This is a genomic window from Pallidibacillus thermolactis, assembly GCF_025660415.1.
GTDB lineage: Bacteria > Bacillota > Bacilli > Bacillales > Caldibacillaceae > Pallidibacillus > Pallidibacillus thermolactis.
Genome location: NZ_JAOUSE010000022.1, coordinates 1 through 44666, shown reverse-complemented (window position 1 = coordinate 44666; position 44666 = coordinate 1). Strand labels below are relative to the sequence as shown.

36 protein-coding genes, 2 pseudogenes and 1 riboswitch are annotated in these 44666 nt (G+C 33.6%); of the genes and pseudogenes, 14 read left to right on the top strand and 24 right to left on the bottom strand.

Annotated elements, in window-relative coordinates; genetic code table 11:
* Window positions 1-197 precede the first annotated feature (197 nt).
* Window positions 198-1520, bottom strand: a complete 1323-nt coding sequence (gene gdhA, locus OEV82_RS08585; RefSeq protein ID WP_407672756.1) for an NADP-specific glutamate dehydrogenase — start codon at window positions 1518-1520, stop codon at window positions 198-200.
* Between the two features lie 700 nt (window positions 1521-2220).
* On the bottom strand, window positions 2221-2715 hold the full coding sequence (locus OEV82_RS08580; protein WP_263061610.1) for a DinB family protein: 495 nt from the start codon (window positions 2713-2715) through the stop codon (window positions 2221-2223).
* A gap of 139 nt (window positions 2716-2854) precedes the next feature.
* Here OEV82_RS08580 and OEV82_RS08575 point away from each other — a divergent pair, with 139 nt between their 5' ends.
* Entirely contained in the window at window positions 2855-3610 is a 756-nt protein-coding gene (locus OEV82_RS08575) for an IclR family transcriptional regulator (protein ID WP_263061609.1), read from the top strand.
* A 112-nt stretch (window positions 3611-3722) separates the two neighbouring features.
* Here OEV82_RS08575 and OEV82_RS08570 read toward each other — a convergent pair whose 3' ends face one another.
* Window positions 3723-4919, bottom strand: coding sequence for an FAD-dependent monooxygenase (locus OEV82_RS08570; protein WP_263061607.1), 1197 nt, complete (start codon window positions 4917-4919; stop codon window positions 3723-3725).
* 301 nt (window positions 4920-5220) lie between these two features.
* Here OEV82_RS08570 and OEV82_RS08565 point away from each other — a divergent pair, with 301 nt between their 5' ends.
* The 6 genes from OEV82_RS08565 to OEV82_RS08540 all read left to right on the top strand — a co-directional run bounded on the left by OEV82_RS08565 (window position 5221) and on the right by OEV82_RS08540 (window position 11044).
* Entirely contained in the window at window positions 5221-5571 is a 351-nt protein-coding gene (locus OEV82_RS08565) for an IclR family transcriptional regulator (protein WP_263061606.1), read from the top strand.
* Between the two features lie 420 nt (window positions 5572-5991).
* Entirely contained in the window at window positions 5992-7038 is a 1047-nt protein-coding gene (locus OEV82_RS08560; protein ID WP_263061605.1) for a TRAP transporter substrate-binding protein, read from the top strand.
* On the top strand, window positions 7016-7510 hold the full coding sequence (locus OEV82_RS08555) for a TRAP transporter small permease (protein WP_407672755.1): 495 nt from the start codon (window positions 7016-7018) through the stop codon (window positions 7508-7510). Before OEV82_RS08560 ends, OEV82_RS08555 begins: the two co-directional genes overlap by 23 nt.
* Window positions 7510-8784 (top strand): TRAP transporter large permease, encoded by a 1275-nt coding sequence (locus OEV82_RS08550; RefSeq protein ID WP_263061603.1) that lies wholly within the window; start codon window positions 7510-7512, stop codon window positions 8782-8784. Before OEV82_RS08555 ends, OEV82_RS08550 begins: the two co-directional genes overlap by 1 nt.
* A gap of 103 nt (window positions 8785-8887) precedes the next feature.
* The gene (locus tag OEV82_RS08545; RefSeq protein ID WP_263061602.1) at window positions 8888-9841 is read left to right on the top strand and encodes a fumarylacetoacetate hydrolase family protein; all 954 of its coding nucleotides are present in this window, start codon (window positions 8888-8890) and stop codon (window positions 9839-9841) included.
* 78 nt (window positions 9842-9919) lie between these two features.
* The gene (locus OEV82_RS08540; protein WP_263061601.1) at window positions 9920-11044 is read left to right on the top strand and encodes a cupin domain-containing protein; all 1125 of its coding nucleotides are present in this window, start codon (window positions 9920-9922) and stop codon (window positions 11042-11044) included.
* Between the two features lie 194 nt (window positions 11045-11238).
* Here the strand turns inward: OEV82_RS08540 and OEV82_RS08535 are convergent, their stop codons facing one another.
* A complete protein-coding gene (locus OEV82_RS08535; RefSeq protein ID WP_263061600.1) occupies window positions 11239-11787 on the bottom strand; it encodes a hypothetical protein in 549 nt (182 codons plus the stop codon).
* Window positions 11788-11808: 21 nt separating this feature from the next.
* Window positions 11809-13032, bottom strand: coding sequence for an FAD-dependent oxidoreductase (locus tag OEV82_RS08530; protein ID WP_263061599.1), 1224 nt, complete (start codon window positions 13030-13032; stop codon window positions 11809-11811).
* Window positions 13033-13240: 208 nt separating this feature from the next.
* Between OEV82_RS08530 and OEV82_RS08525 the strand changes: the two genes are divergently transcribed.
* The 3 genes from OEV82_RS08525 (at window position 13241) to OEV82_RS08515 (ending at window position 16256) form a co-directional block, all read left to right on the top strand.
* Window positions 13241-14011, top strand: coding sequence for an IclR family transcriptional regulator (locus OEV82_RS08525; RefSeq protein ID WP_263061598.1), 771 nt, complete (start codon window positions 13241-13243; stop codon window positions 14009-14011).
* Window positions 14008-14793 carry an IclR family transcriptional regulator gene (locus tag OEV82_RS08520; RefSeq protein WP_263061597.1) on the top strand — a complete coding sequence of 262 codons (786 nt, stop codon included), beginning with the start codon at window positions 14008-14010 and terminating at the stop codon, window positions 14791-14793. The genes OEV82_RS08525 and OEV82_RS08520 overlap by 4 nt, the downstream gene beginning before the upstream one ends.
* 179 nt (window positions 14794-14972) lie before the next feature.
* Window positions 14973-16256, top strand: a complete 1284-nt coding sequence (locus OEV82_RS08515) for a phenylacetate--CoA ligase family protein (protein ID WP_263061596.1) — start codon at window positions 14973-14975, stop codon at window positions 16254-16256.
* 491 nt (window positions 16257-16747) lie between these two features.
* On the opposite strand, the gene OEV82_RS08510 is transcribed toward OEV82_RS08515, so the two are convergent.
* From OEV82_RS08510 to OEV82_RS08475, 8 genes are all read right to left on the bottom strand, one after another.
* Window positions 16748-17164: an acyl-CoA thioesterase gene (locus tag OEV82_RS08510; RefSeq protein ID WP_263061595.1), complete on the bottom strand. Its 417-nt coding sequence runs from the start codon at window positions 17162-17164 to the stop codon at window positions 16748-16750.
* 338 nt (window positions 17165-17502) lie between these two features.
* Complete coding sequence (locus tag OEV82_RS08505) at window positions 17503-18684, bottom strand: acetyl-CoA C-acetyltransferase (protein WP_263061594.1); 1182 nt, start codon at window positions 18682-18684, stop codon at window positions 17503-17505.
* Between the two features lie 15 nt (window positions 18685-18699).
* Entirely contained in the window at window positions 18700-19479 is a 780-nt protein-coding gene (locus OEV82_RS08500; protein WP_263061593.1) for an enoyl-CoA hydratase/isomerase family protein, read from the bottom strand.
* A gap of 23 nt (window positions 19480-19502) precedes the next feature.
* Window positions 19503-20357 (bottom strand): 3-hydroxyacyl-CoA dehydrogenase family protein, encoded by an 855-nt coding sequence (locus tag OEV82_RS08495; protein ID WP_263061592.1) that lies wholly within the window; start codon window positions 20355-20357, stop codon window positions 19503-19505.
* A gap of 168 nt (window positions 20358-20525) precedes the next feature.
* On the bottom strand, window positions 20526-22748 hold the full coding sequence (locus OEV82_RS08490) for a helix-turn-helix domain-containing protein (RefSeq protein ID WP_263061591.1): 2223 nt from the start codon (window positions 22746-22748) through the stop codon (window positions 20526-20528).
* Between the two features lie 117 nt (window positions 22749-22865).
* A complete protein-coding gene (locus OEV82_RS08485) occupies window positions 22866-24452 on the bottom strand; it encodes a class I adenylate-forming enzyme family protein (RefSeq protein WP_263061590.1) in 1587 nt (528 codons plus the stop codon).
* Between the two features lie 192 nt (window positions 24453-24644).
* Window positions 24645-25937 carry an MFS transporter gene (locus OEV82_RS08480; protein ID WP_263061589.1) on the bottom strand — a complete coding sequence of 431 codons (1293 nt, stop codon included), beginning with the start codon at window positions 25935-25937 and terminating at the stop codon, window positions 24645-24647.
* Between the two features lie 646 nt (window positions 25938-26583).
* Complete coding sequence (locus tag OEV82_RS08475) at window positions 26584-27789, bottom strand: 3-oxoadipyl-CoA thiolase (protein WP_263061588.1); 1206 nt, start codon at window positions 27787-27789, stop codon at window positions 26584-26586.
* A 585-nt stretch (window positions 27790-28374) separates the two neighbouring features.
* Here OEV82_RS08475 and ilvA point away from each other — a divergent pair.
* On the top strand, window positions 28375-29583 hold the full coding sequence (gene ilvA / locus OEV82_RS08470) for a threonine ammonia-lyase (RefSeq protein WP_173658912.1): 1209 nt from the start codon (window positions 28375-28377) through the stop codon (window positions 29581-29583).
* A gap of 539 nt (window positions 29584-30122) precedes the next feature.
* Here the strand turns inward: ilvA and fosM are convergent.
* A complete protein-coding gene (gene fosM / locus OEV82_RS08465) occupies window positions 30123-30542 on the bottom strand; it encodes a FosM family fosfomycin resistance protein (protein WP_377701142.1) in 420 nt (139 codons plus the stop codon).
* Window positions 30543-30689: 147 nt separating this feature from the next.
* On the opposite strand from fosM, the gene OEV82_RS08460 reads away from it, so the two are divergent.
* Window positions 30690-31646, top strand: coding sequence for a threonine ammonia-lyase (locus OEV82_RS08460; protein ID WP_263061613.1), 957 nt, complete (start codon window positions 30690-30692; stop codon window positions 31644-31646).
* Between the two features lie 97 nt (window positions 31647-31743).
* Here OEV82_RS08460 and OEV82_RS08455 read toward each other — a convergent pair whose 3' ends face one another.
* The 7 genes and pseudogenes from OEV82_RS08455 to OEV82_RS08425 form a co-directional block, all read right to left on the bottom strand.
* Window positions 31744-32298 (bottom strand): GNAT family N-acetyltransferase, encoded by a 555-nt coding sequence (locus OEV82_RS08455; RefSeq protein WP_263061587.1) that lies wholly within the window; start codon window positions 32296-32298, stop codon window positions 31744-31746.
* Window positions 32299-32947: 649 nt separating this feature from the next.
* A pseudogene (locus tag OEV82_RS08450) lies at window positions 32948-34103 on the bottom strand (IS256 family transposase).
* Between the two features lie 343 nt (window positions 34104-34446).
* Window positions 34447-34719: a DUF3986 family protein gene (locus tag OEV82_RS08445; RefSeq protein ID WP_033026638.1), complete on the bottom strand. Its 273-nt coding sequence runs from the start codon at window positions 34717-34719 to the stop codon at window positions 34447-34449.
* 23 nt (window positions 34720-34742) lie between these two features.
* Window positions 34743-35423, bottom strand: a complete 681-nt coding sequence (locus OEV82_RS08440; protein WP_263061586.1) for a hypothetical protein — start codon at window positions 35421-35423, stop codon at window positions 34743-34745.
* Between the two features lie 77 nt (window positions 35424-35500).
* Window positions 35501-36448 carry a S8 family peptidase gene (locus tag OEV82_RS08435; protein WP_263061585.1) on the bottom strand — a complete coding sequence of 316 codons (948 nt, stop codon included), beginning with the start codon at window positions 36446-36448 and terminating at the stop codon, window positions 35501-35503.
* A 181-nt stretch (window positions 36449-36629) separates the two neighbouring features.
* A pseudogene (locus OEV82_RS08430) lies at window positions 36630-37749 on the bottom strand (IS256 family transposase).
* A gap of 242 nt (window positions 37750-37991) precedes the next feature.
* Entirely contained in the window at window positions 37992-38540 is a 549-nt protein-coding gene (locus OEV82_RS08425) for a GNAT family N-acetyltransferase (RefSeq protein WP_263061612.1), read from the bottom strand.
* Window positions 38541-38878: 338 nt separating this feature from the next.
* Here OEV82_RS08425 and OEV82_RS08420 point away from each other — a divergent pair, with 338 nt between their 5' ends.
* Together OEV82_RS08420 and OEV82_RS08415 are read left to right on the top strand one after the other, a co-directional pair.
* A complete protein-coding gene (locus OEV82_RS08420; protein WP_263061584.1) occupies window positions 38879-39637 on the top strand; it encodes a DeoR/GlpR family DNA-binding transcription regulator in 759 nt (252 codons plus the stop codon).
* A gap of 4 nt (window positions 39638-39641) precedes the next feature.
* Entirely contained in the window at window positions 39642-40460 is an 819-nt protein-coding gene (locus OEV82_RS08415; protein ID WP_173662592.1) for a Cof-type HAD-IIB family hydrolase, read from the top strand.
* 234 nt (window positions 40461-40694) lie between these two features.
* Here the strand turns inward: OEV82_RS08415 and OEV82_RS08410 are convergent, their stop codons facing one another.
* From OEV82_RS08410 to OEV82_RS08400, 3 genes are all read right to left on the bottom strand, one after another.
* A complete protein-coding gene (locus OEV82_RS08410) occupies window positions 40695-40844 on the bottom strand; it encodes a hypothetical protein (RefSeq protein ID WP_173662593.1) in 150 nt (49 codons plus the stop codon).
* 9 nt (window positions 40845-40853) lie between these two features.
* On the bottom strand, window positions 40854-41654 hold the full coding sequence (locus OEV82_RS08405) for a hypothetical protein (RefSeq protein WP_263061583.1): 801 nt from the start codon (window positions 41652-41654) through the stop codon (window positions 40854-40856).
* 960 nt (window positions 41655-42614) lie between these two features.
* The gene (locus OEV82_RS08400; protein WP_173660932.1) at window positions 42615-44006 is read right to left on the bottom strand and encodes an LLM class flavin-dependent oxidoreductase; all 1392 of its coding nucleotides are present in this window, start codon (window positions 44004-44006) and stop codon (window positions 42615-42617) included.
* A 283-nt stretch (window positions 44007-44289) separates the two neighbouring features.
* A riboswitch (SAM riboswitch) is annotated at window positions 44290-44406 on the bottom strand.
* Window positions 44407-44666: the final 260 nt, after the last annotated feature.

The window sequence follows — 44666 nt, the reverse complement described above, 5'->3', positions numbered from 1 at the left end:
CTTCTGGAACCAATTGATCAAGAGCCACCATTTCCAATTGATTTCGATTATTGTCTGTACGCTTCGATAACATCCTAAATTTCCCCCGTTAACCAAGAATTCTATCCCTATTATACAAAAAAACCTGTAGATTTGGCCACTAGTTAGAGACTTTGTCTACAAGCTGTCGTCTGCTAAAAAATTTAGCAGACGCTATCTTAATAAACACCTTGTGCCATCATGGCTTCTGCTACCGTTAAAAATCCACTTATATTTGCACCGGCAACAAGATTACCAGGATAACCATATTTTTCAGCACAAGTAACACTTTTACGATAAATATTTTTCATAATTTCTCTTAATTTTTCATCAACTTCTTCAAATGTCCAAGATAAACGCATACTATTCTGTGACATTTCTAATGCAGAAACAGCTACCCCACCTGCATTAACAGCTTTTGCTGGACCAAATAATACATCATTTTCGAGGAATAAATCCGTAGCTTCTAAAGAGCAAGGCATATTAGCGCCCTCACCAACAGCTTTCACACCATTTTGAATAAGAATGTTTGCAGACTCTACGTCGATCTCGTTTTGCGTTGCACAAGGTAAAGCAATATCACAAGGTATGGACCAAATTCCATTACAACCTTCAAAATATTCAGCATGTGGATGTTCATTTGTATAATCTTTAATTCGGCCTCTTTCTCCTTCTTTAATTCTTTTTACAGTTTCAAGCTTTATGCCATCCGGATCGTAAATATAGCCATTCGAATCGCTACATGCAACAACTTTAGCACCTAAAGATTCAGCTTTTTCCATTGCATAAATAGCAACATTTCCTGAACCAGATACAACGACTGTACTTCCTTCAAAAGAAAGTCCCTTTTCTTTTAACATTTCTTCCACAAAATATACGGTTCCATAACCCGTTGCTTCTGTTCTACCTAAGCTACCTCCATAACCAACGCCTTTACCTGTTAATACACCAGCTTGATAACTATTCAACCTTTTATACTGACCGAACATGTAACCAACTTCCCTTGCTCCAACACCTATATCACCAGCTGGTACATCGATATCAGGGCCAATATATTTGCTTAATTCCGTCATAAACGCCTGGCAAAAACGCATTATCTCTTGATCAGATTTTCCTTTTGGATCGAAATCTGACCCTCCTTTACCTCCTCCAATTGGAAGGCCAGTTAGTGCATTTTTAAAGATTTGTTCAAAACCTAAAAACTTTATAATACTTTCGTTAACTGTAGGATGAAAACGAATACCACCTTTATAAGGTCCAATCGTATTATTAAATTGAACACGGTATCCACGGTTCACTTGAACTTTTCCCCGATCATCAACCCAAGATACTCGGAAAGAAATAATTCGATCAGGTTCCGTAATTCTTTCTAAGATTCCATATTTTATATATTCAGGATGTTGCACAAACACCGGTTGAATCGTTTTAAATAATTCTTTTACAGCTTGTAAAAATTCAGGTTGATTCGCATTTCGTTGTTTAATTTGATCATATACGTTCATTATATAACTTTCAGCTACCAATTGTTTTTCATTTTGACTTACTATTGCCATATATCTCCACTCCTTCCAAAAACGATAAATCTTATTTTAAATTTTCTTACTTTATCGATATAAAATCAATATGAATTCTGTATTAAACCAATATCTAATCAAGATGGTTTTATATTAACATTTTTTCAAGATAATTATATGTAACGATAAACATTCACTATTTATCTTTTATATTTATAAACTTTCATTTCTATTACTCAAGTATTTACAGTCTAAATTTTAAAAAATTAAATTCACCTATAACGTTTTATAGGTAAAATATCTTTTGTTTTCTTAACCATCATTCATTCAAAAAATGAAGGAAATAATAAGAGGAAAACTTATATTTAAAGTATGATTTCCGCAATCCAGCAAAAGATAACCCAAAGAATTCTTGTATTGTTTTGTTATCTTTTACTAATGTAGTATTTTAATTAATTCAATATTTTTGAAATTCACAAGATATTCATAAGACGGTGACACTATTAGCTCGATAAAAAGTAAATTTTTTTTCTTATTTGTTAAGTCTAATAACAAAATTCAGTAATTGCTTGCATATTGTAAAAATTTAATATATATGTTGAAAAATGTATTCAATCTTTTAATCTAGAAAAAAATAGTCCATCATACGTTAATAAATAACATATGATGGACTAGAATATTTTCTAACTTATTGAACTTTAGCTAAATGACGAACAATTTGTCCATAATGACCTACAACATGTTCTACAATGAGATGGTCAACAATGAATGATAAGGGTTTTCCATCAAAATTTGGATTATAGCTTGGTGCGGTTTTGTCTAAATCTTCTTCCTTTAATTTTTTAAATGTACGCTCCACTCTAGATACTAAATCCTGTAATCGCTGTATGGCATCTTCTTTTTTCAATAGAGCAACTACATTTTCATCGACTGCAGCAAGTCTTCTAACATGTTCATGATTTCGCCCCCATTTTGCCCCAGGTACAATAAGTAACGCTTCTAAATCTTCTAACCAGAAATTAACGGCTTCTAATACATGAGCAACGATTTGCATAGCTGACCATTCTTTTTCTGAAGGTTTAATGTATAGTATTGCATCTTCTGTTTGATTTAAAATGTTGATCATATCATTAATACTCTTTTTGAATATATCAATCTTACCCTTAAGTACAACAGTTGCCATTTTAAATTTCTCCCTCCATTTTTTATTAATAGTGAATTTTATTCACTTTAATGATAAATTAATATTAATTGAGAATTCAATCAATTACTACTAAAATGAATTTGTATGTGTTTTTTGCTCAATTGAAAGGAGTTTGACAATGGATAAATCAACTACTATTGGTTCGCTTATTCACGGATTTAATATAATTAATATTATTGCTAATAGCGATACCCCTTTAAAATTCACTGAAATTCAAGAATTATCAGGTCTGTCTAAAAGTAATCTTTATAAATATTTAAATACACTAACTCAATTAGAGGTATTATACCGAGATCCTCGTCAAGGAGATTATTCACTCGGTTATAAGCTTCTACAATATGGAAATGCTACAATAAAAAATCATGACCCTATTAGTAAATTAAAACCGTATTGTAAAGAAATTAGTGATCTTACTAACATGTCTACTTCTCTATCAATTTGGTTAAACGATTCTCCTACCATAACGAATATTTGGAATACAAATTATGGTTTAAACATCGGAGCACAAATAGGAACTAAACTCCCTATAATGAGTGCTGCTGGAAAAATTTTTGCTGCATTTGCAAATTCAAAAGAAGTTTATGAGTGGATAAAGAAAGAGACTGAAAATAATCCTGATTTAGACCTTGATCAATTAAAAAAAGAACTTGAAAATATCCGCGAACAACATGTTGCTTTTGCGATAGAACCGTTAATAAAACATGTATCATCATGGAGCTTACCGATTCTAAATTATAAAAATGAACTAATTGCTGCCGTTGCTATTATTGGATTTACTGAAGAAGTGCCAAGAGCAGTTTCTTCGGAAATCGTTCAAAAGGTGATCAATATAACTAAAGAAATGTCCAATATATTTGGGTATAAAGGAAAGTAAAAGTTATAATATCTTTGTGCATACTTTTCTAATAGTAGAAATAATCTGAGACCATTATGATGAATAATAGTATTTATAACTTTTCTTATGTCTCAGATTATTTTCTCACCCCTTATACGTTAATGAATTTTTCTGCTTTATATTTATTAAATATTCCATATAAAAAGTCAACTACATGGTAATCCTTGGGGGTATGTTTTTCAAATAGAGCATCACGCAACATTATGGTTATCTTATCTTCTGCGTGTATAATTTCTCCCCAGTTTCGTGCACTTGTTTGAACCATTGCTGAACGAGGAATACGAATCTCTTGGTATTTTTTAAACGCAACTTCGTAAGAATCATGTATTTTTAATTGCTCACCTAAAACATAACAATCTTCCAGCGCTTGTACGGCACCCTGGGCAAGGTATTGTAACATTGGGTGTGCTGCATCCCCTAATAAAGTGATGTTTCCTTCTGACCAATTTTCTATAGGATTACGGTCGTACATTGGCCAACGGAATTGACGATTAATAAATTTCAATGCGTTTTTAACCTTTGGATGTGCTCCTTCAAATCGTTTTTCCATTTCCTCAGGATTACCCCAGTTTTCTTTTGTCGCATCATAGGATTTGAAAACAACAACTTGATTATATAATTTCCCACGACGAACTGGATATTGTACCATATGTAAATTAGGACCGATCCACATGATAACATCGTCCATATCTACATCTCCGGAAATCTCTTCAATTGGAATCGTTCCACGATACGCAACATATGTAGAATTTACTGGATCGTCATTAGAAAATCTTTTACGGATTTTTGATTTAATTCCGTCAGCACCAATAACTGCTTCAGCAGTGAAAGTTTCACCATATTGATTAGCAATAGCTACAATATTATCATGTTGTTCTGCACTTTGAATAATTTGATTGTTAAAAAAACTAATATTTTCATAATTTCGACACGCCTCAAACAAAACACGATGTAAATCTGAACGATGTAAAACAATATATGGTTGACCGAATTTTTTTTGAAAATCTTCTCCTAAATCTAAACTAGCAAATTCTTTTGCTGTATAAACATCTTTTAATACTAAACGTTTTGGTAATACAGCATATTTTAATACTTCTTCTTTCACACCTAGATATTCTAAAACCTCTAACGCATTTGGTGCTAATTGAATTCCCGCACCAACTTCGCCAAATTCAGGAGCCTGTTCAAATACCGAAATGGATTTTCCTGTGTTTTTATGAACGGATAAAGCTGCAGCTAAACCACCTATTCCTCCTCCAACCACAATAACATCGCTTATATTCGACACAAACATTTCCCCCTTGTCCGAAAAATATTTCCACCTTTAGAGAACTACGTTCTCTTAACAAGAACTTTATAATAACAATAACAACTTCGTCAATAATATAATTCTATATTTTTAAAATTTTTATAAAAATACGTTTTTTTACTATAATGTAGTTCATTCGGTTTTAGAAGGAAGTATCTATGATGTTGGCTGAAACTAAACCTACGGTAATTCAATCATTACAAATAGGTCTAACCCTTTTGGAAATTATTGTAAATGAAAAAGAACGTTAAAATTTACAGACATTCAAAACTTAACATCAATGACAAAAAGCAATTTACATAAGCATTTATTTACACTTTGTGAATTTGGTGTTGTTTCCCAAAATCCATCGACTAATACGCATTCTCTTGGTCCAAAGTTAATTCAACTCGGATATGTAGCAACTAGAAAATCACCTTTAATTGAAATCTCAATACCTTATTTAAAGAAAATAAGTGAGCAAACAAATTTTACAGCATTGCTAGCCATACCTACACCTAAAGGACCGATCGTATCCTACATTTCAAGTGCAGAATATGGAATTAATATTGGTGCACAAATTGGTTCAACATTGCCCTATTCTCTTCTACAGGGGGCGTTTTCTCCTCATTTGAGAATGAAGTACCTTTGACATTATGGTTGGAAACTGAAAAGAAAAAATATAATAATAAAGACATGCAAACGATACGACAGGCTCAAGAAAATACGCAAAAATATCACTTTGTATCTAACATTGAACCTTTAATGAAATATATTTCCTCTTTCAGTGTCCCTATTTTAAACTTTGAAGAATACTAGGTGCAATTACAACGGTCAGCGGTTTCGAAAACTCGTGATCACCAGATTAGTACCTTTGTCTTAAAACATGCATATCAAATATCCAAGCATTTCGGTTATTCAAAAAGAAAATATAAATTGACAATTTTTCGACAATTATTTATTATTTGTATTATTAGTTCACTAAGTTCTCTTAAAGAGAACTTATTTTTTATCAATAGTAAGCGTTTTTATTCGAAACTAGTATTGATCACGGGAACAAGGGGGATTTTACATGAAAAAAAAGATCTCTAAAAATCTTGTACAATTTATATTCTTAACGATTTTCCTAATCCTTTTAACAGGCTGCTCAATCAGTAGTACTGCTTTAAACTCGAATAAAAAAGAGTTTAAAATCGCTCATGTCACGCAAGAAACTCACATTTGGCATCAAGCATCAGTTAAATTTGGCGAGGAATTAGAAAAATTGTCCGAAGGCAGATTTACTGTAAACCTTTACCCTTCTTCACAATTAGGTCAAGAAAAAGACTACATGCTATTACTTGAAACTGGCGCTTTAGATGCTGCAATCCTTACAAATGGTTATATGAGTACTAGAGAGGAATCACTTAATGCATGGTTTTTACCCTTTACATTTCCTACTATTGAGGAAGCAATTGCAATGACAGAAACTGAAGAAAGTCAAGCATTGCTAGAAACATTAAATAAACAAGGTGTAAAAGGACTTGGATTTATTTTTGCTGGCAATCGGCACATTTTGCTTTCAGATGATTTTGTCCATTCACCTGATGATTTAGATGGGAAAAAAGTACGTATTCTTGGAAGTCCTATTATGCAGATGTTTTGGGAACATTTGGGAGCCGGACCTACTGCAATGCCACTGTCAGAAGTATATACCGCATTACAAACCGGAGTTATAGACGGAATGGATATCGACCTCGATGCATTAATGACTGAAAAATACTACGAAACAGCTGATCATTTAACAATAACCAACCATATGACCTTCCCAGCATTGTTTGTAATTAGTAAAAGAGTGTATAACGAACTTTCAAAAACTGACCAAGCTATAGTTGATGAAGCAGCGAAACGTGCCATTGCCTGGGCAAATGAAGAAACGATTAAACGTGAAACAGAAACACTGAAAAAATTAAAAGATGCAGGAGTTAATGTAACTGAAATAGAAGACTTTTCACCATTTCTTGATGCAAAAGAACATGTGATAAACACTTACACGAAAAAAAATGAATTGATTAAGAGATTTGTAGAAAAAGCCAATCAATTAAGGGGTGAAAAAGTTGAATATAATAAAGGAACTTAGCAATTGGATTTTCAAAGTAGAAAAAGTAGTTGCTATGATACTTTGCACAGTTATGCTATCTTCTTTATCTGCTGGGGTCGTCTTTCGATATGTATTGAAATCACCACTCGTTTGGTCTGATGAAGTGGCCATTCTTTGTCTTGTTTGGATTACATTTATCGGCGGCAGTATGGGGGTAAAATTAAACAATTTGGCAGCAATTACATTTTTGATTGAACGACTAAACGATAAACCTAGAAAAATATTCACACTCTTAGGAATAACAATCACATTATTATTTGTTGGAACGATCGTATATATCTCATTTGGTTGGTTATCTTCTCCAAATATTGCATTACAAAAAACTGCATCTATCGGAATGCCGATGATATACGGCTATTTAAGTATTCCCGTTAGTTTTAGTTTTATGTTGGTTCATTTAGTAGACTTAATATTTTCGAATTTAAAAAGTAAAGGCGGTGCTGAAACGTAATGATATTTGCACTCATTGCTTTCATAATTCTTCTCCTTTTACAAATACCAATTAGTTTTGTGCTAGGTATTACAACATTTTTCTATATATTTTTATCTGCTAACTTTGGACTCTTAGATGCAACACCACAACGATTATTTTCAGGATTAGAAAGTTATGGACTTCTTGCTATCCCTATGTTTATGCTAGCAGGAGAATTAATGAATTCTGGTGGGATTACTTCTCGCTTAGTCAACTTTTCAAAAACAATGGTCGGACATTTTCGTGGTGGTTTAGCTTATGTAAATGTTGTTTCCAATGTTCTTTTAGCCTCAATTATAGGCTCGGCAACGGCTCAAATTGCAATGATGAGTAAAATTATGGTTCCTTCTATGGAAAAAGAAGGATACTCGAAAGAATTTGCGACAGCTACCACCGCTTCTGCAGGTATACTCGGTCCCATTATTCCACCTAGTATGATGTTTATTATATACGGTGTTACCTCTGGAACATCAATCGGAGACATGTTTTTAGGTGGAGTATTTCCGGGAATATTAATTACGTTTTTATTTATCGTTCTAATTGGTTACTTTGGCACAAAGCATCAATGGCCAACATTAACTAGATCGACTGTATCTCAAATGTTCAAATCATTTATTTCAGTAATTCCTGCATTGCTTGTTCCTATAATTATTATAGTCGGAATATTAACAGGTATTTTTACTGCCACAGAAGCAGCCTCCATTGCATGTATTATTGCTTTATTCGTAGGGGGTTTTTTGTATAAAGAAATTAAGTTAAAAAGCATTCCGAGGATTTTAATAAACACAGCAATAACGACAGCTACGATAACAATGCTAATTGCCATGGCAAATATTTTTGGTTGGGTATTAGCCTTTGAACGTATACCACAACAAATTGCAACATGGATGACCTCTTTAACAGATAACGCGTTGATCTTTTTAATAATTGTAAACATCTTTTTGTTGATCGTAGGGATGTTTCTAGATGGCATTGCAGCCCTAATAATACTTGTACCTATATTTATGCCTTTAATCATAAATTATAATATTGATCCCGTTCACTTTGGGGTTATTATTTGTATTAACTTAACTATTGGATTATTGACACCTCCGGTTGGGACAGGATTATTTATTGCTTCTTCACTAACAAATATTAAACTAGAACGATTAGTACGCGCCATTTGGCCCTTCTTACTTGCTAGTATTGTTGCACTTTTTATTATTTCATACGCACCGCAAATCGTTACGTGGTTGCCGAGTATATTTAACTAATTATTAGCAAACTAAATTTATTGACTTTTTTAATAAGTCATATTAATCTTAAGATATATATGAAACTCATTTCACTATAAGTGAACAAATAAGGGGGTTAACGATGAAACTTATTAATTATACGGTAACAGGTGTTACTCGATCTGGAGCTATTGTCGGTGAAAAGATTATTGATCTTAACTATGCATTTCAAGCCTTCTTGAAAGCAAAAGGAAAATATCGTTATAAAGAAATTGCCCATGCTTATGTTCCAGACAATACCGACGAATTGTATCAAGGTGGAAAAGAATCTATTCAATTAGCCCAAACTGGAATTGACTTCATTTTAGAGAACCCAGACAGTTTCGATAAAAAAGCCATATACAATCGAAATGAAGTAAAAATAGAAGCACCTGTACGTAATCCTGGAAAGATAATTTGTGTAGGTCATAATTATCGTGAACATATTTTAGAAATGGGACGTGAGTTACCTTCGTATCCAGTTATTTTTGCAAAATTTGCAAATACCATTCTCGGACCAGAAGATGATATTCCATTTTATCCAATTTCAAAACAATTGGACTATGAAGCGGAATTTACCTTTGTAATTGGTAAAAAAGCACGTAACGTTTCAGAAGAAGAAGCCCTTAATTATGTAGCTGGATATACAATTACAAATGATGTTACATATCGAGATATCCAACGTCGTACAATACAATGGTTGCAAGGTAAAACAGTGGATGGTACTGCACCAATGGGTCCATATCTAGTAACTTCTGATGAATTATCAGATCCGTCTGGCTTAGATATCGTTTTAAAAGTAAATGATGAAGTACGTCAACAAACAAATACGTCAAATCAAGTATTCGATACGAAGAAACTCGTATCATTCCTATCTAGTTTAATGACTTTGGAACCTGGTGACGTTGTCTTAACTGGAACGCCTGGTGGTGTTGGAGTAGCAATGGACCCTCCGCAATTCTTAAAAGACGGGGATGTTGTTACGATCGAAATTGATAAAATTGGGGTACTTGAAAATAAAGTGAAGAAAGTTGAAGTATTGACTAAAGTTACCTAATGATTGAAGGGGATTCTTGATGAGTGATCTCACACTCCCCTCTTAAAATAAATAATTTGAGAAAAGGAGAAATATAGAATGGCTGAATTAAATCATGAATTAAAAGAATTTATGAAAAGTACCGTTGTAACCGATTTCACAAAAGATATTCAACAGTACAATTTAGGACCACTTTGGGAAGCGATTCCAGAAATTATGAACAAAACACCAAAGCCACAAGCAGAAGCCTATCTTTGGAGTGATGAGCTAATCAAAAAGAAATTAAAAGAAGCAGCAGATATTTTTACCCCTGAACGCGGTGGCGAACGTCGTGCAATCTATTTCCAAAATCCAGGTTTAACATATCGTAAACCATGGGGGTGGGCTTCAACAACTCAAACAATTTACGCCGCTGTTCAATTATTATTACCGGGTGAAAAGGCTCCTTCACATCGTCATTCTCAAAGTGCTCTACGATTCATTTCCGAAGGTTCGGGAGCATATACCATTGTTGAAGGTGAACGCATTTTTATGGAAGAAGGTGATTTTCTAATAACTCCAAAAAATTTATGGCATGGACATGAACATCTAGGTGAAGGTCCAATGATTTGGATGGATGCACTTGATATACCAACAATTTATAGTATTGGTGGTACATTCTTCGAACCTTATGAAGATGGGTTGCAACAACCAAATATCCCAGATAATTTTACTGAAAAACGTTATCGCGGTGGTATGGTCCGCCCTGTTGGCGATGACAAGTATACAGTAGCCCCACTTGCTAATTATAAATGGGAACGTACAGTTAATGGTATAAAGGGACTAATGGAATTCGATCCTGATCCTTATCATGGATATGCAGTAGAATATATCAACCCTTCTACAGGTAAATCAGCGAACCCTACTTTAGGAACAAGATTGCAATTTTTACCTGAAGGGTTCCATACAAAAGCATTACGCCACACTCATTCTACAGTTTATCATGTTCATAAAGGAACTGGTTACTCTGTTATTAATGGTGTACGATTTGATTGGAAAAAAGGGGATTACTTCGTTGTACCAAACTGGGCTTGGTATGAGCATGTCGCTGACGAAGATTCTTATCTATTCTCAGTGAATGACTTACCGATAATGGAACGATTTGAACTTGAACAAGAACAAACATTAGAAACAAATAATGGTCATCAAACAATTACTGGTGAATTTAAAGCTGCTTTTCGGTAATATTTTTAAAAGTCCTCACTCATTTGTTGTGAGAACTTTGTTAAATTATACAATATAACAAAAGGTTCTTTAGATTCTTTTTATAATGACAAAAAAATACACCCCAAAAGTTGTTTAATCTTAACTTGGGGTGTATCGTACCTTGTTATGGGGATTTTTAATCAGCGAAAAAGTACGATCAATAGTTCATCATTCTATATAAAATACACAATGTTTCCTTCCATTCCTATTGGAGCATGGCCGGATTCTAAGATACGAAGAATCGGTTCAAATAAACTCTCTTCACCTGCAAGATATGCGCAGCAAATTAGTAAGCTAATATACATAGCAGCTACTGTCAAATGGTTCACTATTTTTTCTTCTTGAAACTGCCGGAATGCACCGTCAAAAGCAGGATGAAAAATCGATTCAGGTAAATGATCAACAATTTTTTCTAAAGCTTTGTTTAATCCTTTGGTATTAATTCTCACTTTAAATCGATCAGGTAAATCTTTTATTCCTTCCCAGAGTTGGCTTCCCTCAAAGTCTATTCCTTTTATTTTTTCAGATAGCTCCTCTTTTTTAACCCATTGGAACTGATAATCATTAATCTTTAATAGTTGGCAAAACTCATAAAAAAGTTCTTCAGTTTGTTGATCCTGGATACAAGCCTTACGATACCATTCGATTGAACACAACTTTTCAGAAAGTGTAGATAAATCCTCAGCTATTGACAATTTCAACACATTATAAATACCTCCCATTGCACTCCCTCCGATCCTTTATTAATATTTCGTTGTCAATTCTGGCGGACCAAATTTTGGACCATATGGCCCCTCATCAAGCCAGCGTCCCAGTCGTGGTGATATGGATGCGAGAGATGCAGCAAGTTCCCTTTTCATATTCATCTCTTTGGAATTACCTTGAATATGATGAAGAGCTATTGTAGAAGCATTACGATTCCATTTAGCGGCAATACGACGTTCATGAGCTGCTTTTTCAATATGTTCACGTCTTTCATCTTCAGTCAAAGCTTTCAAAGCTTTTTCAATTCCACGTACAGCTACTATTGCATCAGGAACACCTGAATTTAATCCGCGAGCACCAAATGGAGCAAATAAATGTGCAGCTTCACCAGCTAAAAGAACTCTTCTTTTTACATCTGTAAAAGAATTCGCTACAGCTTGGTGGAAACGATAAGATGAAACCCAAGTTATCCTATCCGCATATTTCGGGTCCATTACTTTCGGTATCCAGGATTTTACACCTTCGATACTTACAAAATCATCCACGTTATCATTGGAAAACAGTTGTAAATCTACTCTCCATCCTCCTTTAAAAGGAACGTATAACACATTTCGACCACCCATTGCTGGATGATGATAATGAAATATGCGTTCAAGTGGCATTGGATCTTCTTCATCTTCCTTTAAATCGATAACTAAGAATGTATCTTGCGTTCGTGGACCTTCTAATTTTAATTCAGCTTCACTACGTACTACAGATCGTGCCCCATCAGCGGCTATAACATATTGAGCGTAATATAATTCCCCTGTTGCTGTTGTAATCTTTACTGCTTCATCAGAAATATCAACCTTTTCAACCGGTTGTTCATAAATAAACTCTACTCCCGCTTCAACACATGCGTTGTATAGATGAGTTTCAATTACATGTTGATGTAATGAAGAAAAGTGAGGTAGTTTTTCTGAATTATTTACATCTGTAATCCCATAATTTCTTACGTAAATTTCTTTCCCTTTATAAAAAGTCCTTTTAATCGGCCAAATGACTCCATCTTTTGCTAACTTAAACCCAAGTCCTTTGTGCGTATCTTCTAATAATTGTAATGTCGCATTATGAAGGTAAATAGCTCTACTTCCTGGACGTGGAGCATCTTTGGCATTAGCTTCAATTACAACACAAGAGATTCCTTTTTTTTGAAGAGCTAGACCAGCTGTTAATCCAACTGGACCGGCACCTACAACAATCGCTTCATATTGATTCTTCAATATATACCCCTCCCTTTAAACGAAATGTTCATTAATTGTAATTAATTATAAAAATGGATTTTCTCTTTTTCTATACTATTGTTCCGCTATATGGAAAACAGCAATTTTTTTATGAATTTATTATATTAATTAACACTCTAACCACTGAATTGACGATATATTTTGCTAGTTTTATAATTTCAATATATAAGCCTGTGATATGTAGGAGGTGATATCAATCGATAGAAAACAAAATTCCTCATTAAAAAATGCTTTAAGTATTTTAAAGCTTTTTTCAATTGAACAACCCGAGATCAGTCTTACAGATATATCCGAAAGATTAGGAGTAGCGAAAAGTACAGCCCATCGACTCCTAACTTCACTCGTTCAAGAAGAAATGGTTTATAAAGATCCTAATACAAATTTATATAGTTTAGGTTCATCTATATTATTTCTTGCAAATATTGTTAATTCTCAAATTCCAATAGTTACTGAAGTTATACCACTATTAAATGCTGTTACTGCGAAAACTAAAGAAAGTTCACATCTTAGTATAATAGAAGGATCACAAGTCGTTTATTTGCAATCAAAAGAAGGTTTATACCCATCTGAAACAAATATAAAACAAGGGACAAGATATCTAGCAACAACAAATGCCTCAGGTCTAGTGATTCTCGCCTTTAATCAAGATATATCCAACCAGCTGTATAAAGAACGACGAAAAATGGTGGCTAAGACCGAGCATCTTCAAAATAAACTTAAGAGAATAAAAAAGGTAGGATATGCAATGTCGGTATTTGGAGATAATGACAGCGAAATGGAAATTGCATTACCTGTTTACAATGAAAAAAATATTGTGTTTGCTTCACTTAGTATCACTGGGGCATCTTATCGAATATCTTCTTCAAAAAACAGGAAAAATTACCTCTATCAATTACAAAATGCCGCTAAAGAATTGCAGCGGATTATTACCATTAGAAAGTGCGGTGCTCATACATGACACATATACAAAAAAACAAGGAAACGTTGTCATCAGTAATAAATGCAATGCGCATATTACGCCTATTTTCTTTTAAACAGAAAGAATTGAGTTTTACTCAAATTGTCCATCTACTTGATTTGCCACAAAGCACTGTTCATCGGCTTATATCAACATTGAAGGAAGAAGGTTTTCTCAGTAAAAATCCAAAAACAAATCACTACAGATTAGGACTCAGGATATTAAGCTTAGGAGGGGCAATTTATAGTCATCTAGAATTATATAAAGAATCGTTACCTATCATCAAATCTCTTTCAAAAAAGTTAAATGAAACAGCACATATTTGTCATATGGAGAATAATAAAGTTGTTTATTTATATCGTACGGAAACACTTCATCCAGAAGATCGACTTGTAACACAAATTGGCAGAACAAGTCCTATCCACTGCACGAGTGAAGGATTATGTATTCTTGCTTTTCAAGAAGAAACGTTTATAAAACAGTATTTAAATCAAAAATTTTTTGCATTTACACCATATACCTTTACCAAACCAGACCAACTATATCAACTCTTGGAACAAATACGTGATCAAGATTATTGTGTACTCACTTCTTCTTATTTTGAAAATTATATTAGTATTTCCTCACCAATCCGAAATCACGAGAAACATGTTATCGCCTCTCTGACTGTAATCGGAAGTGTAAAGCGAATTACGGAAGAAAAACTGCCAACATTTATTAATGAAATTAAACATTCTGCCAGTAAAATTTCATCTAATTTAGGTTATTTTAAGAATCTATAAAAGAGTTAAGCGTTAACCTATCCCTTCAATTTAGCCAACCCTTTTTGCTATTTGTTAGCTTTCAAAAATTACGCTTAACTCATAAAGAGTAATTTTATTTCAGAATTTATTATAATTTCATGATAAATTTATAGAATTTTTAGTATAATATAAATATTAAAACTAAGGAGGTGTTTTAATTGAAAACTGTTAAGAAATACAGATTTTATGATTTTGAAACTTCATTGGAAGACTATCAATTACATAAACTAAACCAAATGTTAGCCTTTATTGTTCGACAAAACGAATTTTATAAAGAAAAATTAACAAACATTTCAATTCCCATACAATCAAAAAACGATTTGGCTAGTTTACCTTTTACAACAAAAGAAGAACTAATAAAAGATCAACAAGATTATCCTCCATTTGGAAGAAATCATTCTTACCCTCTCCAATATTACAATCGGTTTCATCAAACTTCTGGAACATCTGGTTGTCCTTTGAAAATACTTGATACAAAAACAAGCTGGCAATGGTGGGAAAATTGCTGGCTTGAAGTACTGAAATCTAGTAAAGTTCAAGAAACAGACCGGGTCTTTTTAGCCTTTTCATTTGGTCCTTTCGTTGGATTCTGGGGTGGTTTTGAAGCCGCAAAAAAATTAGGTGCCTTAGTGATTACATCCGGCAGTCAAACCTCAAAGGACCGACTTCAAACTATTGTTGAACTAGAAGCAACTGTACTCCTTTGTACACCAAGTTATGCCCTTCATTTAGTAGAGATTGCAAAAGAACTGAACTTGGATCTTAAAAAAACGGCTATCCAAAAAATAATTACTGCGGGTGAACCTGGTGGCTCCATTCCTTCTATTAGAAAAAGAATTGAAGAAGCTTGGAGCGCGAAGGTTTTTGATCATGTTGGCATGACTGAAATGGGAGCTTACGGATATTCATGTGAGATGCAAAACGGATTACATATTAATGAATCTGAATTCATTGCAGAAATCATTAATCCAGACACGTTAGAACCTGTTGATCCGGGTGATACTGGTGAGCTCGTTCTGACAAATTTAGGTAGATATGGATATCCGCTGATACGCTATCGCACAGGAGATCTCGTTAAGTTTGATCCAACTCCATGTCCCTGTGGTAATACGTATACTTTTCTTCCAGGTGGGTTAATCGGTCGGAAAGACGATATGGTCGTTATTCGAGGCATTAATATTTTTCCTTCATCCATTGAATCGATTATACGCGAATTTGATGAAATATTAGAATTTAGGATTGTATATTACACCATTGATAATATGGATCAAATAAAAGTTCAAATAGAAACAAGAGAACCTTCCTTAAAAGAAACGTTGGCTACTCTCTTACGACAGCGAATCGGTCTCCGGATTCAAGTCGAAGTCGTCGAAAGATTACCTCGCTTTGAGTTGAAAGGCCGGAGAGTATTAGATTTGAGAAATCATGTAAGAGTAGTTTAATATGCATATTTTAAACTGAAATAGACTGTCTAAAAGCATTATCTTCTTTAGACAGTCTATCTCTTAAAGATTCTATTTCTCGTTATCGTGGTAGATTCTAAACCATATTCTCTTTCGAGTAAAGTAACACCCAGTTTCAAACTCAGTGAATTCGTTGAATTTAGTGAACTTTGATGGTGTTTTTAACGATTATACTGTTTTTATTAAACAAGTGTACATTCATTTATTTCTTCCTTTGTAAGTGAAGCAACTTGACAAAGCTGCAAATTTCCTCTTCATATACGCAAGGTTTTTTCATCTGTTTTGTTTGCTTCAATCTTTGCCCTATATCTGTAAACATAACTTTTTTTGGAAAATTAATTTTTCATCGTTCAAAAGAAACTGGTTATTCTAATAAAAAATAATAGCCGCCGCCAATATACTATCGTAAAAAATGGCAACGGCCTTTTCAGTTTAAGCAACTTGTCTTCTTTTTCATTGATCAAGCATAGCTATACAGAGTGAACGGGATGACCGAAAGCTTCACAAGCTTCATCAGGTACAGGTACTGCTTTTAATTTTCCATCTTTATTTAATGTCCATGCTCTGACTTCATATCCGGATGCAACTAATTGGTTATTTCTAAAAAATTCGTGTTTAACTGTAATCACTTTATTTTGAATCTCCTCCACTTGTGAATGGACTTCTACTATATCTCCATCTAGTAGTGGAGATTTATGTTTACAACCGGTTTCCAATAATGGAAGGATGATATTGTGTTCCAGTCTGAGTACTCTTGGATCAATATACATTTTTTCAACCAATTCATGTGTCGCTTGATCCATCCATTTATAAAAATTCGGATAATATACAATTCCCGCAGCGTCTGTATCACTAAAATATACTTTTAATTTGTGAATGTTTTTCATACTATATACCTCCTGGAAATAAATGAAGTCTACTATATTAATAACCGGATATTAAGACTGCATCTGCATTTTTGCTTCAATCGTATTAATTCCATTATAATGAGAGTATCTTTTAGTTTTCGGTTGAATTCCGAAGACACAGCTGCAGAAATACTTATTTCGATGAATTTTATTTTCTCCATACTTCCTTCCTATCTTAACGAAATTTATACATTGTAAATATAAATACTGAAAGTAAAGAGGTACTAGACCAAGAAAAGGTCAAATACCTCTTGCTTTATAGCATCGTTGTTTCTATTTATAAAAATGAAACTTTGATATTTTAAGCTATTTCCCTATTAAAGCGCTTCCCACAATGCAGCAATTCCTTGGCCTCCTCCAATACATGCAGATGAAACACCATATTTCTGATTCCGTCTTCTCAATTCGTACACTAGTGAAAGTGAAATTCTTGTTCCACTTGCTGCTAATGGATGACCAATAGCAACTGCACCACCGTTTACGTTACCAATCTCATGATCAAAACCGAGTTCCTTTTGGCAAGCTAAATATTGGGCGGAAAATGCTTCATTAATTTCTATTAAATCTATCTCACTAATCGTTAATCCAGCTTTTTTCACTGCACCTTTAATGGCAGGAACTGGACCGATTCCCATAATTTCAGGTTCAACCCCTACTACATCCCAAGAAATAAGTTTTGCAATTGGTTTTAAACCATTTTTCTTAGCAAATTCAGCTGAAGCGATAACAACAGCTGCTGCTCCATCAACCATACCACTCGCATTACCTGGTGTTACAACTCCCCCCTCTACAAAGCGAGGGTTTAATTTTGATAGAAGTTCCATACTAGTTTCCCGAATATGGTCATCTTGGTCGATGACTACTTCCCCATTTTTTGTTTTTAATGTCACTGGTACGATTTCCTCTTGGAAATACCCCTTTTCACGAGCTTGTATTGCTCGTTCATGACTAGATAATGCATGACGGTCTACATCCTCCCGGGATATATTATATTTCTTCGCCAAGTTCTCTGCAGTTTCTGCCATACTAAAACCGCAGTATGTATCTAATAGTCCATCCCACAACCAGTCTTCAATTTTAGGTGAACCGAGCGGTGAACCCCATCGCATACCACGTATTACATGAGGGACCTGGCTCATGTTTTCCGTACCGCCAGCTAATACAACCTCTGCTTCTCCAGCAAGTATATGACGTGCCCCCGCTAAAATAGCCTCAATACCTGTACCACACACGCGATTAATTGTAACTGCTGGAACATGTAGTGGAGTTCCAACTTTTAATCCGACATGGCGAGCTAGTAAATGTGCATCTCTACTCGACTGCTGAACATTTCCGAACACAACATGCCCAATATCTTCCGGTCGAATATTTGCTTTTCTTATGGCTGCTTTCGCTGCGTGCACACCTAATTCAGTTGCGGTTATATCTTTGAAAGAACCGTTGAAATTAACAAACGCAGTCCGTGCACCATCAAGCAGAACGATTTCTTTTGTCTTCATCTATTCAACCCTCCATTATTTGCCGACAAAAACCGGTTTCCTTTTTTCTGTAAATGCACTAATTCCTTCTTTAGCATCTTCTGAAGCAAAAGCTGTTGCGAAGTTCGCCATTTCAATAGTCAAACCGGATTCTAAATCGACATAACCGCCGTGATTTATTGAAGACTTTGCCATTGCGAGAGCAACAGCCGGTTTTTCTGTTAATTTTGTTGCCCATTTTAACGCTTCGTCAATTAGTTCTTCTTGAGGAACAACTCGATTCACTAGATGAAGTTCTAAAGCTCGCTTTGCATCAATCATCCCCCCAAAGTATATCAGTTCTTTTGCTATCCCTTGTCCAACGATCCTTTGTAATCGTTGTGTACCACCTCCACCTGGGATAATACCTAACCCCGTTTCAGGGAAAGAAAATTTAGCATGTTCGGAAGCAATTCTTAAATCACAAGCCAATGCGAGCTCAAATCCACCGCCTAACGCAACACCGTTAATAGCAGCGATAACCGGCTTACTAACATTTTCAATTAATGAAAAAATAGCACGAGACTTTTTGTTCATTAAATTTATTCCAACCAAATCTTTTGAAGCCATTTCTTTAACATCTGCACCAGCAACAAACGCTTTCGTCCCGTAGCCTGTAATAACAATTACTCTGACATTCTTATTTTCTTCTAAATTACTGACGATATGTCCAAGTTCATGAAACACTTGAGAGTTTAAAGGATTTACTGGCGGACGGTTAATGGTGATTAAAGCTACTTTATTTTCTATTTCACAAGTTAAAAATTCGTAGATCATTTTGTATCCTCCTTATTATAAAGTTACTCATAATCGTAAAAACCGGCCTTTGTTTTCCTACCTAAGCGATTTGCACGCATCAATTGTTTCATTAACATTGGTGGTGCAAAACGAGTATCATTGAACTCTTTGGCCATATATTCCATTACATAATAACCAATATCTACACCTGCATAGTCTTGTAATTCAAATGGGCCCATAGGGTAATTTAAGCCGAGTTTAACAGCTTTATCGATATCTTCTGCAGAAGCAACTCCTTCTTCTAAAAGTCTGATTGCTTCAATAAACTGTGGAATCATTATCCGGTTGACAATAAATCCCGGTATATCTTTATTTACTACAACCGGCTCTTTCATTAATGTTTTAGAGAACGCTTTCAACTCTTCGACAGTTTCATCACTTGTATTGTAACCACGTACAACTTCAACTAATTTCATTAATTGTGCTGGGTTAAAAAAATGTAATCCAGCAACTCGTTCTGGACGATTTGTAGCACTTGCAATTTCCGTAATCGACATGGAAGATGTATTTGTCGTTAAGATTACCCCTTCTGGAACGATCCGATCTAGTTCAGCAAAAACACTTTTTTTAGCATCAAGATTTTCAATAATTGCTTCAATAACAATGTCAGCTTCATTTAATGCTTCTAAATCAGTTGTTGAATGAATTTTACCTAATACTTCTGTTTTTTCTTCCTTTGTTAACTTTCCTTTGGAAACACTTTTTTCCATAAATTGATTGATTCGAGTTAGTCCCTTATCAAGAAATCGTTGTTCTACATCTCTTAAAATTACCTTGTAGCCAGATATAGCAGCTAGATTTGCAATACCACTTCCCATTGAACCTGCACCGACAACACCTACTGTTTTAATTTTCATGACTATTCCCCCCTCTAAGTATCAAAATATATATTAATATTCAATCTATTCTGATTATATATTGAAACTAATTAAATTTATACGTACAAAAAATACGATAGATGATAATTCTTTCCTACAAAATGTTGAATAAAAATCATAACTCACCGTTTAAATATATCGTTTGGATCACTGTCCTTTTTGTTTATAATGTTGAAGATCATATAGTTTATAAGTTAATAATAAATTAAAACGTATTTCTGCATTATGAATATCCATACCGATAATTTCCTTTATTTTTTCAAGTCTATAAAGGAGAGTACTACGATGAATATATAATTTATCAGCTGTATGTTTAATACTACCATTCTGTTCGAGAAAAACTCTTAAAGTATGAAACAAGTCTACTTGATTTGATTCTGAATACGATTTTAACTTTTCCAAATATGTATTCATAAAAAACTTTGCTTCCTCTGTATCTTTTATTAAATGGAGCAATGTATATGAACCGAGTTCATCAAAGAATTTAACAGATTCAGAGTTATCTTGGTGCATAATAACATTTAACGTCTGCAGTGCCTGTTGATAACAATTGTAATAATCATAAATACTTTCCGTCGTTCCACCAATTCCCAATTTTAATACGCAGTTATCTCCTCGTACATTCAACCATTGCTCCATTTGATTCAAGAGTCGATACCAATATTTCTTTGCGGCTTGTTGTTCCTTTTCGACAGGAACGATCAATACAAACTCCTCACTCTTTTTCGCAAAAATAATTTGTGAATCAAGCTGTGTTATTTTCTCTTTTAGGTCGTTAAATATTTGGAATTTTTTTGATTGCTGTTCAAATATATTTGTCTTGTCTGTTCTAGTTTCTGTAGTACGAATATATAGTACTGCGACACGATGTGGTTTATATAGATTCCATTTGAATATGTTCATATATTGTATAATGGAATTCATATCCATATTTTTTTCCACTAGCAGTTTTTCAATAAAATTATCTTTCACTTGTGCAACGGCATCAATGACAAGTTTCTTTTTGATAAATTGTACAGAATAAATATTTCGAACAAGATCAACCGCTAATAAATAAAAAGGATCTAGTTCTTCTTGATCATATTCAATTGCTAAATACCCTAACAAATTCCTCCCTCCAATAATTCTCCAAATAAGAAATTCCTTTGCTTTCCCGTCAACACACAAGGTATATTTGGTACCCCCGTTATGATTGAAAGTTAGATTTGAAGCATTTCCTTTCTTATCTATTAACTCAATTTTAGATAAAAGTGACTTCTTAGAAGCAGTTATAATATGAAAATAACGATCAAATAATAAAACTTGTTTTTGGAAAATTTGCCCACTTATTTTTGTAATACTATCAAAATCTTCTTCTTCGATTGTCTGTTTGACTAACAACTGTTCATATTCCAAAAGGGACTGAAGTCGTTTCATTTGTTCTTTTTCTTGCTGATATAAATAAACATTTTTTAATATTGTAGCTACATGCTCAGCTAATACAGTCAAAATATCCAAGTCCGCTTTTGTAAAAACACCAGCCATATTTTTCTTCTCAACATGCAGAACTCCTAAGGTTTTCAAATCCAGGGTAAGCGGTACCGTCATTTCTTTACCACCTGGTTTTTCTAAATACTCAAAGAAGTCCTTTAATACATAATTTTTATAAGTGATAATTTTCTCTTGTTTAACAAGTTCGCCGTAGGATGGAGGATGAAAAATAAAATAATTCTTTTCCTCGTTATATAAATAGATTCCTGCAAAAGCGGCATTTGTACTAATACCAGCCTGTTCTACAATTTTTCCGATAAGTTCATCCAAAGATTCATCTACCTTTAAATTTTTCACAACAAATTCAATTCCCTTAATTTTTTTTCTTTCTAACTCTTTTTGTTCGGCTAATTGCATCGCTACCGCTACATCCTTACCGAATTCATTAAATACTTTATCCATTTCATATAAAGGGGTATAGTTAAGATAACCAATTACGCAAAATCCATAATTTTCACGCTCATCTTGAATAGGCACTGTAAACCATGTCTCCAATGGTACGCTTTTTAATAGATTCATAAACTCGCAAGATTCATTTTCATTTACAACTTCATCTTTATACGTTAAACTTTTTTGAAAAAGTATAGGAGAACAAATAGTGACAGGAATTGGGAATGATTGTTTCAATGATTGAAGTGCACCGTTCCAAACTTTCGGAATTAGTTGATCGTTCTGCCGCAAAATAACACCGATAAAATCACAATTTAAACGTGATTGAAAGGCTTCAATTAAATAGTTTAAAACCTCTTCCACTGTGTCAAATTTCAATAGTTGTCTTGTAATTAATCGTAGATGATTTTCAATTTTTGTCATCAATTTTTCTTTCTTTTGATCTGTCATTTAGCATCCTCCTCAATTCATTATCTGTTATACCAATAACTTTTTAAAAGTATATCTATTAAGAATATTCTAACATTAAAAAGCACTTCCTAGTTTAATAGGACAGTGCTTTTTTTACTACCTTAAACGATATGCTAATTGCTTTTTCAATTTTTCTTGTAATTTTAATTTACTTATTTTTCCTGAAGCAGTCATCGGAAGATCATCAACTAAAACGATAATGTCAGGAACTTTAAAATCAGCTACTTTTCCTTTAATAAATTCTTTTAACTCTTTTTCAGTTACCCTTGCGCCAACTTTTAATTTGATAGCTGCACAAGTTATTTCACCCAATACAGTATCTGGTAAGCCTACAATCGATACTTCCATAACATCTTCATGCATATAAAATAGTTCTTCAATCTCACGTGGATAAATATTATATCCTCCTCGAATGATGATGTCTTTCTTGCGACCGACAATCCGTAGATTTCCTTTTTCATCGAATGTTCCTAAATCCCCTGTTCGGTACCAGCCGTCTTCACTTAGAACTTCGCTTGTTTTTTCAGGCATTTCGAAATATCCTTTCATAATTCCTGGACTTTTTGCAACGATTTCACCGATAACACCTTGAGGAACTGTTTCTCCTGTAACAGGGTCAATTATTTTTAATTTAACACCAGGCATTGCTTTCCCAACAGTTTCTGCTCTTGTTACATCATCATCATCAAATGAACAGCAAGTTAAACAAGGAGAAGCCTCTGTCATACCATAAGAACTCAATATTTCACAATGCAATTTTTCTCTTACTTGACGAACAACTTCACTAGGTACAGGTGCAGCTGCAACAATACCCGTTCTTAAAGAGGTTAAATCAAAGTTTTCTAGATTTGGATGATTTAATTCAAGGATAAACATTGTTGGCACCCCATGATGAACAGTAACTTTTTCTTCCTCAATAACTTGTAACACTTTTTCCGCCTTAAATTGTTGTGTTAAAACTATTCTTGCGGCAGATGCAATTGCTGAAATCATTCCTGGAACCATTCCAAAAATATGGAAAATAGGTACAGGTATTAAAAATACATCTTCAGAAGTGCATCTCAAAAACTGAGCTGCCATTACACCTGTTTTAACTATATTACTATGAGTGAGCATAGCACCTTTTGGTCTTCCCGTTGTACCAGATGTATACATAATAATTGCAACATCATTTGGTTCAATTTGAACGTATTGTTCTTCTTCTTGGTTACCATTCTTTAACATTTTATCAAATGAGATCGTATTCGTTTTTTCGCTTCTAACCGAAATTAGGTATTCTAAATGAACAGTTGAATCATAAATTTTTTCGTAAGATTCCCATAAATGATTACCTTCTACTTCCTCCGTACTAAAGATTGCTTTTACTCTAGCGTTGTTTAGTATGTAGTTTATTTCAGTATAGCTATATCTGGTATTAAATGGTACTACTACACCCCCCACTTTAAAAATACTGAAAATCACAACAATAAATTCATGCCAATTCGGTAAAGATACGGCAATGTGGTCACCTTTTTTAATACCCATTTTTTTTAATGTAGATGCAATAGCATTACTTTGCTTATCTAATTCTTCATAGGTTAATCTCCTTGTGCCATCAAAAATTGCTTCCTTTTTAGGAAATTTTCCTACGATAGATTTTAATAAATCGACAACTGTTAAGACATCAGTATTGTTCACAATCATGTTCCTCAATCCCTTCTTAATTTATTTAAAACATTTATCTATCTTAGAATACTTCTCTCTCTTTACATCCTCATCATTTTTTTAGCGTTTTGTCGAAACAGGACAAAGGTTTCTTAATTCCATATGAAGAAAAGATGACAAACTTATATTCATTTGGTCTGCCATCTTTTTATAGCATTATTAATAAAGTTGTTATGTTATTGACACATTTGCAGCTTCATCTTTTTCTTCTTTTCCGGGCTTGAGAATTATTGCTAAAGATAGTCCGATAATGGCAAGACCGGATAGAATAAACATTCCTAATGAAACACTTACCAATCCAAACATCATTGGTCCAACAAACCCACCGATTGATGCAAAAGAGTTAACTAAAGCAATTCCAACTGGTGCAGTTCTTTCTGTAAAGAAAAATGTCATGTAGGCAAAGAAAACCCCCATAAAACCATACAGACCAATTGCGGTAAAGGCTAATAAAATAACCATCATGATAGAACTATTCGCAAATCCACAAGCAGCAAATCCAATGGCAGCAATACCAAAGCTAAGGATAAGCATTTGTCGATGTGATCCATTTTTACTTGCAATCCAACCTAAAATGAAGTTAGCAGGTATCCCAATAATAGGTGGTATCATAGCAAGCCACCCGATTTCCAAATTTGTTTGTACATTTTCAGAAAGTGATTTAACAATTGAAGGCAACCAGAAAGATAGACCGAACATGGCTGTATAGTTTGTGAAATACAATAATGTTAATAGATATACCCGTTTATCTTTCAGCATTTCTTTTCTTGATGCCTTATTCACAAGTTTGGCTTCTTCTCTTTCTTTATCTAGCTCTCCTTCAAGCCAATCTCTTTCCTCTTTCGTTAACCACATTGCTTCTTTTGGACGATTGGTTAAGTAAAAGAGTACAACAATACCTAAAACAACAGCGGGCAATCCTTCAAGTACAAACATCCAGCGCCAACCGGAAAGTTCAGCCCAATTTACAACGTCCATAATCCATGTTGACATTGGTGACCCAATGATAGAAGCGATAGGGATAGCAAGCAAAAGAATCGATGTTGCTATCGCTCTTTCTCGTTTTCTAAACCAATATGTTAGATATAAAAGTATTCCGGGCAGAAATCCTGCTTCTGCTACTCCTAAAAGAAAACGTAAAATATACAAATGCCACTCTGTTTGTACAAATCCTGTTAAAATACTGAGAATTCCCCATGAAATCATGATTCTAGCTATCCACACTCTAGCACCAACTTTATATAAAATCATATTACTAGGTATCTCAAACATAAAATATCCTATAAAGAAAATCCCTGATAACAAACCAAATACTTCAGCAGAGAGTGCTAACTCAGCATTCATTTCCAAAGCAGCAAACCCAATATTGATACGGTCTAGCTGGGCGACAACATAACAGATCATCACGAACGGAAGTAGTCTTAAAGAGACTTTTTTAATTGTTCTTTCTTGTACATTAATCATTTTCTATGATAAACTCCTTTCTTCTTAATAATCATTACTTGTATACGTTTCCAATTAAGTGATCAAAACGCCTGTTTCATTTGTTTTATAATACAAAATATTCTGTTTATTTCACACCTACAAATTGTATGAAATCTAATTTAAATTTTAGTCAAAATGATGTATATTTCAGTTTGGCCATATTTGTATACAAGACATTATTTAATCTTATTATCCAGTTCCTCTACCAGCTCCTCTTTAGAATGCCACTCGACTAGTAAGCTTAACTTCCAAGTGACCATTTACTTACTTTCACTTTTTAATAGTTCTCTGCTCTATACTAAAATTTGTTGGACCCATTGTTAAGTGCTTAAAATCTAGAGATCAAACTTTTAACGTGTAACTCTTTTACATTCATCCTGCCTATTAGTATAAAAACATTACTATTGGTTTCTGCATAGATTCGAGTATTGCTCAACTACATAAAATAAAAAAGCTATTAAAAAGACTGTTTTATCTTTTTAATAGCTTCTATCATTAAAATTTAATATTTTTACATAACATAGTTATGATCCCTTTTTGGAAATAATATATAGGAACGAAGTGGTTTTAAGTAAAGCAAAATAAACTTGCCTTATTTATAATATAAACTGGAATCTGATTAGAATTAATTTGTTATATTTTCAACAATTGCAGCAATTCCTTGTCCTACACCAATACACATTGTTGCCAATCCATATTGTACTTGTTGTTTTTTCATTTCATGAATTAATGTTGTTAAAATTCGAGACCCGCTACAACCTAATGGATGACCAAGGGCAATTGCTCCACCGTTGACATTCACCTTTTCTGGATCCAATTCTAATTGACGGATACATTCGATCGATTGGGATGCAAATGCTTCATTTAATTCAATTAAACCAATTTCTTCCTTTGATATACCTGTCCTTTTTAATAGTTTTCGAGTAGCATAAATAGGACCTAGTCCCATTACAGAAGGTTCCAGTCCAGCTGTTGCCCCCCCTATAAAACGAGCAAGCGGTTTCAATCCAAGTTCTTTCGCTTTATCCTCGCTCATTACAAGAAGTGCTGAAGCTCCATCATTGACACCAGAAGCATTGCCTGCTGTTACAGTTCCGTTTGGAAATAATGGTTTCAGTTTAGCGAGTTTTTCTAATGACGTATCTGGTCGAGGATGCTCATCTGTATCAACAATCGTAACATTTCCTTTACGATCCGTAATTTGTACTGGAATGATTTCATCAGCAAAACGTTTTGTTTCAAGCGCTTTTTTCGTTTTCATTTGGCTATCAAATGCAAATTGATCTTGTTCTTCACGTGATATGTTATATCTTCTTGCCACATTTTCAGCAGTCTCAGGCATTGAATCTGTCCCGTACATTTCTTCTAATTTTTTGTTTACAAAACGCCAACCAATTGTAGTATCAAACATTTCCAAATTACCACGAGGAAATTCTATATTTGGTTTCCCCATAACAAATGGTGCACGAGTCATACTTTCTGTTCCACCTGCAATATAAATATCCCCATCTCCCACAGCAATCGCTCTTGCCGCATATAAAACAGCATCTAGACCTGAGCCACAAAGACGATTAATTGTTGTACCACCTACTTCAATTGGCAATCCAGCTAAAAGTGCCGCCATTCTTGCTACATTTCGATTATCTTCACCAGCCTGATTAGCATTTCCTAATACAACATCTTCAATTTCTGTAGCAGGAACTTCAGGATTTCTTTCAAGCAAACCTTTAATAACATGTGCTGCTAAATCATCTGGCCTAACACTTTTTAATGCTCCTTTGTATCGACCTATTGGTGTTCTTACTGCATCTACAATTACAACTCGCTTCATACTTTTTACCACCTTTTTTCTTCATTTGTTTTCTATTAAACAATTAAAATTAATTGTTTTTCATGAAGATCATAGATTCATATGAGGAAGTTCAATCTTCTTAGGTTGACCAAAAAATTATATTTTTGATTCTTTTATCAATTAAAATATCTATTGATCGTATCTTCATATCAGTTTTCGGTGGATATTTATTCCATTGGCATCGTTTATGTTGTTACATGACTTATCCTTGTTCATATAATAAGATTATAGTTCGAATAATATGATTATTATGTTTTATAAGTATATTACATTTTATAATCGTAAATACATAATGTCAATCTATGCTGATTATTCTTAATATTGTTTTTATTTTTTAAAATTGAATCTCTAGTAATAGAGTCGTTATTACCCGGTTTGAAAATTTAATGAAAAATGCAAACATCATTTGTTACAGAATAATATATTAAGTTATAATGCATAATGAAAGGGAGAATTAAACTAAATCCATTCAATTTTCATGATTTGTAAGGGTTTTCTTCCTTTGATTTTTCATACATAGATAGATTTTCATACTTATTTTGATTTTTATTGGAGGCGGATCGTATGAAAGCTGAAGAAGTCACAATTGCACGAGAACGAATGAAAGGAAATGTTCATGTTACGCCACTCGATTATTCAAAAACATTTTCGGATATATCAGATAATGATGTATATTTAAAGTTGGAAAATATGCAAAAGACAGGTTCTTTTAAAGTACGTGGTGCTTATAATAAAGTATTTTCTTTATCTGATGAAGAATTGAAGAAAGGTGTAATCGCAGCCTCAGCTGGAAATCATGCACAAGGTGTGGCTTATGCAAGTCAAAAGTTAAATGTACCATGTACAATTGTAATGCCAGAAGGCGCTCCAATTAGCAAAGTTCAAGCTACCTTAGGATACGGTGCTAAGGTTGTTCAACAAGGGAAATATTTTGATGAGGCGTTGGCTCATGCTATCCATTTACAAAAGGAAACAGATGCTACATTTATACATGCCTTTGATGATGAAGCCATTATTGCTGGACAAGGAACTGTTGGATTAGAAATTTTAGAACAATTACCAGACGTCGATGCAATTGTAGTCCCTATCGGGGGCGGTGGATTAATAGCAGGAATTGCATTAGCTGTAAAAGAAAAAAATCCTCATATTAAGATATATGGTGTTGAAGCGAAAGCATGTCCTAGTATGAAACGATCTCTTGAGTCACAACAACCAGAAATAGTTGAAACTACACCAACGATGGCAGATGGTATTGCAGTAGCAAAGCCAGGACTCATTACCTATGAAATCGTACAAAGATATGTTGATGATATTTTTCTTGTCGATGAAATGGAGATCGCTCGAACGATGCTTATGCTTTTAGAAAGAAATAAATTGATGGTTGAAGGCTCTGGTGCAACATCACTTGCTTCCCTTCTTTATAAAAAAATTCCTTTAAAAAATAAGAAAGTAGTTTCCGTTTTAAGCGGTGGCAATGTTGATATGAATTTTATATCGCGAATTATTGAACGGGGATTAGTTGAATCTGGTAGATTTGCTACCTTTTCTATTATCATTAAAGATAAGCCGGGCGCACTACAAAATTTATTAGCACATATTTCTAAACTTGATGCAAATATTAAAACAATTAATCAAAATCATGTCGGAATCGATATTTTCCCTGGATTTGCTAAAATAATTGTCACTCTCGAAACAAAAAACCAAGAACACATTGAGCTAATACAGAAAACATTAATAAATAAAGGTTATGAGGTCAATTTAAATCCTTATTAAAAAATGGTTATCATGCACTCTTGCGTGTAAACAATTAAAATGTAAAACCGTTTAGAAACGTCTATTTTTTTATAATTTATAATAAGACCAGATTGAATTAATTTACCGAATAAATCTGGTCTTCATTATTATTTATGTTATTTATTGATACATCACTTCGAGTTGTCTTTGTATTTCTTCATTTTCAAGATATTCATCATATGTCATTTATTTATCAATAGACCTTTTGACTAAACGAACGTTTGATTAGTTTGTTGCTTAGTTAATGATTTATTGAGATAAAAAATTTAAATTTCATCATGGTAAAGGATGAGTTTTGGAATTTTATATTACGTTTTAAGGAGAAATTATAAATTGGTGACCAAGTCGTCCACACCATATACATTCCTAAAAATATTACGGAGGACAAATGAATATAAATTCCAAATTTGATATTTTATAATATTAATATAGTAGATGAAAAATGTAGGAATGATTAAACTCCATCATTCTTCACAGTAAAATGTGCGTCCTCCTTTTCATTATTATTAACATTTTTGCTAATCAAAAAACTCCATATGTGGCTTATCTGTTCGATAGTAGTCGAGTCGATCTTGTAAAGTACCAGTATGAAATTCAAATTTGTGACCATCTGGATCTGTAAAGTAAATGGATTTTTTATCTTTTTCATGTCTAGGTCTACTTGGCAAAATATGAACACCTAAATCTAATAATCTTTGATAAATAGAATCAAACTCAGATTCATCAATTGAAAAAGCAATATGGGTGTATGATTCATGTATTTCATTACGGGAAATGTCCTTTTCTACATTGAGTGCTAACCATATTCCATTCAAATCGAAATATGCTGTAGTCCTTCCTTTTACTAATAATTTTGCACCAAATACTTTTTGATAAAATTCTATTGATCGGTCTAAATTTGAAACAGAAAACAGTAAGTGATTAAGACCTTTCACAATGGACATATATAACCACCCTTTCCTTAATTATATTATAAGAAAAGTTTTTGTTATTTGATCAGCTATTTTACATCACGTAAAATAAACGTAATGAAGTTTGATAACATCATTTTGAAAAATAATATTTATATTAAGGGGATGATCAACATAATCACTGTAAAAGATGTTAAAGATGCAAGGGAAAGAATTTATGATATAGCTCATGAAACACCAATTCTATTATCGGAACAGCTCTCAAAAAGATGTGGAAATCAAATCTTTTTAAAATCCGAACACTTGCAGAAAACAGGTTCATTTAAAATTCGCGGTGCTACTAATAATGTAAAACAAGCCATTCAAAAGGGTGCCAAACATGTAACGACAGCTTCTTCTGGTAATCACGGACAAGCCGTTAGTTACGTTGCGAAAAAATATGATATACCTGCTACCATTGTCGTTCCTGAAAATATCAATAACAGTAAATTAAATGCTATTCAAGCTTATAATGGTCATGTTGAAAAATGTGGGACAACTTCTGCTGAACGTTTACCTCGAGCTAAAGAAATCGCTGTTGAAAATAACGGAGTTTATATTGCTCCTTATGATGATCCATATACAATTGCTGGACAAGGAACTGTTGGATTGGAAATTTTAGAACAAGTCAACAAGATTGATGCAATTGTTGTACCAATTGGTGGTGGCGGTCTACTATCCGGCATTTTGACAGCAGTAAAAGAAACAAACCCAAACATACAAGTTATCGGGGTTGAGCCGGAATTAGCCAACGATACATATCTATCAATACAAAATAAAAAAATTACTCCAATTACAGGTACTACCACAATTGCAGATGGACTAAGAAGTAACCAGCCTGGTGACTTAACTTTTCCTATTATAATGAAATATTTAGACGATCTAATTCTTGTTAGTGAAGATGAGATCCGTTACGCATTCAGTTTTGTTTTAGAACGTATGAAACAATTAATTGAACCATCTAGCGCTACCACCATTGCTGCCGTTATGTTTAATAAATTAAACCAAAAAGGGAAAAACATTGTTACAGTCATCTCTGGCGGAAATGTAGACATTGGAAACATTCAAGAATTATTACTCACAAGTAATTAATTCATACCGTCGTTTTTTAAATTTAGGAGTCTAATAGTACAAAATGTGAATTTATTAGACTCTCTATCTTCATTAGATAACTCTTTTCCACCATTAATTATCTCTCCCTTATATTCTTTATATAATCGGATTTTGTAATTGAGTAGTAAAGAGTTATCGCTTCTTTATTGTTCAACAACTTCAATTTTTGCTTTTTTTGAAAACGATATATAAAACCACATTTCTCATATACTCTTTTTGAATTATGATTAGAATCAAAATGGCCACACCAAATTATATCTAAATTTAAAATTTCAAAACCATATTGTATAACCCGATTCACTGCCTCTGGAATCAACCCCCTCCCCCAATATTTCGGATTTAAAACGTAACCGATTTCTCGTTGCTTCAAATCTACTAAATTTTCGTCTGGTTTGCGTTCATGAAGACCGATACTTCCAATTACTTTATTTTCCTCCTTTAAGACGACAGCATATGTATCATTCTCTTGTATAAACAATTTAATCACTTCTTTACTTTCCTCTTCATTTTTATGGGGCGGCCAGCCGGCATTCGGACCGACAAAATCACTTTTAGCATATTCATACAGATCCTTACTATCCGATATTTTCCATTCCCTTAATATTAACCGTTCTGTAGTTAATGTTTCCATGTTTTCACCTCAATTCATCTATTCATAACTAAATAGACCAATTCGTCTACCGTTTTTTCAGCCATTAACGAAATATATTGGATGTGTTGAAATTTAATAATTCAATCACAAGTAAGGAATCGACTAGCTATTCCTTAATTTTGATAATGAGTTCTTTAATATAAGATCTCTTTCCTTCCCACCAGTTAAAAACATAAATTAATGGACAGCCAATTAATTATCCTTTTTATTTGAAGTTATTGAGAGCAAGTTATGATTTTCAGTTAAATCCTTCATATATGAATCGAGTTGTTTAAAAAACATCAAGAAAAACTTCTTAGATTTTTTCGAAATCTTTTTTCTGTATTCTATTAATTATTATTTCAAACCTCCCTCTTATAAACGTACAAGCAAAAAATAATTACTAACCTAATTAATTTTTGAGAAACTTAAGTGCAATAACATCATACTTAAAAAGTATTTTATTAAACATGTCATGATGATCTCCCATTGGTACCGTCAAGAATTTTGTGTAATGTAAGATAGATAGGGTATCTCTGAAATGGATTTAGAATAGAGGGGGGATATTTCCTCTACACAAGAGACTGAATATTCAGTCTCTTGTGTGGAAAGGGAGAATCCTCCTATTTTGTTTATTTACAATATTTGGTTAACAATAACGTTCTTCAAACATTCGCTCGAGGGCTTCATGCGCTTCGGCAAATCCTCTTAACTTTCGCCCTGCCCATTTCTCATTAAAATCTTGGATGGTCAAATACACGACTTTTTCCGCGGCTTCTAAACTATTCAAACTGTTCATCGGCTTGAGACGTTTCCGAATCTCCTTGATCGTTCGTTCGATGGCATTCGTCGTGTAAATCACACTTCGAATACTGCTTGGATCATCCATACATGTAAGGAGGACATCCAACTCATTAGCCCAAGATTGGACTTCTCTTGGATATTTGCTGGACCATTTCGACTCAAACTGTTGAAACATTTGTAACGCCATCTCCTTATTCGTCGCGCGATAAATCAGTTTGAGATCCTCTGCCACTTCAAATTGGTCTTTTTTCCGAACACGATGTAAGGTATTACGTACTTTGTGAATGACACAACGCTGCACATCGGCTTTCGGACAAACCGCCTTAAAGGCTTCCTCCAACCCCGGTAGTCCATCGAACACGCCCAGAAGCACTTCCTTGACGCCTCTTTTGTAGAGCTGTTGGAGAATCCCCCGCCATCCATAGGCGCTTTCTTGTCCTCCCACGAAGAAATCCAAAATTTCGCGATATCCTTCTTCGTTCACCCCTAACACCACATAAATGACTTCTTTCTCTACCGTATCGCGGCGAAGTTTCACGTACAAAGACCGAATAACGTTTGGATAGTGGACGATGGTACCGTTTCTCGATGTCTTCTTTCACGACATCGGTAATCCGGCTGATCGTCGTTGGAGAATAGGCATTTCCTAAAATTCGTTCGATAAACTTGCCAATTTCACGTGTGCTCATGCCACTTTGATACATCCTAATGATGGCTTCCTCCAGCCGGCCGGTGTGCCGTTGGTATGAGGCAAACAACTGTGTTTGAAATTCCCCGTTTCGGTCTCTTGGAACCAAAAGACCCTCAATCCGGCCATATTGCGTATCTAGATTTCGCTGATAGTAACCGTTTCTCATATTCTGCGTTCCAGCCTGTTCGATTTCGAGGAAATGTTTGATTTCTTCCCGCATGATCAGTTCTAATTTTTCCTTCACAAACTGACGAATGACGCTTTCCAGTTGATTTGCCCAGTCGACATTCGGTATATTTCTTTTAGACATAGGTAGGGTACTCCTTTCTCTGGAATGTGTTTTTGTCCAAATCAGAGAATACCCTACCTTTTTTCTTTTGATCTAGTAAAATGCTTTACACAAAATTTTATACATCATCTCGAAAGGGGCTTCTATTTATAATAAAAATAAAACGTTTGTTTTTTGTTGAAAACAATTTCTAAATTGTGCTTGCCTAAAGTGAGCTTCAAACTGTCGAACTCGGGGTAGAAGTTCTGTGTCCTTTTTGGGAAGAGACTATACGATTAGAATTGAAAAATGCCCCAAGTGTTTTTCATCACTTGGGGCATGGATTGAAGTTACGTTAGCAAATTCGTTCCTTATTTCTTATATTTTATATTATATTATTTGCTTTTAACCATTCTTCAAATAGCTTACTTCCGACTTCATAAGATAAATCATCTGCATCAACAGTAAAAATCTTGTAACCATATTTTTCATGGAAATCATACTTATCTAATATTTTTTTAACTAATGTAGTATCTTGTTCATTATCTAAAAAAACTACCCATTTATTTTCATTCTGAATTTTATATGCGACTGCTTCTAAATCAACATTGTTCTCATAATATCCTAAATGAAGATGCTGATTTGGATCAAATTTCACGTTTATTCACTCCCTATAATTGATTACCATATGAAGTGATGTTTTTTCATATTAGGAGCTACATGATAATGTAGATAAGGTCCTTTTCCGTCAATATAATGATAATCTAATCTAAAGATAGGCTGTTTAGTTTTTTTGTTACGAACCTGAATAATTCTTCCACCACTTGGTCCATCAATAACATAATTATCTAGATTTTTTAAGGCTTTTTCGATATGGGGCCTAGCTACAGACCAGCCTTTTTCCATTGCCTTTTTTCCAGCTTTACTAGTTAAAGCGCGTAAAGCTGCTGCAACTACAGGTACCCACTGAGCATTTACTTCATCTTGACTTAATTGAGCTTCTGCTTCTTGAATGGCAATAATTTCTTCCATTTCATTAAATACAGAATCACTTGTTAAAAACTCAAATTTTTCATCAAAATTATCAATATTAATATTTTCTAAATTAGTATTATAGTATTCGGATAATTGTTCTATGGTAGCTGGTGCAGCTTGCTCAGCAATTATTTCCACTTCATTATTTTCAAGATTTATAACTTCTTCATAGGTTGGTGTTTGTAACTCTTCTGAAAAAGTATCTTCGCTATTTTCTGTTACTGATATTTCTTTTACTGTTTCTTCTGCATATAAGACGGAAGGACTTACTGCTGTAAATACCATTACAATTGCAATCAAACTAGATAAAAAAACTTTAAAGTTCAAGTTGTCTCGCATCCTCAACTAAGTTAGTTAATTATAAATGATATGTAAATTATACCATTATTATACAAATATTTGTACTATTTTTTGAAATTTTTACATATCTTAAAAGCCTCTTCTAAATTGAAGATCCTATATCCGTCAGGAGTTTTTTTGATAGAAGATTGTATGATTATCTCTCTTAAATCTTTATTATCTAATAAAGGATTATAGCTTAAGAGTAATGCTAGGCCTCCGGCAACATGAGCTGCAGCTAAAGATGTACCGCTTCTTATAGTATAGTTACCGTCTATAGATGTACTTAATATCTTGTGTCCTGGTGCCATAACCGTGAGTTCTTTTCCAGTATTAGAGCCAACCCACCTCTCATTATTTTCAGTTATTGCCCCTACAGCAATAACTTCTTCGTATTTTGCGGGATATGTAATAGAGTTGTTTGATAGAGCAGTATTTCCAGTAGATGCAATAAGAGTAATATTTTCTGAATCAGCTTTCTTAATAGCTTCTTTTAATATACGTGAATCTTTACTTCCACCAAAACTCATGAGAATAATATCTATATCATTATTAATAGCCCACTCAATTCCCTTAGCAATATTTTCGTATGAGCCAATTTGCTTCTTATTTAATACTTTTACTGAGTATAGTTCTGCTTTTGGTGCAATTCGTGCTATAATCCCTGCTATATGTGTACCGTGTCCATTATCATCTTCGTAATTCGTCGAATGATTAATAATATTTATTCCACCTCTAATCTTCAGATCTTTATGATTACTTTTAATACCTGTGTCTAAAATAGCAATGGAAACACCTTCTCCAAAGACTTTGTAACTATCGTGAATTTGTTGAATTTTTAAATATTCAATACTCCAAGGAATTTCTTTCTTCTCAGTAGAACTATGTCTTTTTTCTTCATAACTCTCTATTTCTGGTTGTATAGATTTTTCACTTCCCTTATTATTTCCGCTACAATTAACGCAAAAAAGTATGGTCACAATAAAAAAAACAATAAATATAATTTTCTTCAATGAAACACCTCCCATGGTATTTGGTACCGTCAAGAATTTTGTGTAATGTAAATGGGGTAGGGTTTCTCTGAAATGGATTTGAATTGATAGGGGACTGATTTTCTCCACACAGGAGACTGAATATTCAGTCTCCTGTGTGGAAAGGGAGAATCCCCCTATTTTGTTTATTTACAGTATTTGGTTAATGATAACGTTCTTCAAACATTCGCTCGAGGGCTTCATGCGCTTCGGCAAATCCTCTTAACTTTCGCCCTGCCCATTTCTCATTAAAATCTTGGATGGTCAAATACACGACTTTTTCCGCGGCTTCTAAACTGCTCAAACTGTTCATGGGCTTGAGACGTTTCCGAATTTCCTTGATCGTTCGTTCGATGGCGTTCGTCGTGTAAATCACACTTCGAATACTGCTTGGATCATCCATACATGTAAGGAGGACATCCAACTCATTGGCCCAAGATTGGACTTCTCTTGGATATTTGCTGGACCATTTCGACTCAAACTGTTGAAACATTTGTAACGCCATCTCCTTGTTCGGCGCTCGATAAATCAGCTTGAGATCCTCGAAACTGATCTTTTTTCCGAACACGGCTGAGGATGTTGCGGACTTTGTGCACGACACAACGCTGCACATCGGCTTTCGGATACACCGCCTTAAAGACTTCCTCCAGCCCCGGAAGGCCATCGAAGACGCCCAGAAGCACTTCCTTGACGCCTCTTTTGTAGAGCTGCTGGAGAATCTCCCGCCATCCGTAGGCGCTTTCTTGTCCTCCCACGAAGAAATCCAGAATTTCTCGATACCCTTCTTCATTCACTCCTAACACCACATAAATAACTTCTTTCTCTACCGTATCCCGGCGAAGTTTCACGTACAAGCCGTCCAAATATAAGACAGAATAACGTTTGGATAGTGGACGATGGTGCCATTTCTCGATGTCTTCTTTCACGACATCGGTAATCCGGCTGATCGTCGCTGGAGAATAAGCATTTCCTAGAATTTGTTCGATAAACTTGCCAATTTCCCGTGTACTCATGCCACTTTGATACATCCTAATGATGGCTTCCTCCAGCCAGCCGGTGTGGCGTTGATAAGGGGCAAACAACTGTGTTTGAAATTCCCCGTTTCGGTCTCTTGGAACCAAAAGACCCTCAATCCGGCCATATTGCGTATCTAGATTTCGCTGATAGTAGCCGTTTCTCATATTCGGCGTTCCAGCCTGTTCGATTTCGAGGAAATGTTTGATTTCTTCCCGCATAATCAGCTCTAATTTTTCCTTCACAAACTGACGAATGACACTTTCCAGTTGATTTGCCTAGTCGACATTCGGTATACTTCTTTTAGACATAGGTAGGGTACTCCTTTCTCTGGGATGTGTTGGTCCAAATCAGAGAATACCCTACCTTTTTTCTTTTGGTCTAGTAAAATGCTTTACACAAAATTTTATACATCATCCTCCCATTCATCTCTTTATGTATTAATAATATTATAAATGATGCTTTTTGATTTAGATAAAAATAAATCCCGTTATTTGTCATTATTAATAAATTAATCAAACATACAATCTCTTAATTTAATTCTCCAAATCATATGGTCTTGTCCTTTATCCCAGTAATCTTTAAAATGATAATCAGGTTTTCCAAACTTATTTTGCCAAATTTTTTGAGCGTTTTTATAACCACAATCCAAACAAAATTCATCAATCCCCTTACTTCTCAAAGTTTTATACATTGCTTGAAGTAACATATTGCCAATTCCATTGCCCTGATATTCGGGATATACAAATACTGTACCGACTTCATTCAGATAACAATAGGCATTGTTCGTGCAGCTTTTTATAAGTTCACTTACTGGTCCGAATTCAATAGATCCGATGATCCTATCTTCAATAAATGCAATTAAAAAATATCGTTTTTTTCCATTACTTTCAAAATCAGCTTTCAAATATTTTTTCTTACATTCCATTTCTTTTTGAATATCATCTAGTTTATTTCCAATCCCTTCTTTAATAAACGTATCTGTAATCACGAATTCAAAAAAATCATTTAATTGTTGAATATCCTTAAGTAAGGGTCTTCTAATCTGTACATCATATATCTCCAATTCCTCCTGAAACACTTCTAAACTTAATTAGATAACCATATTTATAAAACGTTTTTGATAGGTTCTTAACCATTATATAAGTAACTGTTCGTTGGTTAACAACTTATCAACGAATATTATTTGATAGTTTCAAAATTTTACAATCAATTCTCACGATGGATTTGTTTCATTACCAACTCACAAAATTAAGTACTATTTTAATTTTTTTAAATAATGTTATAAAACTTGACTTCACTTATTTAATTACATACAATAAACGATAAATAACGATGTTTTAAGATTAATAACGATTTTTCAATTATATTCCTATATTAAAATCAAGGTGAGTGACTATGCATCAGAGTAAACGTATCGCTCGAATAAAAGAACTTTTAGCAGAAAAAAAAGAATTAACTACAAAAGAAATAATGAATGAATTTAATATCTCTCAAGATACAGCGAGAAGAGATATATTACTTCTTGTAGAAAGAGGTGCTGCCATCCGAACTCATGGAGGGATCATTTCTCCAAACTATGACAATCTTATACCTGGCTATGAAGAGCGTATGCTCCATTTTACGAAAGAAAAAAACGCCATTGCTGAAGTTGCCTTATCATATTTAAGAAAAGATGTTGTTTGCTTTGTCGATGTTTCAACAACACTGCTAAAATTTTGTCAAAAAATGAATGAAAAAGTAACTGTATTCACCCACTCTTTAGATAATGTTTTGGCTATGTCATTAAAACCATATATTAATATCAACTTACTAGGCGGGAAATTAAATATTGAAAATCGTTTTTTTTATGGCATGGACACTTTACAAAAAATAAACAAAATTCGTTTTGATATCGCCTTTATTGCGACAGGTAGCATTGACAAGGAAGGAATTTATTTGGTAAATCAAGAAGATGCTGCCATTGTACAATGTGTCATTGAAAATTCAAGGAAGGTTATCTTAGTAGCCGAAAATCAAAAATTCCAATATAAAGTCCCTTATCATGTGTGTTCCCTTGATAAAATTGATGTGTTTATTACTGATAAACCTTTAACAAAGGAACAAAGGAATTTTTTTAATGAGGATACCGAAATTAAAGTCATAAATAAGGAGTAAGTCTATGATACCAAAATTAATTTTTTCAGACATTGATGGAACTTTAATTAATTCCGGTGACGAACTATCAAAAGAAAACATTGAAACTATTAAAAAGCTTTCTTCAAAGGATATTCCCTTTATTTTGGTCTCTGCTCGATCTCCGGAAGAAATGATCGATTATTATCATTGCTTAGAACTTAACACACCATTTATTAGTTACAATGGTGGAATTATTTCTAAATATGAACATAATCGTTTTAAAATTATCTCTGATATCTGTATAGACCCGAAAGAAACAGAATTTGTTTATGAGATTATACGTACTCGATTTCCAACAATCAGTTTAAGCCTATATTCTAATACAAAGTGGTATGCTTCAAAGTTAGATAAAGGTGTTCAATACCAAAAGGAATTAAATGGATTATCACCAGTTATTATGGATTTGAAGGAACTAATTCAAACTGGGGCTCCTATCCACAAAATTATGATGATCGGCAAGACAGATGTCATTATTGAAGCTGAAAAGATACTAAAAAAGAACACGCATTTAACTTCATCTATTCACAGATCGGGCGCTTATCATTTGGAAGTAACGAATAAAAAAGCAACAAAAAAGAATGCTGTGAAATTTATTATAGAACAATTGTATAACATTGATGCTAATCAAGTGATGGCTATGGGAGATAATTATAATGACTGGGGAATGTTAAAATACGTAGGTTTAGGTGTGGCCATGGGAAATGCTCCTCAAGAAATCCGAGATTCAGTAAAATTTTCAACCGATACATGTATCAATAATGGTGTTGCTCAAGCAATTGAAAGATTTGTGCTTCGTAGGTAAAATATTACATCAATTTAACTCAAATTTATATCTTAAAAATATAATGCTATTAGTATTGGCGTAACATGATAAATGGCGTGACAATACAAGTTAAGTGACAGTTTATTCATTTAGCAGGGACTATTGTTTAGAGACAAAATACGTTTCATCTTTTGCAGTGCAATAAAAAAAATCAGCCGTAGTTTGGCTGAAGGATTAAATAAAGGGAAATTAAGTTATGTACCAATATACAAACTAATAATGGGCAATTCTTTTTTTTGTTTCCTTTAAGACAGGCTTGTCCATTTTCGCTATTTTAAGTGATTTAACCCCTTTATGATACTTTCCTAATGCTGCTTTTTTTTCTCGTTTTAAAGTAGAAGACCTTATATTTTTATTTTTCATTTTCGGTCTTCAGCCTCCTCCTTGATCAATTCGATCTTCAATTGACTTTACAAAAGGTTCATATAAACCTAACAGTATAAAATTCGACGTAAATTGCGTGAACTCCTGCTCATTTTCCTCATTGATAACATTATCTTCATATATAAATATAGCTAATCCGAGACGTGGTTTTCCAACATTACGAACGGTAATAAATTGTGAAAATTTTGCATGCGGTGTTTCCATTCTCCCCTTTACATTTTCTTCCTTAAAGCGAATTCCTTCTATATCTAATGATGAACTTATATAAAATTTTGCGTGATGCAGATCTTTCGGATGTTTAAAATAGACTAATTCATAATCATCCGACACTTTCCCGTCTTTATGCTTCGGAAAGTACCAAATAAAATCAATTTTTTTCTTTTTTAATTTAAAAATTCTTTTTATTTCTAATTCAACAGCCGTCATGTAGGCCGTAATCTTTGTGTCAATAACATCTTCTATATCACCATTTTCTAAAGATTGTATGACATCCCCTAACTTTGATTCGATATCTTCAATATCAACAAAGTGAACATTGTTATTCTTAAAAGGAATGGATACACAGTACATAAAACCAAAAATAATTAAAGCATATAGACAAACTAATAAAACAAATTGTAAAGTTGAAAAAAGTGCACTATGGTCCTCTTGATATTGTAAAAACGGCAATGAAAACGGACTGGCCATGAATTTATGTAAATATCCTAATAAATCGGCTGATTTTTCATCAATGTATTTGACAATGATAAATAACAATACACCAACAACATTGCCATACTTTTTTTTCAACAAAAATCACCCACTATAAATAGGATTGAAATAAAATATATCAAAATTTTCCAAAAACTACAATGACCCATTTTTCCCTATTTTTAAGTGGGTATTATTTTTATTCTCGTCTTTTGTATTTCTTTCTAATGTAGCAAAATGTACCGTTTTTCCATTACTTAGCTTTTTTTTTCTCTTATTTTTAATGATGCAATTCTTATGTATCTTGTCAATCCTTTTCAAAGTTTGCCCCCTCAAGTCTTGATGTTTAATTCTCATGTTGAATCCTTGAAAGCACTGTAGTATCAATGGATTTCACCATATCCTGTTACTAAACAGCAATACTTTTTATGATGAACTTCTCCATAAATCATATGAAAAATTCATTGTTTTAGTACACAATATTTGCCATTACTAATACCATTATTTGTAAATTGTGATGGGATTTATACATTTTTAAAAAAAGAAAAGCTTTTCATTCTCTCCATTATTTAAAAAAATACGGTTAAATTTTGTGCTTTGATAAGAAGAACAGTTTGTCATAATATCCCACAAAAGGAGTTATATTATCAATTTGTTTCCTTTAATCACGAAAAATTACAACTTATCTCCCATTAACCGATAGGATTGATTCATTACTCCTTGTTCTAGCTCCGTAAAAATATAAATAATATAAATCATTAAGGAATTTTTTTCCTGATTCATTACTTTCGACAATTACAATTTGTCTTTCAAAAATATTTTTATTCATCCTTTAAATAAGCGCAACCTAAATTAAGCAAAACAAAAATACTCCTGATAATCAAATAAGATCTTTCTTCAAAATTGATTATCAGGAGTAACATCCTACAAATTCCTTGAAAGCTATTTTTCCCTTTTTTCGACTGTACTTCCGATATTTCTGCTTTGGTGTTGACAAGACTGCATAATGAGATAAGGAGAAAAAGATTCTTATTCAGTAACATTCATTGAAATTGAATATTATATTGATTGCGCTTCCTGGAGACTAATTGATACTTTCTTTGCTGGATGACGATTCGGCAAATGAATATTTCCTTTTCCGAATAAATTTTCTCGTAAAGTATTAGCTTCATATTCTTTCCGATAAATGCCTCTCGCTTGCAATACAGGAACAACATGGTCCACAAACTCTTCTAATGTAACAGGACTCGCGGCTTGAATAATATTAAAGCCATCCACATCACCTTCTATGGACATTTTTTCTAATTTATCTGCAATTTGTTCTGGTGTGCCAACAAGTTTCATTGCCCCTATTCCTAATCCATGGTGTAAAACGGCTTCTCTCACTGTCCACCGCTTACTTGTACTTTCTACAGTATACTTTTGTAAAAATCCGTGGGAAGCATCTGTGATTACATCTTCCACGTATTCTTCCGGATTATATTGAGAAAAGTCAACACCTGTATGGCCAGACAGTAAAGCTGCTGTTCCCTCATAACTAAGGAAAGATAGTAATTCCTCATATTTCGCTTTAGCTTCTTCCTCTGTAGAACCAACGATAGGAACAATTGCTGGAAAAATTTTAATGTCATAAGGATCGCGCCCAAATTTTCTCGCACGTTCTCGAATATCAGCTGAAAATCTTTGTAATTCTTTAATATTGTTTCCTGTTACAGTAAATATTCCTTCAGCATGTTTTGCTGCAAAATCTCGACCCCTAGATGATGCACCTGCTTGAAATAATACAGGCGTCCGTTGTGGGGAAGGATCGACTAAATGCACACCAGGGACATTAAAATATTTTCCTTTATGATTAATCGGATGTACTTTTTCTGGATCGGTGTAAATTCCGTTTTTCTTATCAAATTTTATCGCATCATCTTCCCAACTTTTTTCCCAAAGTTTATACACGACATCCATATATTCATCCGCACGATCGTATCTTGTATCGTGCTCAATTTGTTTTTCTAAACCTAAGTTTATTGCCTCACTCTTTAAATAAGAGGTTACGATATTCCAAGCCACACGACCTTTTGATAAATGATCTAAGGTTGAGAACTCTCGAGCAAGTTTATATGGTTGGGTATAAGTGGCTGAATAAGTAGCAGCAAAGCCAAGATGTTTAGTTGCTGCCGCCATGGCAGAAATTTGTAATAATGTATCATGCAATGGTACCTGTACAGCATTACGTATTGCAGGTTTATAACTATTTTCATACACATCATATATCCCTAATACATCTGCTAAAAAAATTGCATCAAATTTTCCCCGTTCTAATAACTTGGCTAAATTAATCCAATAATCTAAATCCCTATGACGATGACCTTGATCTTTTGGATGTTTCCAAAGTCCAGGCGAATGAGGAGCAACTGAATTTTGTGTAAAACCATTTAAATGAATTTGTTTCTTCATGTGTAAACACTTCCTTCTTCTTTATTTTCGTAAAATAATCATTAATCCAAAAAATTCATCCAAAGAAATCTAAACTAATTTTTCATTTAATATTTTTAAAGGGTAAAAAGACAAGTTGAATATTGTTTATCACCTCACTAAACTGTCTCTTACCTCATCGTTTAATTCCAAGTTAACCAAGCTGAATAGTTTGTTTACTGAGCGAAAGATTCTATAATTTATAATCAAAAAAATATTAAAACCTCTTCCAAAAGGAAGAGGATATCATCAATCTTTTCGCTCTTCCTTATCTTTCAAGCTGAAAGCTTGCTGGAATTAGCACCTGTTTACTTAATCTTTATGAAGTAAAGGTTGCTGCAGGTTCATTGGACCAGTTTCCTCCCCTGACTCTTGATAAGGTAAAATTCAGTTTTTATTGAATTTTTTATATTTTAATATTATATTCTTACTATTGTCAAGTGCTATAATCTATCTAAAATTCGAAGAAATCATATGTGTAGGCTTTGATGAGCACTGATATGAAACAATAATACCTTTTGTATTTCGCAAGTAAAAAGTGAGCCATTTCGCAATTTAAAATTGAGCCACTTTATCCGTACTTGAATTTATCCATTCCTCAGTTTCCCTCATTCTAAATGATGGGCCAACCATGTTTATTAC

Bases quoted from the DNA above. Each gene is read 5' to 3' on its own strand.
- OEV82_RS08495 (WP_263061592.1), bottom strand. From the start codon at position 20,357: ATGAAAATTAAAACAGTAGGTGTTGTCGGTGCAGGTTCAATGGGAAGT.
- OEV82_RS08550 (WP_263061603.1), top strand. From the start codon at position 7,510: ATGATATTTGCACTCATTGCTTTCATAATTCTTCTCCTTTTACAAATA.
- OEV82_RS08490 (WP_263061591.1), bottom strand. From the start codon at position 22,748: ATGACAGATCAAAAGAAAGAAAAATTGATGACAAAAATTGAAAATCAT.
- OEV82_RS08565 (WP_263061606.1), top strand. From the start codon at position 5,221: ATGACAAAAAGCAATTTACATAAGCATTTATTTACACTTTGTGAATTT.
- OEV82_RS08520 (WP_263061597.1), top strand. From the start codon at position 14,008: ATGACACATATACAAAAAAACAAGGAAACGTTGTCATCAGTAATAAAT.
- OEV82_RS08410 (WP_173662593.1), bottom strand. From the start codon at position 40,844: ATGAAAAATAAAAATATAAGGTCTTCTACTTTAAAACGAGAAAAAAAA.
- OEV82_RS08500 (WP_263061593.1), bottom strand. From the start codon at position 19,479: ATGATCTACGAATTTTTAACTTGTGAAATAGAAAATAAAGTAGCTTTA.
- OEV82_RS08535 (WP_263061600.1), bottom strand. From the start codon at position 11,787: ATGGGAGGTATTTATAATGTGTTGAAATTGTCAATAGCTGAGGATTTA.
- OEV82_RS08505 (WP_263061594.1), bottom strand. From the start codon at position 18,684: ATGAAGACAAAAGAAATCGTTCTGCTTGATGGTGCACGGACTGCGTTT.
- OEV82_RS08420 (WP_263061584.1), top strand. From the start codon at position 38,879: ATGCATCAGAGTAAACGTATCGCTCGAATAAAAGAACTTTTAGCAGAA.
- gdhA (WP_407672756.1), bottom strand. From the start codon at position 1,520: ATGAACGTATATGATCAAATTAAACAACGAAATGCGAATCAACCTGAA.
- OEV82_RS08580 (WP_263061610.1), bottom strand. From the start codon at position 2,715: ATGGCAACTGTTGTACTTAAGGGTAAGATTGATATATTCAAAAAGAGT.
- OEV82_RS08545 (WP_263061602.1), top strand. From the start codon at position 8,888: ATGAAACTTATTAATTATACGGTAACAGGTGTTACTCGATCTGGAGCT.
- OEV82_RS08415 (WP_173662592.1), top strand. From the start codon at position 39,642: ATGATACCAAAATTAATTTTTTCAGACATTGATGGAACTTTAATTAAT.
- OEV82_RS08560 (WP_263061605.1), top strand. From the start codon at position 5,992: ATGAAAAAAAAGATCTCTAAAAATCTTGTACAATTTATATTCTTAACG.
- OEV82_RS08400 (WP_173660932.1), bottom strand. From the start codon at position 44,006: ATGAAGAAACAAATTCATTTAAATGGTTTTACACAAAATTCAGTTGCT.
- OEV82_RS08475 (WP_263061588.1), bottom strand. From the start codon at position 27,789: ATGAAGCGAGTTGTAATTGTAGATGCAGTAAGAACACCAATAGGTCGA.
- OEV82_RS08510 (WP_263061595.1), bottom strand. From the start codon at position 17,164: ATGAAAAACATTCACAAATTAAAAGTATATTTTAGTGATACAGACGCT.
- ilvA (WP_173658912.1), top strand. From the start codon at position 28,375: ATGAAAGCTGAAGAAGTCACAATTGCACGAGAACGAATGAAAGGAAAT.
- OEV82_RS08540 (WP_263061601.1), top strand. From the start codon at position 9,920: ATGGCTGAATTAAATCATGAATTAAAAGAATTTATGAAAAGTACCGTT.
- OEV82_RS08485 (WP_263061590.1), bottom strand. From the start codon at position 24,452: ATGATTGTGAACAATACTGATGTCTTAACAGTTGTCGATTTATTAAAA.
- OEV82_RS08455 (WP_263061587.1), bottom strand. From the start codon at position 32,298: ATGGAAACATTAACTACAGAACGGTTAATATTAAGGGAATGGAAAATA.
- OEV82_RS08480 (WP_263061589.1), bottom strand. From the start codon at position 25,937: ATGATTAATGTACAAGAAAGAACAATTAAAAAAGTCTCTTTAAGACTA.
- OEV82_RS08575 (WP_263061609.1), top strand. From the start codon at position 2,855: ATGGATAAATCAACTACTATTGGTTCGCTTATTCACGGATTTAATATA.